Annotated in this window: 45 protein-coding genes and 1 pseudogene; 19 read left to right on the top strand and 27 right to left on the bottom strand. The window is 57.8% G+C overall.

What is annotated here, in order from left to right; translation table 11 throughout:
- A partial coding sequence (locus ACSQ3J_RS29600; protein WP_436040938.1) for a cation:proton antiporter occupies positions 1-1,488 on the bottom strand: 1,488 nt, incomplete at its 3' end.
- 228 nt (positions 1,489-1,716) lie between these two features.
- Here ACSQ3J_RS29600 and ACSQ3J_RS29595 point away from each other — a divergent pair.
- A complete protein-coding gene (locus ACSQ3J_RS29595) occupies positions 1,717-1,929 on the top strand; it encodes a hypothetical protein (RefSeq protein ID WP_436040937.1) in 213 nt (70 codons plus the stop codon).
- A gap of 358 nt (positions 1,930-2,287) precedes the next feature.
- Here ACSQ3J_RS29595 and ACSQ3J_RS29590 read toward each other — a convergent pair whose 3' ends face one another.
- Positions 2,288-3,076, bottom strand: a complete 789-nt coding sequence (locus ACSQ3J_RS29590; RefSeq protein WP_436040936.1) for an HAD-IIB family hydrolase — start codon at positions 3,074-3,076, stop codon at positions 2,288-2,290.
- A 550-nt stretch (positions 3,077-3,626) separates the two neighbouring features.
- Here ACSQ3J_RS29590 and ACSQ3J_RS29585 point away from each other — a divergent pair.
- Positions 3,627-4,046: a transposase gene (locus tag ACSQ3J_RS29585; RefSeq protein ID WP_436040935.1), complete on the top strand. Its 420-nt coding sequence runs from the start codon at positions 3,627-3,629 to the stop codon at positions 4,044-4,046.
- Positions 4,028-4,438 (top strand): annotated as a pseudogene (locus ACSQ3J_RS29580) (transposase); the annotation flags it as partial. The gene ACSQ3J_RS29585 and the pseudogene ACSQ3J_RS29580, both read left to right, overlap by 19 nt.
- A 213-nt stretch (positions 4,439-4,651) precedes the next feature.
- On the opposite strand, the gene ACSQ3J_RS29575 reads toward ACSQ3J_RS29580, so the two are convergent.
- Positions 4,652-4,831 (bottom strand): hypothetical protein, encoded by a 180-nt coding sequence (locus ACSQ3J_RS29575; protein ID WP_436040934.1) that lies wholly within the window; start codon positions 4,829-4,831, stop codon positions 4,652-4,654.
- 149 nt (positions 4,832-4,980) lie between these two features.
- Here ACSQ3J_RS29575 and ACSQ3J_RS29570 point away from each other — a divergent pair, with 149 nt between their 5' ends.
- Positions 4,981-5,439: a ferritin-like domain-containing protein gene (locus ACSQ3J_RS29570; protein WP_436040933.1), complete on the top strand. Its 459-nt coding sequence runs from the start codon at positions 4,981-4,983 to the stop codon at positions 5,437-5,439.
- Between the two features lie 74 nt (positions 5,440-5,513).
- Here ACSQ3J_RS29570 and ACSQ3J_RS29565 read toward each other — a convergent pair whose 3' ends face one another.
- The 4 genes from ACSQ3J_RS29565 to ACSQ3J_RS29550 form a co-directional block, all read right to left on the bottom strand.
- Positions 5,514-5,819 (bottom strand): hypothetical protein, encoded by a 306-nt coding sequence (locus ACSQ3J_RS29565; RefSeq protein WP_436040932.1) that lies wholly within the window; start codon positions 5,817-5,819, stop codon positions 5,514-5,516.
- A 585-nt stretch (positions 5,820-6,404) separates the two neighbouring features.
- Positions 6,405-6,803, bottom strand: a complete 399-nt coding sequence (locus ACSQ3J_RS29560; RefSeq protein ID WP_156393839.1) for a hypothetical protein — start codon at positions 6,801-6,803, stop codon at positions 6,405-6,407.
- 60 nt (positions 6,804-6,863) lie between these two features.
- Positions 6,864-8,453 carry a peptidoglycan D,D-transpeptidase FtsI family protein gene (locus ACSQ3J_RS29555; RefSeq protein WP_436040931.1) on the bottom strand — a complete coding sequence of 530 codons (1,590 nt, stop codon included), beginning with the start codon at positions 8,451-8,453 and terminating at the stop codon, positions 6,864-6,866.
- Positions 8,454-8,523: 70 nt separating this feature from the next.
- A complete protein-coding gene (locus ACSQ3J_RS29550; protein WP_436040930.1) occupies positions 8,524-10,947 on the bottom strand; it encodes a penicillin-binding protein 1A in 2,424 nt (807 codons plus the stop codon).
- 223 nt (positions 10,948-11,170) lie between these two features.
- Between ACSQ3J_RS29550 and gcvA the strand changes: the two genes are divergently transcribed.
- Entirely contained in the window at positions 11,171-12,094 is a 924-nt protein-coding gene (gene gcvA / locus ACSQ3J_RS29545) for a transcriptional regulator GcvA (protein ID WP_436040929.1), read from the top strand.
- Positions 12,095-12,221: 127 nt separating this feature from the next.
- Here gcvA and ACSQ3J_RS29540 read toward each other — a convergent pair whose 3' ends face one another.
- The gene (locus tag ACSQ3J_RS29540) at positions 12,222-13,130 is read right to left on the bottom strand and encodes a DMT family transporter (RefSeq protein WP_436040928.1); all 909 of its coding nucleotides are present in this window, start codon (positions 13,128-13,130) and stop codon (positions 12,222-12,224) included.
- A gap of 57 nt (positions 13,131-13,187) precedes the next feature.
- On the opposite strand from ACSQ3J_RS29540, the gene ACSQ3J_RS29535 reads away from it, so the two are divergent.
- Entirely contained in the window at positions 13,188-14,075 is an 888-nt protein-coding gene (locus tag ACSQ3J_RS29535) for a LysR family transcriptional regulator (protein WP_436040927.1), read from the top strand.
- Positions 14,076-14,408: 333 nt separating this feature from the next.
- Here ACSQ3J_RS29535 and tnpA read toward each other — a convergent pair whose 3' ends face one another.
- The gene (tnpA, locus tag ACSQ3J_RS29530) at positions 14,409-14,777 is read right to left on the bottom strand and encodes an IS66-like element accessory protein TnpA (RefSeq protein ID WP_060510742.1); all 369 of its coding nucleotides are present in this window, start codon (positions 14,775-14,777) and stop codon (positions 14,409-14,411) included.
- Between the two features lie 146 nt (positions 14,778-14,923).
- Positions 14,924-15,139, bottom strand: a complete 216-nt coding sequence (locus ACSQ3J_RS29525; protein ID WP_436040926.1) for a hypothetical protein — start codon at positions 15,137-15,139, stop codon at positions 14,924-14,926.
- Positions 15,140-15,460: 321 nt separating this feature from the next.
- On the opposite strand from ACSQ3J_RS29525, the gene ACSQ3J_RS29520 reads away from it, so the two are divergent.
- Entirely contained in the window at positions 15,461-16,306 is an 846-nt protein-coding gene (locus ACSQ3J_RS29520; RefSeq protein ID WP_436040925.1) for a hypothetical protein, read from the top strand.
- A 790-nt stretch (positions 16,307-17,096) separates the two neighbouring features.
- Here ACSQ3J_RS29520 and ACSQ3J_RS29515 read toward each other — a convergent pair.
- The 4 genes from ACSQ3J_RS29515 to ACSQ3J_RS29500 all read right to left on the bottom strand — a co-directional run bounded on the left by ACSQ3J_RS29515 (position 17,097) and on the right by ACSQ3J_RS29500 (position 19,234).
- Complete coding sequence (locus tag ACSQ3J_RS29515; RefSeq protein ID WP_318417464.1) at positions 17,097-17,426, bottom strand: helix-turn-helix domain-containing protein; 330 nt, start codon at positions 17,424-17,426, stop codon at positions 17,097-17,099.
- Positions 17,423-17,761 carry a type II toxin-antitoxin system RelE/ParE family toxin gene (locus tag ACSQ3J_RS29510; RefSeq protein WP_436040924.1) on the bottom strand — a complete coding sequence of 113 codons (339 nt, stop codon included), beginning with the start codon at positions 17,759-17,761 and terminating at the stop codon, positions 17,423-17,425. The genes ACSQ3J_RS29515 and ACSQ3J_RS29510 overlap by 4 nt, the downstream gene beginning before the upstream one ends.
- A 673-nt stretch (positions 17,762-18,434) precedes the next feature.
- A complete protein-coding gene (locus ACSQ3J_RS29505; protein ID WP_436040923.1) occupies positions 18,435-18,794 on the bottom strand; it encodes a hypothetical protein in 360 nt (119 codons plus the stop codon).
- A 167-nt stretch (positions 18,795-18,961) separates the two neighbouring features.
- Positions 18,962-19,234 (bottom strand): helix-turn-helix domain-containing protein, encoded by a 273-nt coding sequence (locus tag ACSQ3J_RS29500; protein ID WP_436040922.1) that lies wholly within the window; start codon positions 19,232-19,234, stop codon positions 18,962-18,964.
- Positions 19,235-19,281: 47 nt separating this feature from the next.
- Between ACSQ3J_RS29500 and ACSQ3J_RS29495 the strand changes: the two genes are divergently transcribed.
- From ACSQ3J_RS29495 to ACSQ3J_RS29475, 5 genes are all read left to right on the top strand, one after another.
- Positions 19,282-19,797, top strand: coding sequence for a hypothetical protein (locus ACSQ3J_RS29495; protein ID WP_436040921.1), 516 nt, complete (start codon positions 19,282-19,284; stop codon positions 19,795-19,797).
- A 33-nt stretch (positions 19,798-19,830) separates the two neighbouring features.
- On the top strand, positions 19,831-20,148 hold the full coding sequence (locus ACSQ3J_RS29490; protein WP_436040920.1) for a single-stranded DNA-binding protein: 318 nt from the start codon (positions 19,831-19,833) through the stop codon (positions 20,146-20,148).
- A 429-nt stretch (positions 20,149-20,577) separates the two neighbouring features.
- A complete protein-coding gene (locus ACSQ3J_RS29485; RefSeq protein ID WP_436040919.1) occupies positions 20,578-21,426 on the top strand; it encodes a DUF932 domain-containing protein in 849 nt (282 codons plus the stop codon).
- A gap of 262 nt (positions 21,427-21,688) precedes the next feature.
- A complete protein-coding gene (locus ACSQ3J_RS29480; protein WP_060503966.1) occupies positions 21,689-22,135 on the top strand; it encodes a hypothetical protein in 447 nt (148 codons plus the stop codon).
- Positions 22,125-22,703, top strand: coding sequence for a PIN domain-containing protein (locus ACSQ3J_RS29475; RefSeq protein WP_060503964.1), 579 nt, complete (start codon positions 22,125-22,127; stop codon positions 22,701-22,703). The genes ACSQ3J_RS29480 and ACSQ3J_RS29475 overlap by 11 nt, the downstream gene beginning before the upstream one ends.
- A 910-nt stretch (positions 22,704-23,613) precedes the next feature.
- On the opposite strand, the gene ACSQ3J_RS29470 is transcribed toward ACSQ3J_RS29475, so the two are convergent.
- Positions 23,614-24,015, bottom strand: a complete 402-nt coding sequence (locus ACSQ3J_RS29470; RefSeq protein WP_060503963.1) for a type II toxin-antitoxin system VapC family toxin — start codon at positions 24,013-24,015, stop codon at positions 23,614-23,616.
- Entirely contained in the window at positions 24,015-24,302 is a 288-nt protein-coding gene (gene vapB / locus ACSQ3J_RS29465; RefSeq protein WP_244482066.1) for a type II toxin-antitoxin system VapB family antitoxin, read from the bottom strand. Before vapB ends, ACSQ3J_RS29470 begins: the two co-directional genes overlap by 1 nt.
- A gap of 528 nt (positions 24,303-24,830) precedes the next feature.
- Between vapB and ACSQ3J_RS29460 the strand changes: the two genes are divergently transcribed.
- The 5 genes from ACSQ3J_RS29460 to repC all read left to right on the top strand — a co-directional run bounded on the left by ACSQ3J_RS29460 (position 24,831) and on the right by repC (position 31,882).
- Positions 24,831-26,750, top strand: coding sequence for a ParB/RepB/Spo0J family partition protein (locus ACSQ3J_RS29460; protein ID WP_060503960.1), 1,920 nt, complete (start codon positions 24,831-24,833; stop codon positions 26,748-26,750).
- Positions 26,751-27,639: 889 nt separating this feature from the next.
- Positions 27,640-27,957 carry a DUF736 family protein gene (locus ACSQ3J_RS29455; RefSeq protein WP_060503958.1) on the top strand — a complete coding sequence of 106 codons (318 nt, stop codon included), beginning with the start codon at positions 27,640-27,642 and terminating at the stop codon, positions 27,955-27,957.
- 295 nt (positions 27,958-28,252) lie between these two features.
- Complete coding sequence (gene repA / locus ACSQ3J_RS29450) at positions 28,253-29,467, top strand: plasmid partitioning protein RepA (protein WP_056319937.1); 1,215 nt, start codon at positions 28,253-28,255, stop codon at positions 29,465-29,467.
- Entirely contained in the window at positions 29,464-30,468 is a 1,005-nt protein-coding gene (repB, locus tag ACSQ3J_RS29445) for a plasmid partitioning protein RepB (protein ID WP_436040918.1), read from the top strand. Before repA ends, repB begins: the two co-directional genes overlap by 4 nt.
- Positions 30,469-30,667: 199 nt before the next feature.
- The gene (repC, locus tag ACSQ3J_RS29440) at positions 30,668-31,882 is read left to right on the top strand and encodes a plasmid replication protein RepC (RefSeq protein ID WP_060503954.1); all 1,215 of its coding nucleotides are present in this window, start codon (positions 30,668-30,670) and stop codon (positions 31,880-31,882) included.
- A 20-nt stretch (positions 31,883-31,902) separates the two neighbouring features.
- Here the strand turns inward: repC and ACSQ3J_RS29435 are convergent, their stop codons facing one another.
- Entirely contained in the window at positions 31,903-32,283 is a 381-nt protein-coding gene (locus ACSQ3J_RS29435; RefSeq protein WP_060503952.1) for a hypothetical protein, read from the bottom strand.
- Positions 32,280-32,963, bottom strand: coding sequence for a ParA family protein (locus ACSQ3J_RS29430; protein WP_060503950.1), 684 nt, complete (start codon positions 32,961-32,963; stop codon positions 32,280-32,282). The genes ACSQ3J_RS29435 and ACSQ3J_RS29430 overlap by 4 nt, the downstream gene beginning before the upstream one ends.
- A gap of 481 nt (positions 32,964-33,444) precedes the next feature.
- On the opposite strand from ACSQ3J_RS29430, the gene ACSQ3J_RS29425 reads away from it, so the two are divergent.
- Positions 33,445-33,813 (top strand): hypothetical protein, encoded by a 369-nt coding sequence (locus ACSQ3J_RS29425; protein ID WP_156397497.1) that lies wholly within the window; start codon positions 33,445-33,447, stop codon positions 33,811-33,813.
- The gene (locus ACSQ3J_RS29420; RefSeq protein ID WP_436040917.1) at positions 33,803-36,364 is read left to right on the top strand and encodes a relaxase/mobilization nuclease domain-containing protein; all 2,562 of its coding nucleotides are present in this window, start codon (positions 33,803-33,805) and stop codon (positions 36,362-36,364) included. Before ACSQ3J_RS29425 ends, ACSQ3J_RS29420 begins: the two co-directional genes overlap by 11 nt.
- Positions 36,365-37,190: 826 nt before the next feature.
- On the opposite strand, the gene ccoS is transcribed toward ACSQ3J_RS29420, so the two are convergent.
- From ccoS to ACSQ3J_RS29375, 9 genes are all read right to left on the bottom strand, one after another.
- Positions 37,191-37,349, bottom strand: coding sequence for a cbb3-type cytochrome oxidase assembly protein CcoS (gene ccoS, locus ACSQ3J_RS29415; protein ID WP_060503943.1), 159 nt, complete (start codon positions 37,347-37,349; stop codon positions 37,191-37,193).
- Positions 37,346-39,619 carry a heavy metal translocating P-type ATPase gene (locus ACSQ3J_RS29410; RefSeq protein ID WP_060503942.1) on the bottom strand — a complete coding sequence of 758 codons (2,274 nt, stop codon included), beginning with the start codon at positions 39,617-39,619 and terminating at the stop codon, positions 37,346-37,348. Before ACSQ3J_RS29410 ends, ccoS begins: the two co-directional genes overlap by 4 nt.
- A 6-nt stretch (positions 39,620-39,625) precedes the next feature.
- Positions 39,626-40,432, bottom strand: coding sequence for a DUF2189 domain-containing protein (locus tag ACSQ3J_RS29405; RefSeq protein ID WP_436040916.1), 807 nt, complete (start codon positions 40,430-40,432; stop codon positions 39,626-39,628).
- An 18-nt stretch (positions 40,433-40,450) separates the two neighbouring features.
- A complete protein-coding gene (locus ACSQ3J_RS29400) occupies positions 40,451-40,642 on the bottom strand; it encodes a hypothetical protein (protein WP_060503938.1) in 192 nt (63 codons plus the stop codon).
- Positions 40,639-41,526 (bottom strand): cytochrome-c oxidase, cbb3-type subunit III, encoded by an 888-nt coding sequence (ccoP, locus tag ACSQ3J_RS29395; protein WP_060503937.1) that lies wholly within the window; start codon positions 41,524-41,526, stop codon positions 40,639-40,641. The genes ACSQ3J_RS29400 and ccoP overlap by 4 nt, the downstream gene beginning before the upstream one ends.
- On the bottom strand, positions 41,517-41,687 hold the full coding sequence (locus tag ACSQ3J_RS29390; RefSeq protein WP_060503935.1) for a CcoQ/FixQ family Cbb3-type cytochrome c oxidase assembly chaperone: 171 nt from the start codon (positions 41,685-41,687) through the stop codon (positions 41,517-41,519). Before ACSQ3J_RS29390 ends, ccoP begins: the two co-directional genes overlap by 10 nt.
- A gap of 17 nt (positions 41,688-41,704) precedes the next feature.
- Positions 41,705-42,457 carry a cytochrome-c oxidase, cbb3-type subunit II gene (ccoO, locus tag ACSQ3J_RS29385; protein WP_060503933.1) on the bottom strand — a complete coding sequence of 251 codons (753 nt, stop codon included), beginning with the start codon at positions 42,455-42,457 and terminating at the stop codon, positions 41,705-41,707.
- A gap of 3 nt (positions 42,458-42,460) precedes the next feature.
- On the bottom strand, positions 42,461-44,113 hold the full coding sequence (gene ccoN, locus ACSQ3J_RS29380) for a cytochrome-c oxidase, cbb3-type subunit I (RefSeq protein ID WP_060503932.1): 1,653 nt from the start codon (positions 44,111-44,113) through the stop codon (positions 42,461-42,463).
- A 703-nt stretch (positions 44,114-44,816) separates the two neighbouring features.
- Positions 44,817-45,978: type IV secretory system conjugative DNA transfer family protein (locus ACSQ3J_RS29375; protein WP_436040915.1), on the bottom strand; the 1,162-nt coding region annotated here is incomplete at its 5' end.

Raw genomic sequence — 45,978 nt, 5'->3', positions numbered from 1 at the left:
CACCGCTGCAAAATGGCCGGAGATCCGTGCAGCGAGGTCACTGCTGGCCGAATGATCGATTGCCAGGAGAATACGCTCGAATTTTGAAAGAAAACTCTTCTCCTCAAACGCCTCCAGTTCAAGACGATCGCGCTCGTCTTCGCGCATCGGAAGTCGAGCAAGCGCCCATCGCAATGTCGGTGGCATAGCCATTGTGGTCACCACCGCCATGGCGACAATGACGGAAAACAACCTTTCGTCTAGGACCCCGACAGAAAGCCCGATGGATGCCACAATGACTTCGGTCGAACCGCGGGCATTCATACCGCATCCAAGAGCAAGCGCTTCTGCGTTCGAGAAGCGGCCGATTTTTGCTCCGGCGAATGCGCCTGCGAACTTACCGAGGCTGGCGATGAGTATAAGGCCCAGCGTCAGAAGTAGTATCGACGGATCTGTTAGGACGCTCAGGTCCGTATGCAACCCCGTGAGACCGAAAAATACTGGCATGAACAGTGCTGTCGTCATCGCCCGAAGCTGGCTGTCGATCTGCCGGGTGAGGATTGGAGACTGTCCAACCAGCACACCGGCGACGAACGCGCCAAGAACGGTGTGGACGCCGATTGCATTGGTGATGATCGCCATCGTGCCCATGATCGCGATAATCGCACTCAGGACCGGCAGGTCGCTCTTGAAGCTGTCGTTGGTCCAACGGATGATCTCGAAAACAAGACGTCGCCCGATCGTAAAGCTAAACGCCATGAATGCCAGCGTACCCAAAACACTCTTCGCCAAGATGACCAGATCTACGGAGCCATTTTGCGCCAGGCTGAAGGTGATCGCGATGATTACCCAGCCGACCGTATCGTCGATGATAGCGGATGCGACAATCAGTTGACCCACATTGCGGCGCATAAAGTCCATTTCGCGAACCACGGATGCGACAATCTTAACCGAGGAAATCGACAGCGCGGTTCCGAGAAAAAGGGACGTCACAAGTCTGGCATCGGGATCTGGCAGCAAGTTTTCCGGTAAAAGCTGACCCAATCCGAAACCCAATGCGAACGGCACCACAATACCCGTTATGGATACGCCTGCGGCAGCCTTGCGCAGTCTAACGGCGAGGCCAATGTCGGTTTCCATGCCCGCCAGGAGAAGGAGAAACAGGATACCCAACTGAGCGACTGCATCAGTCATCGCCATTTGCGTTGCTGACACAGGAAACAGATAGGCTTGGGTCTCCGGCAGGAACAACCCGAAGACTGATGGGCCGAGCAAGATACCGCCAATGATCTGCCCCATGATCGAAGGCTGGCCCATGCGGACCATGCCTTCCCCAAGCAGCCTGCCGACGACAACCAGCACCATGATCTGAATGAGAAAAAGCGCCTCAGACGGCGCCTGCGGCTTTCCTTCAGCCGCGAAGGCAAAGTTGCACGCCAGAAAAACTCCGAACGCCAGAATGGGTACAACCCACGCAGCCCGCCGACCCACCGCTACTTTGAAATTCATGGTCTAGATTAGCCCCCGTGTTGGTCTTCCGAAACGTCTCGCCAAGCGATCTCGTTCCAATCAAGCGCCAGCCCCGGATAAATAGATTGCGCGCGCTTTGTCATACTTCCCAACATTTGGTGGACTGAACAGCAGAGGAAAGCGACCGCATTTCACTCGGATCGGCGTCATGCATCGGCGTGAGGAACAATGTCGCCTTAGCGGGCTTGTTGTTTAAAGGAGAAAACCATGACTGCAGCCCAAGTGATTGCTGAAACTTACCAACCTGACGATCTCGTAAAGTACTACGGCCTCAGTCCTCAGGAGGCAATTCGGATCATCAGCCAGTTTGGAGCAGAAAAGAGCGAAATAGATCTCCTGCTTGGCCACCGAACGCAGGAAGGTTCAACGTCCATCGAGCCAAGCAATCCCGATGTTAAGGATTTCTTGTTCGATATATAGCTGGAATAAACCGAAAACAGAGATCAACCAGTAGCCTCGTTTCCTGAATGGCGAATCGAACTTCGCGCAACGAAACTGTAAGCGATGAGGAACACGGCTAGCGTCGAGGCCGCCTTGATCTCTTGTAAAGGTGCAACAGCGTGCCGGGAATCCACAGGAGAAGCCCCAAAATAAACCCCGCCACCAAAAGTGGCCAAAAAAACGCGAGAAGGAGCTGCCACGATTTCTGATAGCTTTGCTCCGCAGACCTTTCGGTGATACCTCGAATAACTGATATCGACAGTGCACCCGCAAGCCATATAACCACGTAAAATTCAATGGTCATGAGCGGTCTGCAGAGCGGCAGTGGCAGCTGTCATCAAGAACATAGCGATTGCTCCGGTCTTGATTCCAGGACACCGAAGTGATGAAGCCCTTCGATGACGCCGCGCGCTTCCTCAGCCGACGCACAAAAAATACGGGGATTTTTTTGCGCCATTATCTTCAAGTTGTCGCGTGCATTGGAAACGACTATTCCTCTAATCCCCGGCAATTCGAGCATGCCACGGTCGTTATTGGTATCACCGGCGACCAGCACTTCGTCGAGGTCAACGTGAAGCCGACGGCAAAGCCAAACGAGCGCTGTCCCCTTGTCGACACCCAATGGCAGGACATCGAGATCGCGATTGCTTGAATATACGAGCTTTACGCGAAGGCCCGCGGCCGACAAAGTCGTTTCAATGTTGTGCAACTCATTCTGCTGGGCGTTTTGCAGATACCAACTCGACTTGTATTCGGATTGATGCTCGATCGGCTGTAATTCGGCCCGAGGCTCGGTGGATTTTAGAAGATCCTCGATCGCAGCCCAGTCAAATCCGGTCGAGAAAGACTTCGTGTAATCGTTTCCATCCCCAAGGCAGCTAAAGCGGAGCAACATCGTTCCCACGCCGCCGATAAGTACCTCGGCCGGCGGGAGATTGGTTGCGGGCAGAAGCCTGCGGATATCATCGAGAAGTCTTCCGCTATTGTAAACGAGCAGCGGCCTGCGGGTCTCCTCGATGCTGGTCCAAGCCTCGAAAAAACACGCCTCTGCCTCCCGATCTCCAACCAGTGTCCCATCAAGATCGGCGGCAAACAATCTCACCTTCGTCAACTCCTGTCGTTTCATTGTTGGCCCCTTCGTTGCTTTGTGCAAAGCTGGTAAAGTCCGTCTCTTGCCGGTCACGAGGAACTGCTTCGCAAGCCCTGCCAATACACAACGTTGACGTGGGGCCAAATCACGGTGATCCCTTGATGCAGGCCCGATCTATCTTGCATTCTGTTACCGTCCCGGTTCCGACTGGCGATAACCAAATTTACCTTCCGACTTGGCAAAAAGGGAAATTCTTTCCGACGAATATTGAAAAACGTCCGCTGACCCCGACGCAAAGGCTTAAAGTTTAGTAACTTCGCCCGCCGCCAGATTACGGCATAAATGTGTTGACGTCTTGTTTTTATTTCTTTTTGAGAGCATCGGTTGGGTGCAGGCTGATAGATCGGCATGGATACACTCAGCCGTTCGCGATATCTCTTGAAGTTGTTTTCCATTTCGCGCCAAGCGGTCAAGTTGAGCGCTGACTTCTCTTCTTAGGTCGGATTTTGCAATCCGACCTAGGCGGTGTGGACGGATTGCCGCATGTTTAATTTCTGCGATTCCCAAATCAGTATTTGAATGATTCATGGGTTGCCGGTTTCAGAGGAGATCGGCGATGCTGACGAAGATGACAGAAGCGGACTGGGCGGTCGCACTTGAGGTTTTCCGCGCCTCGCTTCCGCGGCGGGGCGACAAGGGTCGAGATGACCGGCTGTTTTTGGAGGCCCTGCATTATTTCGCCGTCAACAATATCACCTGGCGCGGCTTACCGGAGCGCTATGGACATTGGAACAGTGTCTGGAAACGCTTTTCCCGATTGAGCAAGTCAGGCGTATTTGAGATTTTCTTCGAGCACCTTGCCAGTCTGACCACGTCGGCCGATCTGGTTCAGATGTTCGATAGCACCGTAGTGCGCGCGCATGTTTCGGCAGCAGGCGCAAAAGGGGGCAATATGGCCAAGCGCTTGGCCGCTCGCGAGGCGGCTTCTCGACCAAAATCCACCTGAAGACCGATTTCGACGGATATCCCATCGCCTTCGATCTAACCGGGGGCGAAAAAGGTGACGCTCCGCACTTTCCAATCCTGCTTGGCCTTGGCCCTGATGTAGATCCCCGCGCCGCCATGGGCGACAAGGGCTATGACAGCAAGGCTAACCGGCAGGCCGCAAGAAGGCGGGGTGTGGTTCCCGTCATTCCTTATCGTTCAACGGCAAAATCAAAGCCGACGTTCTTTCCCAAAGCGCTCTACAAAGGTCGCGCCCGCATCGAGCAAGCAGTCGGAAAACTCAAACGCTTCAAGCGCGTCGCGCTACGATGCGAGAAGACCAAACAAAATTTCGCCTCCATCGTCGCAATCGCCGCAGGCTTCATCTTGATCAAATCCGTCCACACTGCCTAGATCAATCGGTTCACCTTCGGGGATGGCGGCTTCTTGGATCGGGAGTCTGCTGGTGCGCCTGACCGCCCAGCGTGATGATGAACGGTGGCATGTTCGGGCGCATTTGAAGTGACATCGAAACTCCTCAGCAGAAGGTGGATACGCCGGACATCTCCGGGCGGTACGCCGGGATTTTCGAAGCCACAACGACTGCGACTGGTTTTCCCTATGTCTTCATTTTTTCGCCTTGGCGCGAAGTTGGTTCAGCATTATGTTGGCGAGGCCGTTGAACTGCCCCTGCGGATATTTGGCCAAATAGGCTTCGATCATTTCCGAATTGGCTGTGTCTCGCACGGTCTCCCAGAAAGCGACTTCGATGCCGGGATCGGGTTCGCCAGTTCCACCGTTTTCCACGCGCCCCCTGGCCAATTCGGCAAACTGTCCCGCCGGAAAACGCTTCAAATAGAGACGGTATTCGGCCGGATCGTCACTCTCCTGTACCGATTCCCAGTACGAGACCTCGACACGCCGGCCCTCGTCGTCACTGTCGCGGTCCGGCGTCAGTGACTGCTCGACGGAAGAGGAATTCTCCGGCGTACTACGCCGAGAATGCTATCGCCAAAGCACTGCCGAAGGTGTCAAAGGCGGTAAAAAATCCTGACTTCAAGAAGGCCATCGACCACCACCTGGAAGAAACTAAAGGCCAGATCAAAACTCTGGATAAGGTTTTCAAGACCATTGGCGTGAAGCCCGAAGGCGTAAAATGCGATGCCACCGACGGTTTGCTGAAGGAAGCCGAAGGCCTGATCGAAGAGGCAAAGGGTGTTGCTCTCGACGCCGGCCTGCTCGCAGCTTGTCAGGCAGTCGAACACTATGAAATCGCGCGTTACGGATCACTTCGGGAATGGGCGAAGGTGCTGGGTAACGAGGAAGCACATGTGTTCCTCAGTGAAATTCTCGACCAGGAAAAAGCTGCGAACAGCAAGATGACAAACCTCGCAGTCACAGCCATCAATAAATAACGTAGCTGAAAAGCGCTATATAAACAGCCTCGTCACCTTTACTGGTGCCGGGGTTTAGCGAGCCAGATAGCCCTTCATTTTGTCGGCCTCACCAGCGAAACGACGCGAGGTTTGGATGGAGCATCCAGCCACTCGATCCATTTGTTTCTTTCCTCGACCGTGTCGAAGAACCGCCAGCGCTTGTACTCCTCCTCGGTGGCCTCCAGCATCTCGCCAATCGACACTAGTTCCAAGGGGAGCGGTACCTTGTTGCCGTCAAAGCGGATAAAGTAAACCCCCTCCGCAGCGAGGCGAACAACTTGCCCCGTACCATAGCTTCCATCGGCGTCATCAACCGTGAAGTGCATACCAGTCAAGGTGTCGATTACTGTTTTGCTCATAAGGTTACCTCAACCTGTCTGGAGGAACAGCTTTTGCTCCGCCCCCAAGGTGCTAACAGCGCTACCGTTTGCTCAAGGGTTTTTAACTCGGCCAAGGTATTTTGGGGCAAAGTATGATGAAGGTCGGCGCGGCAATGATGCCGCCCGATGCGCAGTTCTTGTCCACAGGCATCTTGAACGACATGTTCCCCAACTTTACGGTAACGCTTCTGCAGTTTGCCTCCGCGCTCAGCGTGTCGCCAAGAAGCTCCACTTTTGTTTGGCGAATGCACTCTTGGAGCGAACCGTGGCTGCGTAGGCGGGGTAATCTCGGCACGTAGAGATGAAAGCGAAGTACCGCATCGCCTTGAACGGAATCAAACCGATTGACTCCATTCTTTGGTTAAGTCTTTGATTTTTCACCTGCGCCACACCGGTACGCCGCACTGAATTATGGAACTATAGCTAGCGAGCTGTTAGTCGTGTCCGCCAAGGTCCTGCACTTTATCCGCTAAGTCACGGTTCGGGAGAATTGCTGCGATGGAGCTTCACCCCATGCTGGATTGCTCGAAGCTGTTGTGCCAACATTTCTTTTTAGAGGCGACATCAATCGCGCGAGGCAAGGCAAGGGTCAAGCAAAACATGCTTGCTATCTTGAATCGCCATGCCACCGCGGACGGTCACGACCTCGCCGACACGCATTCCGTTGTCAGAATACGTCACACACAACACACGGATGCCCGGCAAAGAGCAGATGCCGATATACCAGAGCACTCCGTCTGTATCCACGATCGTCAAAGGTCCGGTTGCCCACAGATCGACCCGTTGATAACTTTCAGCCTGAAAATTCAGAATTGTTCCGCTTAAATTCGCGCAAGTCGCAATTTCCTGGGGTGTCCCTTCTGGATATGTCAGACCAGGTCTACCGGGGTAAAGATCGTCTTGGGCCACGGCCAGTGATGCGCAAGACAACAGGGCGACGACATGTAAAACCAGGCGTTCCATACTTTATCCTCTCATGGACAATTACGTGAGATCGGCCGTGAATGCGAGAGTTCAGGGCCGTTAGAAAGATTGGTCGGGAGGCTCATTAAATGAGGGAAGCTCCCCGAGCATTGGAAGAATGCGGCTAAAAACCGCGCTGCCAGTTGGCACGGCGTTCCACCCGGATGTGCGAAAACCATAGGTTTCCGGCAGCCCCTTTGGCTCGTCCAGAAGTGTCAGCACAAGAAATCTGGGGGCGTCGGCAGGCACCACTCCCATAAAGGAGGTGATGTTCAGTGTCTTTGAATACCTGCCGTCGACGACTTTCTCTGCCGTGCCGGTCTTACCGCCTATCAGGTATCCGGATACCCTACCGTTTCGAGCGGAGCCTACGTCGGCATTCAGCTTGAAAAGGTAGCGCATGGCCTTCGTCGTTCCAGCCTTGACAAGGTCCGTGCCGAGGAGACGGGGAGCCAGGGCTGACATCTTGATGAAAGTGGGTCGGATGAGCTTTCCACCGTTGACCAGGGCAGCGACGCCGACACTCGCCTGTAGCGGTGTGACCGCAATACCGTGACCGAAAGAGGCGGTCGCCGTTTCGATGTCGTTCCAGCGCTTCGGAAGGATCGGAGTGGCTGTTTCCGGCAGTTCCGTCCGAAGGGTTTCCATCTGTCCAAATTGCTGCAGAAAGCGCCGGTGAGTTTCTCTCCCGATGTCCAGGGCCATCTTCGCCATCGAGATGTTCGACGAGTAGATGAATGCCTCTGGAAGAGACAAGGGCCTGTACTTGCCTTGGAAGTCGTGAATCCGCGCGCGACCGAAAGCGAGTGGCTTACTGGCATCAATCACCGAATGGATCGAGTATCGGCCAGAGTCGATCGCCATGGCGGTGGTCAGCGCTTTGAACGTTGAACCCATTTCAAAATTTGCCGCGGCAACTCGATTGATGCGATCGGGCTTAAGCGCCGCCGAGGGAGCGTTCGGGTCGAAGTCGGGCAAGGATGCGAGGGCAAAAACCTCTCCGGTCTCGACCTGAAGCACGAGCCCCGCCGCCGCCTTGGCTGAATATTTCTCGATCGCCTTTTTCAATTCGGACTCGAGTGCATGCTGCACGCGGATATCGATCGTGGTAACAACGGGCTCCAACGCATCAGCCGAGGTGTCCATGCCGCTTGAACGAAGGTCCGCCAGTCCTTCTGTCTCCATCCACTTCTCAAGCCCCGAGATACCAATGTTATCAACATTCACGGCGCCAAGCACATGTGCTGCCAGTGCTCCGTTGGGGTAGAACCGCTTTGTCTCACTCCGGAAACTGACCGCTGGGACGCCGGCGTCCCACAACGCCTGTTCTTCGAGCGGCGTTATCTGCCGCTTGATCCAAGCAAAGTGCGCTCTTGTGGCAAGTTTGTCATAGAGCTGACGATGGTCGAGGTCCGGGAACACGGAGGTGATGCGCTCGACTGCGTCGTCGATATCGACGATCAGCCTCGGTATTGCGAAAGCGCTGGTGATCGGGAGATCCATCGCCAAGATCGCACCATTTCTGTCCACAATTGCGGGACGGCTGTTCGCGACAACCTTCGGCACAGTGGCTAACAAGGGAGGCTCCAGGAGGCCGAGGAAGGTGAGACGTGCAAGCATGAGTAGAAAGAGGCCCAGGAATGCCGCCATGATCAGCAGGAGCCTGCGATTTCGGCTCTGGCCGCTCGACTGCTGCCTTGATCGCAAGGTGCGGCGCATCTCAATACAGACCGCCGGTGCTGCGCATCAGCCGATCAAGCAACTCATCATCAAATTCTCCTGACGACGAACCGACTATGGGGTCTGCCGTATCAGCAATCACGCCGCACGGGGCCACGCAGGGGCCTGTTCCCGGCTTGAAGGCTTCCAAAACCGAGTCCGATTGCTCTTCTGTGGCCGTTCCGTTTCGCCGGTCGATACGGTGAAGGATCATGCCGTCCGGCCGATGGAACGTGCCTGTCTTCCAGCCAGCGAGCGCTGTTTTCATGTACTCGATGAATACAGGCGCAGCCAGCCCCCCTCCAGTCTCGCCCGAGCCCATAGGGGTCGGCGTATCGTAGCCCATGAAGACACCGGTCACAAAATCCGGCGTATAGCCGACGAACCAGACATCCTTTTCATCGTTTGTCGTCCCCGTCTTTCCCGCGAGCGGTACCCCGAGGACGTTAACGCTCCTCGCTGTGCCACGCTGGACCACGCCCTGCAGCATCGAGGTGATCTGGTAGGCGGTCATCGGGTCGAGCACATAGTCCTTGTCGTCAACCACAGTGGGTTCCGGCTGCCCATTCCAACGCGCAGCGTTGCAGCCATCGCAGCGTCTTTCGTCCTGCTTGAAAATCGTCTGTCCGTCGCGACTTTGAATCCGGTCGACGAACGATGGAAGCACCTCGCGGCCACCGTTGGCGAAGACGGCATAAGCCGCTACCAACCGCATCAGTGTGGTTTCACCCGCGCCAAGTGACATCGGAAGATATTCTTTCAGATCATCATAGAGGCCAAAGCGCTCGCCATAGTGCGCCACGACATCCATTCCCACAGCGCGCGCAAGTCGTACCGTCATCTGATTGCGACTGTTTTCCAATCCGGTCCTGAGCGTAGATGCACCGCCTGAACGGCCATCATAATTTTTGGGCCGCCACATTCTGCCCGCGCCGTCGGAAATGGCTAAGGGTGCATCGAGCACCAAGGTCGCGGGGGTGTAACCAGCGTCAAGCGCAGCCGCGTAGACAAACGGTTTGAACGATGAGCCTGGCTGACGGAAAGCCTGGGTCGCGCGGTTGAATTGTGATTGAGAATAAGAGAAGCCACCGGCCATCGCCACGATCCGACCGGTCCTTGCCTCCATGGAGACCAGCGCACCTTGAACCTGTGGCGGCTGGCGTACGCGATATCCCTCTTCAGTCTTCTCGACATAGACGACATCGCCCACCGAAAAGACGTCGGACGCGTCCTTGGCACATCGTCTTTTGCCTTTCTGCCGGGTGCAAAGAGCCCAACCGAGCGATTTCAGATCTATCTCGATTGGAGCTTCATTGCTGACATCCGGAGTTAAAACCACACCCTTCGCATGGACCCGTGTCACCAGGGACAGGCGCCACTCGGGCACATCAACCAGAGGCGCAATCGTTCTTGAGGCGGACGGCCAGTTGGCGTTGTTCGCCAGATGGATCAGCGGTCCACGATAGCCCTTGGCCTGATCGTACTCAACGAGACCTCTTTGCAACGCACTCATCGCCGCACGTTGAAGCGCGGGGTTCAAGCTTGTCCGAACGCTGAACCCCGCGCGATAAAGTTCAACCTCGCCATACTTCGCCAGCAGGAACCTGCGCACCTCCTCCGTGAAGTATTCCGCTTTTTCAACTGTGGGGAGATTTTCGCTGAGAACGACCTCCAACGGCTCCGCCATGGCCCGAAGCGCGTCCGCTTTGGTAATAAAGCTGTTCGCCAACATCTGCTCTATCACCCAGTTCCGACGTGCAATTGCTCGGTCTCGGGCCTTGACCGGATGGTAGTTGTTCGGTCCCTTCGGGAGCGCCGCCAGATAAGCGGCCTCAGCGATGTCGAGTTCGGCCACGCCCTTGCCGAAGTAGCTCAACGCCGCCTGTGCCACCCCATAGCTTCCGGCGCCCAAGTAGATATCGTTGAGGTAGAGTTCGAGCAGTTGATCCTTGGTGAAGGCTTGGCTCATGCGAACAGCCAGCAGCACTTCCTTCAGCTTGCGCTCAAGCGTCCGGTCATTCGTCAGCAGGAAGTTCTTGGCTATCTGCTGTGTGATCGTCGAGGCCCCGATGAGGCGATCACCGCTCAAGCTATTTTCGATGTTCGACAGGAAGGCCTGTCCAATGCTGAGTGGATCGACACCCGAATGACTGTAAAAGTTCTTGTCCTCGGCAGCGAGAAATGCGCCTCTCACACGCAGCGGCACAGCCTCGATCGGCATGAAAAGACGCTTCTGGTGGGCAAATTCCGCCAGAATTGTTCCATCCCCAGCGTAGAGCCGTGAGGTGACGGAGGGATGCCAGTTGGCAAGCATCGTATGGTCGGGAAGCTCGGCGCTAAAATTCGCGATCAAGACGTAAAGCATCACTGCAAGCACGAGCCCGAGATTGATTGCGGCACTCAAAATTCCTCCCAGAAGCTTCATTCCGTACTCCATCTACATCCGGCCCGCTCTCCATGAGCCAAGTCATGGGACAGCCGAAAGCAAGCCTCTCTTCTCGTGAGAAGCCCGATTTTTCTTGGCGACCTGATCGTTCCGCCGAGTTCTTGTTGCGACCGGCTATTTCAATGATGGTGTGATATAGGGGTTGATACCTCCGCACAAACGACGTTATTTAGGATCAGATACAAATTTAATTTGGGTCACCATGGTCCGTCCGCATCTGCCACTCAACGCGCTTCGCGCCTTCGAAGCATCCGCAAGGCATTTGAGTTTTACCCGGGCGGCGATTGAGCTCTCGGTAACGCAGGCTGCCGTCAGCCATCAGGTCAAGATTCTCGAAGACCGCTTGAAAGTCAGCCTCTTCAAGCGCATCTCGAGAGGTCTGATGGTAACCGCAGAAGGCGAGGCGCTTCTGCCAGTGGTGCGCGATTCATTCGACCGCATGGCCGATATGCTCGAGCGCTTCGAGGGCGGTTACGTGCGGGAGGTCCTCACCGTCGGCGTCATCGGAACATTCGCGGTAGGTTGGCTATTGCCACGTCTTGCTGACTTTCAACTACACCACCCGCAGATCGAACTGCGACTATCCACCAACAACAATCGCGTGGACATCGCAGCTGAGGGCTTGGATTTCGCGATCAGGTTCGGGAGCGGCGCCTGGCACAATATCGAAGCCGAACACCTGTTTGATGCACCGCTCTCTGCGATCTGCATTCCTGAAATGGCAAAGAAACTGAAACGCCCGGAAGACCTTTTCAGGAATGTTCTTCTGAGGTCCTATCGCGCAGATGAGTGGACCGGATGGTTTGCAGCGGCCGGCGTGACTGGAGAGCCGCCGATCGCAAGCGGCATAATGTTCGACTCGTCCCTCGCCATGATCGAGGCGGCACTGCAAGGCGCAGGCGTCGCACTCGCGCCGCCACTGATGTTCCAGCGGCAACTGACAATGGGTTCGCTGCAGCAGCCTTTCGATGTTTTCGTGTCGCGTGGGAGCTATTGGCTCACATCGCAAAAATCCCGGAGCGGAACGCCTGCAATGTCAGCGTTCAGGAAGTGGCTCCTGGACGCGGCGATCCCCCTCGCGACGCAATCAACCGGAAAGCAACGCGCTAAAACGGGTTTGAGCTAGGCATTAAAAAAATTGGGGGTTGTCGTCAGCGGACGTCGGCTCCCCTTTTTCCGACCTGGCCTCTCCGGCACCGGAAGTACGGGCCGTTTTCAGGTTACCAGAACTGTGGGACTTCTATTGCATAGCCCTATCGTCGGCCGAGCGTGTTGACAGCGAGGACCCCGCCCAGAGCCAATGCGCCACCGAGAAGCGTTCTGGTTTCAGGCGTCTCGCCGAGGCCGGCCCAAGCGAAAAACATGGCACATGGCGGAATGAGATAGAGAAACTGGCCGGCTCGCGCCGCACCAAAATGTTTGAGCGCATATGTCCAGCACGACTGACCGATGGCCGCCGGCGCGACGGCAAGAAAAACAACCGCGCCAACAGTTGCCTGTGAGGCGGCGGCAAGCTGCTCGAGCCCTGCGGGAAGCCATGGGCACAGCGCAACGGTTCCAGCAAGTACAACCGCAGCCGTTACGGACAGAGGGTTGTGGCGAGCGAGGAGCGGCCGTTGCAGAACCGAATAGGTTGCCGCACTCGCCGCTGCCCCCACAATCAGTATCGTTCCCGCGCCAAACACCAGACCTCCGGGCTGGCCCGAAGCGATGACGGCAACACCAGAGAGTGCAAGGAGTGCGCCGCACCAGGCCCAGGCATTGAACCGCTCTTTCAGGAAAACAACCGCGAGCCCAACCATGAAGAGGGGCTGTGTGTTGACGATAAAGCTGGCCGCCCCCGCAGAGACCGAAGCCTGCCCCAGGTTCAAGAGCATGTTGTATGCGGCAATGCCGAGCACGCCGCATATCAGAATCACAAAGAGGTCGCGCGTGGGAAAACGGAACTGGCGCTGCCACAGCAGCCATCCGAGAGCGAGGAACGAAGCGAGCGCAAAACGGACACTCGCCATGGGGAGAGGTTCCAACTCGCGCAGCGAAATGCCGATGGCCGCGAACGAGGCCGACCAACTGATAATCGTTCCAGCGACCGCGAGGGCGGGTAAGAGTGTTGTCTGGGTGGGAAGCTTTATTGTCTGGGTCATGACCGAGTTTTGCCACATCGGATGCTGTTGACATATGGCGCACATCGATATTCTGTTGTGCGCATGGATCACAGCTTGCCAAGCCTCGACGCTTTCGCAGCCGTACTGCACGCGGCCGAAACGGGATCATTCTCCGCTGCTGCCAATGCGCTCGACATCACCCATGGGGCGATCAGTCGCCGGATCGCCCTCGTGGAGGCTTGGGCCGGCTTCCGGATCTTCGAGCGGCACGGACGCGGCGTGCGGCTGACGGAAGCGGGGCAAGACATCGCCGCACAGGTGGAAACCCTTCTTCTCCAGTTTCGCGACATCGGACTTGCGGGGCCGCGCGGCGCAGACATGCCAATTGTGCGGACTGGGGTCATCAACTCCTTCGCGCGGCTTTGGATGATACCAAATTTGATGCGGCTCGAAGGCGACCCCAAGGACCTGCACATCCTTCTCGACATCGATTCACGGCTGATGCCCTTGGCAACCGACCGTATCGCAATCCGCTACGGAGCTGGCCCCTGGCCCGCGAGCCGGTCAATCCCACTCGCGCGAGAGATGTTCAGGCCCTACGCCTCGGCGGGCCTCGCCGCAACGTTACCCGCAGATCTAAATCCCAAAACCATCCTATCCTACCCTTTGATCCATGACCAGTATGATGACGGCTGGCCAATGTGGCTGGATTTGCCGCGCCTGGCGGTCCGTCCTCTGGACAGACACCTGCCCGGCTACGATCTGACATTGCTTGCTGCGGCCGAGGGATTGGGTATTGCTTTGGTGCGCGCACCTTACGGCGATCACGCGTGCAGAAGGCTTGGCCTTCTACCCGTCGCAGAACGCAGGGTCGTGAATCCCAAGATGTTTCACATCGTGGTGCACAATGGGCGCTTGTCCACAGCCACTCAGAGACTAGCCGACCGCATCGAAAAATTGTTTTCCGCCGACGCCAGTGTTCGAGAGGCGACGTTCAGGTGAATCCACCTGGCCAGAGTGCAAAACCCGATTTTCATGAGGGATGTAGTTATGAGTGATCTGTGCTCTGAGAGCGGCGGTGAGAAAGTCTGCCAGGGTAGAGGCGGGATAGTCCTGCTGCGCTGGAATAAAACCCAGCCACCTATATACCCTTCTGCGACGAATGCAGGAGGGCCCGGGATCTACACCGTGGAACGTTATCTGAAGGTGCGACTGGCTTTCTCGGAAAGGATGAGCCGGCGTCATCCTGGGCAAGGGCTGCCAGGCCTTCTATTCCTTTGCGCATGTCCGTGATCTCACACGCAAGATAGACCCGAACGCCGGTCCCAGGCCCGATCATGCTGCTTCCACCGCCCGAATAAGCTGCGTCAGTGCGGCCGTATCGACCGCGCTGCCGAAGCGAAGGATGCGACCGCGGCTCAATCGCAATTCGATCATCCCGGAGCGGCTCTCCCTGCATTCCTGAACATCGGTCTGTACAGAATTCATATCGATGGGAACAAACAATGCATTCGCAGACGCCGACAGCAGCCCCTTCTTTTTGAGTTCGCCACGCCAGGTGTAGATCTGCTGACGCGTTACATCGTACCGGTGAGCAACCTCTGTGATCGTGGCTCCCGCAACCCCAACCGACATGACAATCGCGAGCTTCTCATCATCGCGCCATCGACGCCGCCGCTCTTGCCCAAGAATTTCAACCCGCATCGCAATCCCCGCATAAGACACGTCGCTAACGACGTCGTTACACACGTGTCTTAGGCTATCAGGGCGTTAAGCGGCAGGCGGTGCCATTCGGGCGGTTACGATATTGCGGCAGGCAGTGTTTTAGATGTCGGATGACGCGGCCGCCGCTAGACTTCGATCCCGGTGAGCAAAGGCAATGCCGGCGCCGTGCCGCTATCGGCCGGCTGGGTCTTGGGCCTGCGCACGGAGGACTTACTCTTCCTCGCTTTCGACGGCGGGTCGTCAGGCGCTGTCAGTTCGAGTTGCTCGACGCCCGGCGACAAGGTCTCGGCAGCCGACTGCACCCTGTCGGTGTTAAGAGATGTGGGCGCCGGCTCCGTCACGGCGTGCTCCGTTGACACGACAACAGTCCGTGGTTTCGGGCTGGGGGATTTTGGGACTGCCCGTTGCAGCGGGACGTCGGGCTCGACATAGCGGGATTAGCGAATCATCGGCTGTGAGCCTCCATAATGTTCACTAATCGTTCTCATTTGAAGACGAGAGTGTCAACGCGATAAGTTGGGTCAATGACCGGCGAGCAATCGCTCCTGCGCTATCTTTCGACAGCGGGAGGGACTCTAAGCCCGCAGCCAAACAAGCCGCACTGGCTTCTCCGCACTCGTTGGACCACTATGGACGAAGATACTCAATCGTTGGGGGCCAGCATGTCGTCAAGTTTCGTTCGCCAGCGCCGGGTATTTTTTCTGCTTGCCGCTACGTCGGCCATTGTTGCCTTCACCGTTCCGAGTGTTCAGGCGGCCGACAGCGAGTGTAGCGCTCGAGGCGCCGACACCGTCAGGCAAGCTTACCCCGCGGCGAAACAAGTTTCCGAACGGGAAATCAAGCTTGGAGTCCAGACCATCGGGCTACCGGCAGATGTGGGCGACAATCCTCATGAACTGATCTGCAAGACGTGGCCCGCCCGCCCCGAGCTCACGCTTTTCGCAGTACCTCTCATGACGAGCCAATCCGAGGACGGAAACGAAGGAGATATCGAACTGCTCGTTGTCGAAAGCGACGATCTCAAGCTGAAGCACCGGCTGCGCCTTCCAGAGCTTCTCACCGACGATGCCGTCTTCGTCTCAGGCGTGGCTTTTGACACCGCATACTATCGCCTTTCAGAAAGCGAGATTGCCTTCGGATTGCGCATTGAACGGCGCGGAAGTTCGAGCCCCAATCCGTTTGGCGAGACAGTCCTGTGGTTCTTTGTCATAGACAACAACGAACTGAAACCTGTGCTCGATAACATTGTGGTCGCAGGGCACCAGGGCGAATGGGATACCAATTGCGCTGGGGAATTCCAGACCATCGAGCGCACGCTCGCCATGGGGCGCCTTCAACCAAACCGCCGTTCCGATATCCTCGTCTCGGAGAAGAAAACAAAGACTATCAGCACGTTGGGCCCGGACGGAGAGTGTGTGGACGATAAAGACGCGATCACAACTGTCCGTCGTCTGCGCTTCGAGGGGACTGCTTATCAGGTGCCGGAAAACCTCAAACGAATCGACTAAATGCACCGCGGGCTCGCGAAATCACCGAACCGGTACGTGCATTTCACGGTCAGGTAGTGCACCAAAACCGCACCACCCGTCGCGATGGAATAACGACCGATAATGTTGCATTATCAGTCGTTATGGTTCAGCCCTGCAAGAATGGCTGTGTCGTTCGCTTTTCATTGACGGGACAGCCCGTATTGCGCGCCACACCAGACACTTACCGTCCGTCAATGAACCGCGAGTGACAGCTCTCTCGTCGAGCGGAGCGCCCGATCGGCCTGTGCTCGTCGCCGCAAGGACCAGAGCCCCTGCCCTCTCAACGAGCAAGGCGCGTACGCAAAACAAACCGCGCTCCCTCACACTGCGGTCGAATTTGCAAAGAAAACGTGAATGACGAGCCATTCATCAAAAACAGCAAAGCCGTTTGTTGATGAGCTAATCTTGTTCCAACTCCCAGGCGTCACCAATTTTTCGAGCTCGCTCAGCTCGATCCTCGGGTGAGGTGAGCAGGACGCCGGCAATCTCAGGCACGCGCTGTCGAACGTCGTCAAGGATCGTGTTTGTTGTGAGATCAACCATATCGACGGTTGACGGCGTTCTGCCGGTCAAGAGCTCGGCGTAGCGGCGCTGACCTCCAATATCGGGATATCGCCGGCAATCCACTCCTCAATCCAACCGAGAAAGCGAGCATCACTTTCCACCGGAAAGCCCGCTGCCACCTTGGCCGCGATTGACCGTCGCCATCGCACCCGACTATCCTCAGGCGTCGAGGTCTCACTGGGTTATACCGGAGGCTCTGAAACCATCAATGAGCTGCTTTGGCGTCGGCGCTGATCGAAAGAGCGCGGAGGACCGCTTCCGGCTCCTTTTCCATGATCCGCAGCAAGGTGCGTGCAGCACCAGAGGGCTGCCGTGTCCCCTGTTCCCACTTCTTGTAGCCGGACGGGCTGGTCCCGAGCACCGTCGCCATTTCGTCCTGGGTCAGGTCGAGCTGTTTTCGAATGGCTTTGGCATCAACGGTGCCAAGATCCACGGCTTGCAGCCGCATACCCGGTACGTCCTTGCCCTGTGCATGCGACAAGGCTTCGGACATGGCCTGCATGAGGTCGGCACCAAATTTCGTCATCTCACTCATGTCTTGCTCCTGTTCGCTACCTTGATTGCATTTGCAAATGCGGCGACCGTCTTGGCTTCTTCCGGCTTCAGATCCGTCTTCTCATTCTTGCCGTAGGCGAGAAGCGCGTAGATCGGAGCCGCCTCGCTATACCAGTAATAAATCACGCGCGCCCCGCCGCGCTTACCTTTGCCCTTGGCGCCGAACCGAACCTTGCGGACGCCACCGGTACCCGGGATCTCGTCGCCGACGGCCGGATTTGATGCAAGGAAGTCGATCAGTTCCTTGCGTTCCTCTTCGGTGAAGAGCTCTGCCGCCTGCTTGACGAATAAAGGCGTTTCAGCAACTGTCTGCATGTCATTCCTATAACCCAATGGGTTACTATATGGGCCTCTTCCCGGATGAAGTCAATGGTTACATGCGTGAGACAAAAGGCACCTGATGTGGATCCCATTTCGATCACTGCCTGATGGCTGTTCCCCCGGTAACCATAAGCCAATCTATTCTGGTCCATTGAGGCTCCAACGTCTCAAGGAGCACACGACATGCAAGTTTCCCTTCTCTTCAAAAAACCAGAACGAGTGGTCGCGATTGCCGCGGTCGTCACCTGGCTCGCCTCGATTCTATAAGCAATCGCGGTATCGTGAGTACGGGCTATCCTATGGATATTTTCGGAAACCACTTGGGGCCGCAGAAGGACTGAGTCTTTCTGGTTACGGTCGTGCGGAATTTTGCCTTCGACGAAAGGTGTCATGTGACCTTTTGCTCAGGCGCGTTGCAATTCGTGCTTAATATGTGCGTGTGAATGCGGCGCGACCTGAACCACCCCGCACCTTTGTTTCGCGGGGTGGACGTCTGCATGCATTCACCAAGCGGCTGACAAAAGCGTTCGCTCGCGCCGTGAAATGGCTTAAAGCCACTTCAGATTTTCTCTTTCCATATCCCCGAAGCAATCTGTGGGCATTTGGTCGCCGTCGCAGACGTGGCGACGTCTCAGGTCTTAGCCGCAAGTGATCGTTGTTTGTCCAATCAGCTTTCTGGCGCGCAGATCAATGGCCGTAGCTCCTGCACGATCACACCGACCCCCGGCGAAACCATGGCGCCAGTCCAATTGTCGGAAAAGGTCCCTCCCCCGTCGGCGGCCGAAAGCCAGATCACCTCGTTCGTCGCCAGTTCGATTTTGACCTCGCTGCCGATCGGACTGTCGGCCACCGTCTGGACATAGTGGCGCTTGATGGGATGGCTTCGTCCCTCATGATCGACCAGACTGTTTTCTTGGTAGTTCAGGTTTATCGTACCGTGATCCGGATGGGAGGTGCAGTCGGTCGATCGTTCACAGCGAATGGTCGACGAGAACGTGCATGTCCATAGCAAGCCGCTGCGCCACATGGGATTATCCGCGGCGCTTGCGGTTGTTGTCGCCAGCAGTAGGACGGCGATAAGCGGGTGCTTTGAGGCCACGGTCACTCCCATCATTGTCCGGATGAACCGCATCCCAAGCGGACAGATGGAAGAAGTAATTATAGTTTTTCAAGATTGCAAGGCAGAATGATCGATCAGTCCACTTTGACTTCCGCTTTTTGCCCCATCATCAGCACTTGCAAGGGGATCTTCAGATTTGTGCTGATCCGCGTGATGACCTGCAGCGACGGGTTGGCGGAACCATCAAGGATCTGGAGATAATAAGGCGATGTGATCTCGCAAAGGCTCGCCATCTCCTTCTTGTTGAGGCCGCGCTTCTCCCGCTCGCGCTCCATGGTCATCGCCATGTTTCGCAGGATCATCGTGCCCAGGTCAGTATCGGTCTTCTTACGCTTGCTCGTTGCCATCTGATTAATTATATTTAATTGTCCATTGTGTCATGTGAGAGGTGTCCATGTCGGTCAAAGTCAAACGAATGAACGTCGTCATTGGAATTCTTCTGTCTGTATCGGCAACTGTGTTCGCTGCTCCGGCGGCGGCGAGCGAATGGGGCTGCGAAGTGTTGCTGTGCGCAGCGTCGTCCAATCCGTCGTGGCGGGGCGTTGCCTCCTGCCATCCGCCAATGAAGCGGCTGATCTCGGCGATGAAGAAGCCCGGCTTCGATTGGCCAACCTGCCCGGCAGCCGGCACAGGCTCCCCCGGCTTTGAGCGTTATGCTGCATGCCCGAAGGGATATCAGGTGGGAAGTCGGCAAGATAGGAACGGTTTTGGCAGAGAGCAGAACCTCTGCGTAACGACAGTGAATATGTGCCAGGGCAGGACGCACGGCTTCTATAACTCTGATCGACAGCAAGGCTGCATACAAACGGTCTCCATATCCCGACCGCTCAAGTCAGAGCCCTATTTCTTTGACATCAAGAATGAAACCTCAGGTCAAACCGAGCGGCATTGGTTCGAACTCCACAAATAAACACTTTTGATCGGTTAAGGAAGGTTTAAATCGATGCGACACGTGAATCGCCACACCATTCTCGGGCATGTTGGGAACCTGGTGGAACTCAAAAATGTGCTGAAGGTCAACATTGCCGCGAACCGTGAGTGGCAGGCCGACGGGGAAAAGAAAACGGCCACCGATTGGGTGCAGGTCACCATTCTCGACAAGAAACAGGCGGAATGGATCACACAGAACGTCGGTTCCGGCGATCTCGTCTATGTCGAATCCCGGATATCCAATTCCAGCTACGAGCGCGACGGCGAACAGGTCTACACCACCGATATCATTGCGCAGCTGTTCAATCTGGTCACCAAGAAAGCCGCTTGAGCCGATGTGAGCCTTTGAGGCCACCGCCCGTTCCGGCCGGCCGCGCCCTATGCCCATGGCACGAAGCCGGCCGGTGGCCGTCTTCGCCGATGCCGGTAACGATCGCTTGTCCTCTCGGTCGCTTCGCTCCCGAAATCGAGGCCGTACGGGCCACATGTCTCTTCCGCCCCATGACATCGTCCCCCAGGCCGGTCAAGCGGCCCGTGAAGCCGGGTCATCCTCCGCACCAGCCCGCCCTGTGGTCGGACCCGAGAAGATGACCCGCCTTCCGCGCCACGCCACTTGACAGTCCCGGTTGCCGTCGCGGGGCGGGCTTTCGCCCTCCCCCTCTGTCCGGGGGAATGTCAGAGGCCATTCCCCCGGACAGAGGGGGGAGGCTTCGCCCGATTGGGCTCCCCTTCGGGAAACGGGAATTTAGGAGACAGACCCATGAGCATTTACACCCAGACCGCCCGCTTCGATACCGGCCGCGCCATGACCGAAACCGAGATGCGCCAGATCGCGCCGTCCATCTTCGCTGTCAGGGCCCATGAAAGCCGGTCGGAACGTTTTAAGCCGATCCCGACGATTGAGGTTCTGCGCGGCCTGATGCGGGAGGGCTTTGTGCCGGTAGGCGCCAAGCAATCGAACAGCCGCATCGAGGGAAAGGCCGATTTTACCAAGCATCTCATTCGCCTGCGCCGTGTCGACGATGGCAAGGTCTATAATGTCGGGGATATCGTCTGCGAAATCCTGCTGAAGAACGCCAATGACGGGACCAGTGCCTATGAACTGATGGCCGGTCTGTTCCGTGTCCGCTGCCTCAATTCTCTGGTCACCCAGACCGGCACGATCGATGCCATCAAGGTGCGCCATTCCGGCGACGTTCAGCACAAGGTTATCGAAGGCACCTACCGCGTGCTGGGCGAGGCCGAACGCACGCTTGCCGCTCCACAGGACTGGTCAACCCTTCGGCTCAATCGGGAGGGATCCAACATTCTTGCCGATGCCGCCCATGTGCTACGGTTTGGAGATGGTGACGGTGAAACGAAGACGCCGATCAAGGCCGAGCAGTTGCTTCTTCCCCGCCGCCATGATGATCGCGCAGAGGATCTTTGGACCGTCTGGAACGTCGTTCAGGAGAATGCGATCAAGGGCGGTTTGCGTGGCGTCGGCCGTGACGATCTTGGCAGGCCGCGCCGTGTGAAGTCTCGCGCCGTTAATGGCATTGATCAGGATATCAAGTTAAACAAGGCGCTATGGCTTCTCGGCGAACGGATGGCAGCGCTGAAGGCTTGACCCCCCTGCCGAATAAGGCGTCGCCGGTAACGGTGGCGCTTTGCCCTCCCTTCCCATAGCCGCCTGCGTGGTAGCTGTCCCTTGCCGCTATCGAAGCGGCGGGTCAGCTTCGAGGGGTGCCCCAAAGCCCCACCCCTCGCACTCCCTTCCCGCCCGTCGGCGCGAAATGGCTTGCCAAATTGCTTTTAAACCCAAGCCTTGAATTTCAGTTATTGCAGTTAATCGCTGCGACCTCTATATTGACCGCACAGGAGATCAAGCCATGGCCAGCCACGTCGTGAAATTTGTCGGTCTGTCGGACCGTGACCGGAGACAAGTTGCGACCCTGCCGAAACTGGCGGCGGGCGATCGCATTGAACTGCATGTCCGACGCAGCGACGGTGTGGACCAAACATTGGCGCTGCCACTGGCTGCAGCCGTTGCCATCGAGACATTGATCAATCGGCTGTCGCGAGGGGAAAATGTCGCTCTCCTCACTGAGGATCAGGAGTTGAGCCCGTCAGATGCATCCGAAATTCTCGGGATTTCCCGACCTCTTGTGGTGCTGCGGATGGACCGGGGTGATCTACCCTTTCGCTATGTGGGCAAACACCGCCGCGCGTTGCTGAGAGACGTCTTAACGCTCAAATCCAAACTGGACACCCGTCAAAAGGCTCTTGAGGCGCTGGCAGACGATACAGAGGACTTGATCGGCACCCATGGCCTCTAAACCGCTTGTCGCGGTCCTTGATGCCTGCGTTCTCTATCCCTTCCATCTTCGCAACCTCCTTGTTCAGGCCGCTTTCGACGGTCTTTTCGATGCGCACTGGTCCGACGACATTCACGCAGAGTGGATACGCAATCTCGCCGCAAACGCTCCGCATGTCACGGTGGATCGACTTGAGGTCACGCGCGACCGGATGAAGGATGTTTTGCCGCAAGCAAATGTCAGTGGTTACCAATCTCTCATTCCCGAACTGGATTTGCCCGATCCGGATGACCGGCACGTCCTGGCGGCCGCCATAACCGGAAAAGCAACACTGATCGTCAGTTGGAATATTAAGGATTTTCCTATCGAAAATCTCCGATCGCATGGCGTGGCGTGCATCACGCCCGATGCTTTTCTGGTCGAGCTTTACGGCCAGTTTCCCGAGGCACTGATCGACAGTGTCGCTCGTGCCCGAGGCAATCTTCGCAAATCGTTGCCTTCAAGCGAAGATTTTGTTGGGGCCGTGGAACGCCAGGGTCTGGCGGCTTTTGCCAAAATCCTCCGCCAGAATACGACAAGGATCGATTGATCGGCTGCTCCACAGCGACGCAGCCAGCACGGATAAAAAACCAGGTTGTCTGGGCTTTGAGCGCCGATAGCTTCGCGGGGTACGGCCAAGTCCCACACTCTCGCATTTCCTTCCGGCCCACCGGGTTTGCTCGTCATTATAGGCGCTCGTTGCAAGCGAGGTGTGTTCCCCTGCCCTGCATTTTTTCTGACTGTCCCGCCTACAAATGTTAGGAACGCACAATCTGCCCTATGCAAGTTCCGCGGTCTTCTCCGAGGATTTGAGGCAAAGCCCTTTGTAAGTGCGTTGCGCTTTGCCGATTTGCTTACGCGAGAGATGGCGACACCAACCGACGGGTTGGCGCGCTCTTTGCCGGGCGCCGCGCGGTTCGAGGGGAGCCCGGCCCCCTCCCCTGTCCTGGATCCAGGGCTGAGGGCACTCACAGCCATCGTGGAGTTCATTCTGCGGTATTGTTCGACTGTTTTCCAGCCGCAGTGCCGTCAGACGGCGCGCCCGCGGCCGGAGCGAGCCGAAAAGGCGAGCGCAGCCAAGCGGAGGAAACCCGCGCTTCCGCATTGCGCTGTAGGGTTTTCCGGAGCTTGGTGGAAAACGGTCTTTTTTTTGGCGTTTGAGTTTTTCCCGTCTTTGCGCCTCTAAACGGTGCGCAGCGCGCGGCGGCAGTCGGTCCCGCCTCCCCTTCGGGCCACTATGTTGAAGCTCCTACGGCTGCCTTCTTCCGCTCCCTGCGCGCCGAGAATTCCCGAAATCCCACCTGCGAGCGGCGCTATGCTGATTTCTCCGATACTCTTCATTTTTCGCTGATCGTGCCTTGGTCGTTGGCACTCGCACCGGCACGAACGCCCCGCCAGGTCCCCCTCCCTGCCCGCCCTCACGGCATGGCCGCTGGGACGGGTTAATTGGTTTCTCTGCGTTACGCGTCCAGCCAGTTTTCGAGCTTCAGTCCGGGATACGCCAGGAAGTCTCGCGTATTGTTGGTAACCAGGACCGTATTCAGGGCGATTGCGTGTGATGCGATCAGTTTGTCGAGATGATCTTTCTTCCGGTCTCTTGTCGCCATTCGAACCGGACCATAGGCACGCGCTGCTGCAATCCCAAACGGCTCTACCGTGATCAGCTCGGCCAGGGCTGCGAGATTATCAAGTTCCCGTGCGGGATCATCGGATGCGGATACACCATACTCGAGTTCGGCGAAGGTGATGGCGGACATGACCACGTCTCCCACATAGCAACTGGCAAAGCGGCGGGCGACCTGCTCCGGCTGGTTTTTCATCAGGTAGATACACATGTTCGTATCGAGCATGTAGCGCGCCATCAGATCTTATCCCGTTCATCTTGCTCATGGGACTCTCTTCCGTCACGCATAAAATCCGGAGAGAAGCGGGCGAATACATCCAGAACGCCGGCCAGGGAGCGATGCACAGGACGGATGCGAAGCTCGTCGCCGACGCGCTCGATTTCCAACTCGACATCGGTCCGGTCAAACGCTAGTTCGGCCGGGATACGCACGGCCTGCGAATTTCCGTTTTTGAAAGCTCTCGTGGTGTGCATAGCGCGCATCCTTGTGTGTACGTGGATGTACAATAGCATTTTATTGATCAAATGTACATCCCTCGTGTGCACACTGACGATGTGTTTTTGGCTGTGATGGCGCATAACGCACGAGGCGGGCTCAACTGTGCCGCATCGTGTTCTGCTCGACCGAACCCGCAAACGGGTGCGATCCATTCGGGGTTACGATCTCTTACACGGCGCGTTCTCGTGTAAAAGGGCGAGAAGTTGAGAGCGCGACCCGCGCTCACATCTGTAAGGAGCATCCGCGAGGCGCGTATGCGCATCTTCTCCGTGACATGCCGCTCTTACGATTGGCCGGTGCTCGCGCCAATGGGCAAGCGCGCCAGGGCGCTGTCGGCCGTGAAGATAAAACGGCTTTCACCGCCAGGGCGTCAAACCTTCCGTTTTTTCTTCCCGTCCGACCCATGACCCGATCTCCGCCCTACCGGGAGCGGGCTTACGCCCCCTCCCTTCGTTCCGAGGAACGTGTGAGCACGTCCTTCGGACCAAAGGAAGAAGGCTTCGCCCACTGCGGGTTCGAAACCCAAAGGAAACGGGACATCAGGAGATCCTATCATGACGACGACCATCATCATCGAACTGAACAAGCTGGATGCAGACCCAAAGAACGTCCGCAAGACCTACTCCGCAGACAGCATTGCGGCGCTTGCCGCATCGATCAAGGCCAACGGCGTTCTGCAAAACCTTGTCGTGCGGACCGCTGAAAAGAAGGGACGGTATTTCGTCACGGCCGGTGAGCGCCGCAGACGGGCATTGTTGCTGCTGTTGGAGCAGGGCGAAATTCAGAAGAACCACGCGGTTGAGTGCAAAGTGCGCGACAGCGAGGATGCCACGGAGATCAGCCTAACGGAAAATGTCATGCGCGAAGATATGCACCCGGTGGATGCTTACGAGGCCTTCAGCGCCTTGGCGGATCAGGGCAAGGCGATCCCTGACATTGCCGCCCGTTTTGGAACCACGGAAATCATCGTGCGCCGCCGTCTGGCGTTAGCGAAGGTCTCCCCCAAACTGTTGGACCTCTACCGCAAGGAGGAGATGACCTTCGAGCAACTTTCCGCCTTCACGGTTTCCGACGACCATGAGCGACAGGAACAGGTTTGGAATGGCCTATCCACATGGGATCGTCATGCAAGCCGGATCAAGTCGAACCTGTTGACGGACGAGGTTGCCAGCACTGACCGGCGGGTGAAATTCGTCGGCGGGCTGGATGCCTATGAGCAGGTAGGCGGAACCATTCGTCGCGATCTGTTTGACGCGGACGGCGGAGGCTATGCGCTTGATGTCGCATTGCTCGACAGGCTCGTATCCGAGAAGCTGGAAGAAGCCACGGTGCCATATCGTCAGCAAGGCTGGAAATGGGTGGAAGCGACTTCCGAACGCCCGGAATGGATGTTCAATGTACCGCGTGTCTATCCGGTGGAGGTCGAGCTTTCTGACGAAGTTCAAGCTGAATACGACGCGCTTTGCCAAGAGCATGACGAATTGGCAGAAATGATCAACAACGAGGCTGAGGAGGAGGGGGCACACGAGCGCGTTGATGCGATCAACCGGCGGCTGGACGAGATTTCCGAAAGCAAGGAAAGCTATTTGGCCGAAGACAAGGCGAGAAGCGGCATCGTGCTGTATGTCAACTATCACGGCAAGCTGGAAGCGGCGATTGGCATCATCAGGAATGAGGACGAGGCCGCAGACGCGGACGACGGCGAAAACGGGAACGCCCCCGCAAGCGTTAAAACCAAGGATGACACCCCGAAGCTTACTCACCCGGCAACCCTGATCGAGGATTTGACGGCACAGAAGACCGCAGCGCTTCGCGTCGAGCTGGTCCACAATCCCGATGTGGCGCTTGCCGCCGTCGTTCACGCCATGCTGCTGCGTGTTGCTTACACCGGCTATGTGTCCGAGCAAAGCGCCCTGCAAGTGTCGCTGACTTATGAGCGCGTCGAAGGGTCGATAAAATCGCCGGAAAAGTGCAGGGCCGTTGCCGATTTCGACAGCGTACAGGAAAACTACGGGCATAAAATCCCCGGAAACCCTGCCGACCTGTTCGAGTGGTGCCTTGCACAGAGCCGCGAAGAACTGCTGCTCCTGCTGGCCTATGCGGCAGCCCACTCCGTCAACGCCGTGGAGAAGAAATTCACTGACCGCCGATCTGGTATCGAGCAGGCAAACCAGCTTGGTCGTGCGCTCAATGTGCGGATGACGGATTGGTTCGAGACGACCGCCGACAGCTATTTTAATCACATCAATCGGCAAAGCATTGCTCTCGCTGTGGCGGAAGCCAAGGGCGAAGACGCAAGCCTATCCGTGAAGGCAGCGGGTAAGAAGACAGAGGCCGTGCTGATCGCGGACAGGCTGGTTGTGGGAACCGGCTGGCTTCCGGCTCCAATCCGGATTGCATCCGACCCGAGCGCCGAGGCAAATGTCGAGATCGACGATGACGAGGCCCAGTCCCTGCCGATAGCAGCGGAATAACCCCCGCCGATGCTATCCAGCCGGTCGCGCTTCTTCCGCGCGGTCGGCACCCTGTTTAAGACAGAGCCACCTATTTGACCTACCCTAGACATTTTCCCGCCCGCGAGCGCGGTCCAGGGCATCGAACCCCGGCCCGCGCTTTGCTTCGCAAGCAGGATCCGCGCAGCGCTGGAATCACGCGAGCGCCTGTCTCGCGCGAGCGTTTATATCCGGTACGACATTGGCTGGATGAGGCCGCATGTGATCGGGCGCTGATGATGTGGCTTGTTGTCGGACCCGTCAGCAACGGATTTTCTCTTAAATGCGAAAGGAACAATCTTCATCCCGCGTACTGTGATCGTGCCCGCAACCCCACGCAGCTGTAAATCGCTAGCGCAATCAGCGTTCCTGTCCTGAAGACCGGCGATCTTGTCAGGGGAGGCTCCCGGGATGGCATGGTGGTGAAGCCGATCTCGATGTTTCGATGGGCTCGCTGCGTGATCAGCCTTCTTCCCAGATGCAGTCAGTTCCGTACGAGCCCCAGCTCTCGGCGAATGTCGTTGCGAGGATGCCGATGGTTCTTCCGGTAAGTGGTGTTTAGTCGCTTGGTCGATTTCAGGTAGATGCGTCTGGCGTCGATGGGTGGCGATGCGGGTTTCGGTGAAACGGGCGGCGTTATATCCGGAGACATCTGCGCTGATCTCCTTTGTACGCGATGCCTTCAGATGGATCACTAAGGCCGGTCGTCACGCCCGCAACCCTCGATCGGAACGATTTTCCCCGATCCTACAAATCTCCTCGCGCTGCAAAATCGTCCCGCTCTCAGGTGCTGCGACCCTTCGGGTGCGGCCGTTCCTGTTCCCGCCCTTTTGTCGTGTCCATCGGCAACGCAAACAAAGGAGATACAGCAATGTCCGACCTCGTAAACTTCATCCGCTTCACTGAAACCGGCCTCTCTGGCAACATCGCATCCATGGCTTATGACATCGATTTGACCGGCGAAGAAATCAGCAGCACCAACCCGAAAGCGCCCGTTTATCGCATCCTTGCCAAGACCCCTAGGGGACGCTCCGTAGAAATCGGCGGCATCTGGAAGAAGATCAATCAGAACGGTAGTGGCTACTACACCCTCTCGGTCAATACCGGATACGGACGCCTCAATGCCAATCTCGGGCGCTTCCCGGGCCAAGACGACGATGATCTGATGGCCGTCATTCCCTGGGATTGATTCAGCGAGGTGCGGCCCCAGTGCGGGGCCGTACCTGAACGATCGGCTGAGTCGTCCACCTGACCTCGGTGTCGAAAGCTTGTGGTGGCGCGGGTGGAGGTCGAGGTGGCAAACCTTCTCGCCGGCCCAAGTGGGAACTACAGGTCGCGCTGAACTTTACAACTGTAAAGTCCTGCGCCGGTGATTGGTGGTGTTAACTTTTCATTAACGAAAAACTCCTTGAAGAATCGGAGTCTCTCTGGCATTTCTGACGGTAAGGGTCGCGTATCGTGACCATAACCGTCAAGGGGATTTAATGCTTTACTCGGCTTCTCATAACGTCAGAGATACCGCATCGAAGATCCAGGCGTACACGTCGAAGCTTTCGGCGGAGCTTCAAGATATGCGCGAAGCAGTCTATCCACCAGCCGCACGAAAAACATTCGCGAGAACATTCTCGACCCTCGATCTGGTACGATTGCTGGGAGTACCTGAAAGCACCCTCAGGCAACTAACGATCGAAGGGAAGGGACCTGTACCGGAGCGCGCCGAGAACAATCGGCGCACTTATACGGTAGACCAGGTGAAAGAGCTGCGCTCATTTCTCGCTACCCTTCGTCCGGATGATGCCGGTGAGCTTTTGCCGTACCGCCGTGAGGGCGAGAAGCTGCAGGTTATCGCCACTGCGAATTTCAAAGGGGGAAGTTCGAAGACGACGACCTCGATGCATCTGGCCCATTTCCTCGGCTTGCAGGGCTACCGGGTGTTGTGCATGGATCTGGATCCACAAGCGTCCATGACGGCGCTTTTTGGTATCCAACCGGAATTTGATCTCGGCGAAAATGAGACTGCCTATGCGGCGATACGCTATGACAACGAGCGCCGAGCCTTGGCAGATGTCATTCGACCTACTTATTTCCCAGGCGTCGATCTGGTGCCAGGAAACCTCGAACTCATGGACTTCGAGTTTGACACCCCTTCCTACCTTACACAGAGGAATAGGGACGACCTCGGTCTCTTTTTCGAGCGGCTCAGCAATGCGCTAGCTCGTGTGGAAGATCGTTATGACATTGTCATTCTCGACACACCGCCATCACTTGGCTACTCGACGCTCGCAGCACTGTATGCTGCGACGTCGCTGATCGTGACGGTTCATCCAGCCATGCTCGACGTGGCGTCTTGCAATCAATTCCTCATCATGATTTCCGATCTTTCCGAGACGCTGGGCCAGTTCGGCGCCCAGTTTGAGCATGATTTCTTCCGGTTCCTTCTGACACGTGTGAATCCGAACGACGGACCGCAGAAGTACATGTCTGGAGTCATGCGACGTCTTTTTGGTGATGACGTACTCGTGTCGGAGGCTCTGGAGTCGACTGCTATTGCTGGCGCAGCCGTCGCTAAAAAAACGCTTTACGAGCTTGAAGTCGGCGAGGTTGGTCGGGAGGCGCTGAAGCGAGCGATCGAAAGCGCGGATCGTGTTAACTTCGAGATCCTTCACCTGATCCACAAGGTTTGGGGGCGTAGCGTATGAAAAAGAGCATACTTCAAAGAATGGCAGCGGATGCCGAAAACCGCGGTGATACGGCCCAGGTCCCTGAAGCGCTGGACAAGGCTTTACCTTCTCGACGCCACTCATCGCCGGTCATTTCAAACGTGGGAAGAGTGCTCTCGCAGTTGACCGAAGACAGCATTATTTCCCTCGATCCCGCGAAAGTGGAGCGCTCTCCTTACAAGGATCGCTTCGAAAATGACGAAGAGGCTGACAAAGAACTTGAAGCGCTGAAGTTATCGATTGCAAGCGAAGGGCAGAAAATACCCATTCTTGTCCGACCGCATCCCACGAAGAGCGATCATTATCAGTTGGCCTACGGGTACCGTCGCTGGGCGGCTGTCAAGGCGATCATGGCGGACGCCGAAAGACCGGAGGCCGTTAAGATCAAGGCATACGTCCGTGATCTCACAGATCGCCAGCTTATTGAGGAGCAGTCTCTCGAAAACGGCGTTAGGGAGAACCTCACGTGGATTGAGCAGGCAATGTGGGCCGTGCAGCTAAAAAGTGCAGGGCTCTCTCATCGTGCGATATGCCCCATCCTTGGTTTGTCTGAGGCGGCTATTTCGCACCTGTTCCGGGTCACCGACATCGTTCCTGAAGATATTGTCTACGCTATTGGTCGTGCAAAGGGCGTGGGCCGCCCCAAGTGGACTGCATTTGCGGACCTCTTGAAGAGTTTGAACAAGGCCGAGGCTGTGCGCCGGATTGTTAAAACAACAGAGTTTAAGCAAGCCGATGGAGCGGAGCGGATCGCGCAGGCAATCAGAGCTGCAAGTGAGATATCTAAGCACGGCGAAGGGAAAGCGCAGGATGAGATCCGCGACTTCGCTGTTAACCAAAGAGTTTTCGGGCGTATGAAGTCTACGTCTTCTGGGACGACCGTAATCATTCCCAAAAAAGAAGCAGCATTTGCGCGCTGGCTGGCGGATCGAATGCCGGATCTGATGCGCGAATATCAATCGGCCGACCCCGCGCAATAGGGCGGGGGGTCACAGCAAGAGTTAAGCAAGGTCGAAGGAGAGACAAACCGCAAAAGAAAAAGGCCCCCAAACGTTTCCGTCGTGGAAGCCTTCCTCACATGTAGCAATCTGAGAATCGCATTTTCACGAATCACAGTCAAGAGTCTTTGGCATCGTTTTGGTGAGCGGATTTCTTTTGCCTTTTGAGAGGTGAAGGAAAATGCAGAGTGGAAGTGTGACGACGCCCTTTGGGCGGCGGCCGATGACGCTTGCCTTGGTCAAAGGTCAGCTGGAAACAGCAGAGCGTAGCGAGAGCAAGCCCGTAGATAAGTGGAAAGTCTTCCGGGATCTCTGTGAGGCGAAGGACGTCTTTGGCCTTCAGGACCGATCTCTCGCAGTGCTGCACGCGTTGCTGAGCTTCTATCCGGATACTGAGCTCTCGGACGACAATGGTCTTGTCGTATTCCCGTCGAACACGCAGCTGTCGATCCGGGCGCACGGCATCGCCGGCACAACACTGCGGCGCCATCTCGTTGTGCTCGTTGAGGCTGGCCTGATCCAGCGCCGCGATAGCCCGAACGGTAAACGTTATGCGCATCGGAGCAGGGGAGGGGAAATCGAGGACGCGTTCGGCTTCAGCCTGGCACCGCTACGTGCGCGTGCTGCCGAGCTGGCTGGTCTTGCCCAGCAAGTTGCTGAAGAGCGCGTGCAGTTCAAGCGTGCCAAGGAAGCTTTGACGCTTTGCCGGCGCGATGTGCGCAAGCTGATTTCCGCTGCCATGGAAGAGGGCGCTGACGGCGATTGGGCAAAGATCGAGGCGATGTATGTTGGCCTTATTGCGCGCCTTCCGCGCGCGCCGAGGCGCCACGATGTCGATGCCGTGCTCGAAGACATGCGAATGCTTCGCGAGGAAATCGTCAACGTCCTGGAAATTCAGCTAAAAGCAGAAAAAACCGACGGCAATGCTATCCAGGATGGATGCCACATACAGAATTCAAATCCCGAATCTACTTCTGAACTTGAACCTCGCTCTGAACAAGAGCAGGGCGAAAAGCCGGAGATAAAACCGAAACGGGTTGCCGAGCCGTTGAAGGCGTTCCCGTTGAGCATGGTGTTGAGGGCGTGCCCGCAGATGGCGGATTACGCGCCGGGCGGCCGAATTGACCATTGGCGTGAGTTGATGTCGGCTGCCATTGTGGTCCGGTCGATGCTCGGCGTCAGTCCTTCGGCCTACCAAGAGGCCTGCGAAATTATGGGGGCCGAGAATGCCGCGGTTGCGATTGCCTGCATCCTTGAGCGGGCAGGGCATATCACCTCGGCCGGCGGCTACTTGCGTGACTTGACCCGAAAGGCGGCGCGCGGCGAGTTCGGTCTCGGGCCGATGCTGATGGCGGCGATCAGGGCGAACGCCGGAGATGAGAAGCGGAGCGCATGATGAGCCCCGCGTCCACCTGGTCAGGAAATGTCGGGGATACGATCTGCGATCTTTTCGAGATAGTCGTCGATCGCCTCTTCGATATAGGCGTTGAACTTGCGGCGCTCTATTGCGGCAAGGATCTTCAGCGTCTTGTGAACGTCGGCGCGGATATGAATACCGGTGGTCACTTTTTCTGTGTCGCGGAAGCGCTTGCCGGCGATCGGATCGCGGCTCTCGCCTTTGGCGACCATGTCGCGAAGCTGTTGACGGCCAATCGGCGGCTTGTTAGTCGAGGCTTGATGGACGCCCTCGGTTTGCGGAGGAGGGGAGGCGATCTGCTTTTCCCGCACGGACGGCTTTTGCCGGTTGGTCGAAATCAGCCCGAGAACAAGGTTCTTGCTGTCTGGTCCGTCGCTCATGCTTGAACTCCCTCGGCGGTCGATCTGTAAAGGGCGAGAATTTCGCCGAGCAGCGTTTCCATCTCGGCAATGGCTTTCGGGTCGGGAGTTGCAACTGTCTGGAGCGTGCCGGCGGCGCCGATCGATTGATAGCAAGCGCGCCGGGCGATCGGCTGCGAGGCAAGCGCAACGCCGCTTTCCCGCAAGATTTCGCGAAGCGGCGCATGCGCCTTGGCGCGTCCGGTGACCAGATCGTGCTGGGTGATGACGATCAGAGAGGGTAGTTTACGTTTTTGGTCGTCTTCGACGACGGGAATATGATTGAGCGCCAGTTGCATGCCGGCGACCACATCGTCCTGGGTGGTCTGGAGGGGAATGAGGACGATATCGGCGCAATAAAGACCCGCAAAGAGATTTTCATTCGTCGTCCCCTCAATGTCGACAAAGACGATCTTACCCTCGCGCTGTCGATCCAACGCCATTCTGTAAATGCGATCCGGATCCAGGCAGCTTTCCGCCTCAAGTCTGTCGGGCCAGACCTCCATCTGCTTCGACATCGTCACCCATCGCATTGTGTTGGCACGGCTGTCGGCGTCGATGAGAAACACGTCGTTTCCGGCATGGGCGGCTGTTCCCGACAGCGCCCGCACGAGCGTGGTTTTTCCGGTCCCGCCTTTTGGGTTTGCGATGGTGACGATCATGGAAGCTCCTTTCGTTCCGAAAGAAACTATAATTAACCGTCTCCGTCTCTTCTGGCAACGCTTCAATTGCCCGTTGCTGATTGGCCGCTGATGATTGATGATCGACAATTGCCAGCTGTTCATCATCAACGGGGAACGACCCATTGGTGATTGCCATTGAGCAGTTAATGACGCGTTACTTGATGATTAATAACGGTTATCTGAGCATTACCCGTGCACTAACGGGCACTGTTTCAATTAACAATGGGCAATTGCCAGCGTTTCAATTACCCATTTGTCGGTCGCCGTCCATAGACGGCATGTGCGTCTCACCTGCGAGTGTGAGTTGACAGTGCGAATGGAAAACTATAATTAATACTCTGTGGCAGGATAGTCAAGTTTGTGGTACAAACTCGACGACGCCCGCCTCCGGCAGGGCTGAGGTTCGCGCCATATGGCGCTCTGTAGCGCCTCCGGCACCCATGGCAATGGAGAGTAAGCGATGCGAAGCGAGGTGGTCAGGGTTCGTATGAAGCTGGAGGAGCGCGAGGCGCTTGCCGCGCTGTGCGGAGAACACCGCACAGCAAGCGACGTCATTCGGCTGCTGTTCCGCGATCAGGCCGGTCTTCCGCTGCCCGTCGGGCCGGTCGAGGCAGACCATCTGCGGGGCACGAACGAGGAATTACGCCGCGTCGGCATTAACCTCAACCAGGCTGTACGCGCCATGAATGAAGGCCGCGTCGGCTATGAACCGCATCTTGATGCAGCACTGCGGAAGCTTCTCGACGCTGTGTTTCGGCTGAGGGCCGACGTCGATTTGATGCTTCGGATCAGCCGGCGTGAACGGAGAGGGGGCGGCCATGGCCTATGAGTGGGCAAGTCTGCTCGGCGAAGTCGATAGCTACTCCGCGCGGCGGGCGGCTTCTCTCCTTGATGATGATGAGGAGCGGCGCCGCGGACGGGCGAGTGGTCCCGCCGTGACCAGTGATCGTGCTGAGAAGCGGTATCTGCCAACAGGGATTGCAGCCAGGGCCGCGACAATCTCCGTCCCGTCGGGGGAACAGACTATCGCCTCCATCCTGCAGCCAGCGCGCTCCTCTCAGCAGGACGTCATCGCGCTCGTCGGTGCGTTAGCTTCACGCATGGGACCGGAAGAGGACGACGAATTGCGCAGGGGCGGGGGAGGCGGCGGTAGCGCCGCACGTCAAGCCAACCCGCCGACCGCCACGCGGCGTTCGTTGAAAGACAAGGCGTCGTCAGAGGTTGCCAGCCGGGCAGCGCTTGCTGCCGGTGCCCAGCCGGTTGTGATCAAAGTCACATCAACGGTTTCCATCCGAACTTCGGCCGCGGGCCTGCTCACCTATCTTGGAACGCGCGAGGTCGAAAACGAAAATGGCAGAAAGGTAAAGGTCGACATTCCTGTCATTGATCAAGACGGGATCACGATCGCAAGCAAGGAGGCGCGCGCGGCCGTTCTCTCCGACTGGACCGCTGAGTTCCGGGAGCCCTATTCCGTAAACGCGGTGGCGAGCATCTCGATTAAGTTCGCCGAACCTGTGGGAGACGACGATCTTCATGAGGCATTGAACGCTGCCTTCGGCTCTAAGCCGTTCCTTTGTTCCCGTCTCCCGAACGGCGAGATTTCTGTATATGCGGTCACGGACCTGCCGGCGGGAAAACTGGCCGGCGCTCTGAAATCCCGCGAGACGGGCAAAGGCTCTGTACGCGTGGCAGAATCTGCCGAAGCTGATCTTGCAGCTTGGTTGGCGGATGCCGGCAGACGGGCGGAGGTTCGCGTTCTTGGGGCTGCCACTTCGGAAAAGTCGAGCCGCTATTTCCTCGAAAAATTTCTTCGTGATGAAAAGCGGATTATCACTAGCGCCGGCGACGGGGTAGAACGCGGCGCTTCAATTCAGAAAGCAGCAGACGGAATTTGGCAGGAGTGGTCCGGGCATATTCGCACCGTCGAACCACGCAATGCTTTCCACGTTATTTTCTCAGCCCGCGCAGGGACCGATTCCGAGGCGATGAACCGCGCCGTGCGCGATTTTCTGAGCGAGCAAGTCGCAGGGCACCGGTGGGTCACGGCGCATCATCCGGAAACCGGGCATGTGCACGTCCATGCGATGATTTCCGCCCGCGATGATGTTGGCAAAGCGCTGCGGTTGACCAAGCCCGAACTTCATCAATGGCGAGAGCGGTTCGCGGCAAAGGCGCGTGAGCATGGGATCGCAATGGTGGCGACCCGCCGGGCCGACGTCGCCGCAACGCGGCCGTACAGCCAGGCACAGGCCGGCGCGTACCAACGTGGTCTCTCCGATCCGCGTTATCTCAAGAACCGCGATCTTAACAATCGCGTCGAGCGAAAGCGGTCCGGTGTCGCCGACCGCTCCTCACTCGCAAACAGCAGTCTTGCACTGGCCCCACAATGGCGGGCGACCGTGGACGCGCTGAAAAAGGTAGGGGCGAAATCCACAGTGATTGATGCTGCCGATCGGTTTGCCGCTGCGGCTTCGGCAAAAGTGCCGAAGCTTTCGCCACGCGCGATGAGAGGCTTTGTGCTTGTGCAACTCAAGATCCACGGTGCCCATGACAGCGGCTCCGTGCCGAAGACTGTTCAGCGTGCGCTGAACAGTGATGCTCGACTCTTCTCGATGAAAGGTGGAACTGTACTGCTTCTTGCGCCGACCGATGCGAGCGTCAGCAAGCTCGAGCGGGAGCTGAAGAAGCAGAAAGAGGTTGGACGAGGCGCGGAGACCCTTGCGGTGGTCAAGAATATCGAGCGCCAGTTGTCCGAACAGGGGCTCAGTGCCGCCGTTTCGATCAAGGCGGCCGGCGCTGCGCAGAATGGCGCGCCAACGCCATGGCTGCAGAGCCGCTTTGCAAAATCGGCACAGAGAACGGATTCGGATCCAGCCACGCCACTGGCGAAACTCATGACTTTGGTTTCAGACATCAAACATCGAAAGGAAAACATGATGCCACTCTCGCTGGAACAGTTCGATGAGCGCGTCGCACGCGCCAACAAATCCATGGACCGCCTGGAAACGATGGTCGACAGTAGTGGCGAGCGCCAGGCGGTCGAGGAAATGCGGCGCGAAATTTCGGCACTCTTTGCCGAGCAGCGCCGTGACATCGAGTTGCAGCAGATACCGTCGGCCATGCGAGCTTCCGGGGGAGGGGGAACGTCTGCAGCTGCTCGAGCGGGCGACGGCCACGATCAAAACCGTAAGCCGCCGGCAAGTGTGGATCCTGCCATCGCGGTCCAGCAAAACGCTATTGCTGCGGGTCGAGCGGCCCGGGCAGCACGCGATCAGGCGGGTGGCGCGAAAGGCGTGCAGGACGAACAGCGTCGTGAGCGCATTCGCCAGGCCGAGCAAGAGCGTCACCGCGACAATGGACGCGATGAGTCCGAGCGTTAAGCAAATGCTACACGTGAGAGCACGCAGCGGTATCTGCGTCACTCACACAAGCTACCTCTAATCGGTCGAGGGGGCGAGTTCACCCGCATTTTGCGCATCTCAGAGGTGAGACGAGGGAGTTTCGTCGTCTGCGGTCGGCATGAGATGCGGCAGCTTTGCGCCTTCATTTCGGTCGTTTGCAAGACTCGCTCAAGCTCCTGGAAGCAGTCAGTCTGCAATTCGGATAATAACATCCAGAAAGCACCAGAGTGCCGTTGAAGGTTTGCGTAGTTGGCTGGCGTGTCGATGTGATATTCGCGATGCCCCTTTGCCTGTTGCTCCAAAAATCCGCTAGCACTAAACAGGAGGCTCTCGGACTGCGGAGCGAAATCGCATGACCCATAGCATTTTCAACCGGCATCCTAGGATGATGCCATGGGTCGTCAAATCAGATATGTGCGGGCTGGATGCCGGAAGCGGTTAAGTCCATGTGCCGCCCGAACTCATTGCGTTTCTACCGACGAAGGTTACGAGTTGTGGGCACCTTCACCCCTCTGAATACTCCGAAGATAGCTCCGATCATCCCGCCGATGACGACGCCCGCGGAACCTCCCGCGAAAGCTCCGACAATGCAGCACGCAACCCACTCCGCGACACCCGACGCATCTGCGACGAACAGTGTGGCAACGAGACCGACCACAGCGCCGAGAATGCCAAAGACGATCCCGACTCCCGTCACAGACTCCGAGGGATCGAGGGTACGTTTCTGCGAGGACGGGCTGGCGTCATGTTCTGTCATTGCAGACTGTCGCTCTCTGTTTTCCATTCGGACCTCCATCAGTGCGTGTCAGCCGCCCAGCGGCTTGTCGTCGTTTTCGTAGAGTATGCGTTCCGCCGCGCCGTCCAGGTCGTCATACTGGCCGTTGCGAAGAGACCAGAGGCAGGCCCCTAGTCCCGCGATCCCCATCAATACAGCGATGGGTATCAAAAACGACAATGTGCTCATTGGGCCGCTCCCGCGAGCTTGGCTGTCGGGCTTCGCCGCCAGGATAGCACATCGGCGTCCATATCGAGCCTGACCGCATTGGCGACCACCAAAATGGACGACGTCGACATCGCCACCGCTGCGATGAGCGGACTGGCGTAGCCTGAGAGCGCAAGCGGTATGCTGACCACGTTGTAGACGATGGCGAGAGCGAAGTTCTGACGAATTAGCGCGGCAGCACGCCCAGCCGTCGTCATCGCGATCCTGATTCCATCCATGTCTCCATTGAGCAGGATGAAATCGGCGGCGCTGCGGCCGATGTCGCTTCCCGACGCCGGGGCCATGGAAACACGTGCGGTCTTCAGTGCCAGGGCATCGTTTATTCCGTCACCGATCATCAGCACCTTGCGCCCACGATGTTGAAGTGCTTCGACGATCTCGGCCTTGTCCTTGGGAAGCGCCGCTGCGTTCACCTCGTCGATCCCGAGCTCACGCGCCACGGCGTTGGCCGCCTGCGGGACATCGCCTGTCAGCATCCGGACGGCGATGCCGCGATCCTCCAGGAATTGCACCGCCTCTGCCGAACCCGCCCGGACCCGTTCTCCGAACTGGAAGGAAGCCAGCACCTCACCCCCTCGGCGCGTCAGCACAACGGTGGAGGGCGCATTAGGATCAAACACGTCTCCGCCCGTCTCCCACCCGCTTCGGCCAAGTCGGTAGCGCTCACCGCGGAAAGTCGCCTCGAGTCCATTTCCGGGTGTCTCCCGGACATCCTCTAACGACAGGGTCTCCGCGTTGCCGCGCGAGGCGTAGTCGGCGACGGCCTTTGACATTGGATGGCTTGAGAACTTTGCCAGCGACAGCGCCAGGGAAAACTCCAGAGGCCCTTTCCAGGTCCCTGCCGCCAGCATCGGATCGTACTGTGTGAGCGTCCCGGTCTTGTCGAAGACGACGGTGTCGATTTCCGCCAGACGTTCCAATGCCGATCCGTCCCGTGCGACGATGCCCTGCTTGAACAGCCGGCGGGCGGCAACGACCTGCACCATGGGAACAGCCAGCCCAAGCGCGCATGGGCAGGCGATGATCAGTACGGAGATCGCAATTGTCAGGGAGAGGTGAATGTCTCGTGTGAACACGAACCATATGACGAACGCGAACACCGACAGTCCGTGGACAACGGGGGCGTAGAGACGCGCAGCCCTGTCGATCAACGTCCGGTACGCGGACCGGCCGTCCTCGACGGCCTCCAGCATCCTGTGCAGTTCGGCGAGTGTTGAATTCTCGGGTGCAGCCGTGGCTTCGACTGTCAGTGGATGGCCGACGTTCAAATCGCCGGCGCGGACCTGTGCGCCTGGCGCGACACTTTCCCAGCGGCTCTCTCCGGTGAGCATGGAGCGGTCCAGTTCGGAGATGCCGGAAAGAATGGTGCCGTCGGCCGGAATTCGGTCGCCGGCGGCAATCAGAGTGCGGGTGCCGGGGCCGATCTCATTCAGCGGGACATAGTCGATCCGACCGTCCGCGCGTACGACATTCGCGCCCTTTGGCATCATGTCGGCCAAGGCCGCCGCCGCCGATCGCGCCCGCTTGCGCATCATGTGATCGAGCGTGCGGCCGACAAGCAGTACGAACAGGAGCGACGTGCTGGCCTCGAAATAGGCATGCCGCCCCTCGACGAACGTATCGTACAGGCTCAGACCGAACGAAAGCAGCACGCCGATGCTGATCGGCACATCCATGTTGACCCGGCCGTGTACGAGCGCCCGCCATGCGGAGCGGTAGAATGTCGCGCCCGAGTAAATCACGGCAGGAAGGGCGAGCGCGGCCGACATCATATGAAGTGCCTGCCGCGTCGACGGGTCAGCGCCCGACCAGACAGAGACAGACAGGATCATGATGTTCATCGAGCAGAAGCCAGCGACCGCCAGAGCCCGTAACAGCCCAGACATCTCCTCGCCGGATTGGTCGACAGCGTCCGTCGGCAGGACGGCCGTGTAGCCGATCGCTCCGATCGACCCGGCGAAGTCTGGCGAATTGCCGTTGTCCGCCTGCCAGTTGATGGTCACCCGCTTGGTCGTCAGGTTGGCGCGCACCGAGCGAACGTCGGGTAATCTGGCGAGGGTCATCTCCAACTGAACCATGCACGCGCCGCACCGCATGTCGGGAACCGACAGGGCGACCTGCCGAAGACCATCGCCGAGGTCCCGGCTGGCGAGCATGACCTCCTCGATCCCCGGCGTCCGCTGTCCGGGGTCGTGGCCATGCGCCAGGTCAGTGGGGGCGCAGCAGGTCATCGGCGGCTACCTGACCGCCGTGTAGGCATGCCAGGTGGCGTGCCCGAGCAGCGGAAAGACGACGATCAGGCCGATAAAACCCGTCAACACGCTGGCGGCGAATAGGACCATGACGATCGCTCCCCAGACCAACATCGGGGGCAGATTGTTCCAGACCATCGCGGTGCTAACTCCCATGGCCGTGAACGCGTCCACCCGTTGATCGAGGAGCATCGGTATCGAGAAGACACCGATGGCGAAGGCAAACCCGGCAAACAGCGCACCCACGGCAAAGCCAACCAAGAGCATACCCCAGCCCTCGGGTGAGGTCAGCAATAGGCTGACTATGCCGTCGAGACCTGGAAACGGGTTCACCCCGAAAAACAGCGCGTAGATGATCACCGCGGCCCGCATCCAAACGAGCATCAGCATGCAGAGCACCATCCCCGTAAAGAAGACCTGCTTTCCGGCGAGCGGGCGCACGCCTAACATGCCTCGTAGCGTAATGCGTCCGCCCGCCGCCAGGGTCCGGCTCTTGACATAGAGACCGGAGGCAAAAAGCGGCGCGACGATCAGCAGTCCTGCCATCACGGGAAAGATCAGATAGTCGAGGCCGGATCGGAACAGGGTCACGACAGCGGCCGACGAGAGAACGAAGACGACGAAACCATAGAACAGACTTGGAAACGGTTGTGTGAGCAGGTCACGCCAGCCTAGACGGAGCCAGTCGAACGGAGCAGTGACGGGTAGATGCCGCTGCCGTTTCGGGTTCATCGTCTCTTCGATTCCGGATACCTCGCTCAGATATCGGGCGGAGTTGTCGTCCTGAGCCATCTGATCCTTCTCCTTCGTTCAGCAAGCCGCCGCAGCGGCCCTGAATTCCGTGGGCTGCTGGCCCTTTTCCTTGATATGCTCGACGCAGGCGGGCTGGCTTGCGATCGCGACGTAGACGAGATGCGCATTGGCCCCGACGAACGTCGCGAAGACTAGGCCGACCAAAAGCCATATGACGGTTCTCGCCGAAGGCCTGCTCGCCGAGATCATGGCTGTTTCCCGCCCAGTCCGCTGACATAAAGCGCGAGAATTTTGATTTCGGCGGGTGTCAGGCGTTCGTCCCAGGTCGGCATATGTCCCTGCCGTCCGCCATGCACAGTCTCGATGATCCCGCTCAGGGTTCCATCGTAAATCCAGCGGCCATCCGTCAAGTTGGGTGCGCCGAGGTCCGCCTTGCCCTTGGCATCCTCCCCGTGGCAGGAAACACAGCTTGCCAAGAACACCTGATGGCCGGCCTCGATGTCACCGAGGACTTCAGCATCCGAAGTCTCCTTGCTGCTCAGGGAATAGACATAGGCACCGACATCGGTCACCTGTTTGCGGTCGAGCATTTCGTCCGCCCCAAATGCAGGCATCTGCGACACACGGCTGTTCGAGTGCCGCGAATTGACGCCGACCGTCATCGTCTCGACGATCCGTTCCGGTTCGCCGCCCCAGAGCCAGTCGTCGTCGGTCAGATCAGGATAGTTCTGTCCGCCTTTTCCATCCCGGCCGTGACAGGCGGCACAGTTGTCTCCGAACAGTTGATGGCCGCTTGAATCGACCTTCGCCATCAGCTCCCCATCCGCCCTGATCTGATCAAAGGAGTCTTTCTCGATCCGTTCGGTCCACGGTACGCGCGAGGCCGCAGCTTCGACGATCTTGCGCTCCACTGTCTGCTTCTGGTCGCCGCCGATCAAGCCTTTGGTATAGGTCGTTCCGAGCGGCCAGGCGGGATGAAGCACCCACCAGAGCGCGGCGAACAGGTGGGTGACGATAAGGAATATGAGGACACCGCGCGGGATCGGGGTATCCAATTCCTTGATGCCGTTCCAGATGTGTCCCGTCGTCCGGCGTCCGGTGATCTGGTCGGTTTCGGTTTCCTCTATCGCCATGGGGTGTCGTCCTTGTCAAATATCTCCGTTTCCGCCCGCTTGAAACGTGTGCGGTTGGAGGGCCAGAACGCGTAGACGACCACGCCGATCGAAAACAGGATGAGATACAACAGCCCCCACACCTTGGAGAGCTCCAACATGGTCTCGTGGGTAAAGTCCATTTCAATCCCCTTCGCGCTCAGTTGTTGGGGTCTGGCATCTGCTCGGGTGCCGCGGTGTTCTCGTAGGCCGCATTGGTCAGGCGGCCTACGACCTGGAGATACGCGACCAGGGCGTCCATTTCGGTGACGGTATTCTTGACGCCGTCGAACGCCGATACCTGCGTCTTCTCGCCATAGCGTTCCGTGACGCCGGAGGACTGGTCGCTGTCCGGATTGGACTGGCCGTATGCGTCCCCGGCGGCACTGGCGATCATCTCGTCCGTGTACGGAACCCCGACGGTCCTCAGTGCCGCGAGATGGCCCCCCAGATCGGACAGCTCGAGCTGGGTCGTTGCCAGCCAGCGATAGGACGGCATGTTGGATTCGGGAACAACGTCACGCGGATTGATCAGATGGGCCACGTGCCAGAGGTCGGAGTACTTGCCGCCGATACGGGCCAGATCGGGTCCCGTTCGCTTCGACCCCCACAACATCGGGTGGTCGTACTTGGATTCGACGGCAAGCGAATATGGTCCGTATCGCTCCACCTCGTCGCGCAGCGTCCTGATCATCTGGCTATGACAGGCATAGCAGCCTTCCCGGACGTAGATGTCGCGACCCGCCGTTTCGAGGGGTGTGTAGAGCCTCATGTCGGGCGCGTCTTCAACCGTCTCGTGGATGGTGAAGAGTGGGGCGATCTCGACGATACCGCCAACGCTTCCGGCAACAACGATGGCAAGCATGAAACCGACAGCCGTGCGTTCCAGTTTTCCGTGCAGGCGCTCGCTCATGTCTCACTCCGCCGGAGAAGGTGACGCACCGTAGATGCCCGAGGGCAACGGTGCGTCGGAAGTTACAGGTACGGTGGCCGGAACCGTCCGTACCGTCATCCAGATGTTGAAGCTTGCCACGATTGCGCCGAGGAGAAACAGCAGCCCTCCAAAGGCGCGGGCGATGTAGTAGGGATACATCGCCAGCAGGCTATCGACGAAGGAGTAGACAAGGGTGTTGTCGGGCGAATACGTGCGCCACATCAGGCCTTGGATAATCCCTGAGTTCCACATGGCGAAGACGTAGATCAGCGTGCCGATCAGCGCCAACCAGAAGTGAACCTCCACCAGGGTGGAAGAATACATCCGTTCGCGTTTCCAGATCGATGGAACGAGCGTGTAGAACGATCCGAAGATAATCATTGCGACCCAGCCTAGGGCACCGGCGTGAACGTGTCCCACTGTCCAGTCGGTATAATGGGACAGCGAGTTCACCGCTCTGATCGCCATGAAGGAGCCTTCGAATGTCGACAATCCGTAGAAGAACGCTGCAATCATGATGAAGCGGAGCGTGGCGTCATCGCGGACCCGGTGCCATGCCCCGTTCAAAGTCAGCAATGCGTTTCCGGCCGACGCCCAGGACGGAACAAGCAGCATCACCGAGAAGGTCATCCCGAGGTTCTGCACCCAGAGAGGCAGCGCTGTATAATGGAGATGGTGGGAACCTGCCCACATATAGAAGAATGTAATGCCCCAGAAGCTGATGATGGACAGCCGGTAGGAAAAGATCGGCCGCTGGGCGCGGATCGGCAGGTAGTAGTAGAGCATTCCAAGGAAGCCTGCGGTCAGGAAGAACGCCACCGCGTTGTGCCCGTACCACCACTGTACCATCGCATCCTGGACGCCTGACCACACCGTATAGCTCTTCGCGTGGCCGAACGAGACGGGCACCGCGAGGTTATTGACGATGTGGAGGATCGCCACGACGATGATAAAGGCGAGGTAGTACCAGTTGGCGACGTAGATGTGCGGTTCCTTGCGGCGTGCCAACGTGCGCACGAAAAGCACGAAATAGGCGACCCACACGACCACGAGCCAGATGTCGGCATACCATTCCGCTTCGGCGTATTCCTTCGACTGGGTGACCCCCATGAAATAGCCGCTCACCGCGATCAGACAGAAAAGATTGTATCCGAAGATGACGAACCAGGGCGACAACTGATCGGCCAGTCTGGCACGCGATGTCCGTTGCACCACATGGAAGGATGTCGCGATCAGCGCGTTGCCACCGAAGCCGAAGATCACCCCTGTCGTGTGGGCCGGGCGTATGCGACCGAAGCTCGACCAGGCCATGTCGAAATTGAGGCTGGGCCATGCGAGCTGGGCCGCCGCCCAGACGCCGATGAACATGCCGAAGATAGCCCACAGCATCGTGAGGGCGACGCCGACCTTGATCGGATCGTCGTAGTAGCTGGAGAACCGCGCGGCATCTGGCTCCTTGCCGAAGAAGGAGGTCAATATCCACCAGAACAACGCCCCCGAATATAGGAAGACCATGCCCCCGTGGACGCCCATCGGATCAAAGCGTCCGGCGGCCGCCATGGCGATGCCGAGGATCATCAGGACGAGAAGTATGGCGGAAGCGAACTCGCGTTCACCTGTCGTAAGCTGACCCATGCGTTCTCTACCCCTCCCGATAGCGCTGCGGGCATCGTGCAGCACACGTTTCGAAAAGGCAACCTATTCTAGTAACTTACGTCTTGCATCCAACTTGCCATTGACGAGCACGCACGATCCACAATGTGGAAACGTCGGTCACTGGATGTCGGCCATGATGATGCTAAAAGAGCCGTTGTTGAGATGCGTCAGCGACTAGTGTGCATCTGGCGCGGTCGCAAACAAATAACTCGCGTTCCGATCGACGTATCTGGTCATGCCGCGCGCCAAGCCCATCCTCCAAGTTCAGCAGCGACCCCGGCGAATAGCTTGGAATGTGCACGAGCACCGCGCGTACGATCTTCTCTTGCTGGCAAGCTGCGCGGACGCCGACCCGGTCGACGACATTTCCCCAAACGAGATTGAGAATACTCGCGACATGCCGATCCCCGAACCCGGCCTCGTGACACGCAATCGCTGAGGGATCGGTCAGGCCGTATTTGATCTGCTTTTGCTGCAGGTTGGCGCTCGTGTGCAGTGCGTCGTCCAGATCACTCCAATCTCAAGGTCTGGTTTCGCGTCCCTTCTGCGAAGAGCTGCCGGTCCGCAGACGGCCCCATTTCGGTCATTGTCAAAGGCGACAGGCCCAACCTTGTTCACCGCAGTCGAGAAAGGCTTGAACTTTTTTCCAGCGTTCAACTGACGCCAATCGTCAGAAGTCAGATCATTCATCGCTCAATGCCCCCGAAATTTCTTTACGTAGCTTTTTGATTGCGCGCTTCTTCGCTGGTGTGGTGTCAAATAAATTGAGGACTCTGCCAATTGCCTCGTCTGCCTCGCTTTGACGACGAGCGCTTGCGTTGACTGCGGCCCTGAAATCCGGCTTCACCTTGGATGGCTCTTCGCTGCTACCGTCTAGGTTTCGTCCGTTTGGGACCCTGATCGACGCCGCGACATGAGTGGGAGGGGCTTTCAGCGCAAACTTCGCGCCTGGTGCCACCAGGCTTGGCGCGACTTGGTTTGCTGGATACGGTTCTATGGACTCAACCACCACGTCTGGAGTTCTTGTCATCCTGGGTTGTTCATTGGTTGGGGTGATTGGCAACCAAGCCCGCTTCATCAGCTCGTTATCCGCATAGTAAAAGTTGCGAAGGCCGAATATAGGTTGCTGATTGCGCAACTTGATGATGCAGCGTGTCTCGTTCATCGCTCCGAGTTCATCGGGTCGCATGAGCGGGCGCATCGCCGTCCTGTGCGACATGGTTGCCCCCTTGCGATCAAAAAGCGTGACGCCTGTCGAAACCGCCTTATCAACAGTGACCTCTTTCCTCTCACCAAGCAATTGCGAGACATACCGCTGGTCCTCCGGATCCTGGGCTCCGAGGAAGATTTGAGCGCGTGCGGAATTCACCAGCGTTTGTCGACCTTCGCGCGTGTAGACGTTGTCGATCGACCGCAGGGATTGGACGAAGAACCAGCAAGGTATGCCGTAGCCGCCAAGAACGGTCGCGACGGTGAGGGCATTTTCCAACTTGCCGAGGTTTTGAAACTCATCGAGCAAGACCAGAACGCGGCGCTCGCCGCGCGTCATCATGGTGCGCGACATGTAGTCCATGAACTGGACCATCAGCACGTTGAAGATCGGCCCAATGGAGGCAACCTGCTGGATCCGGAAATCCAGATACAGGCTCATATTCTCGCGCCGCATCGCGCGAATGTCGAAGGTCGAGCGCGCCGTTGCTCGCAAAATGCGGTTGTTCTTGAATGGACGAACGGCTGCGGCAAGCGAGCCGTAAACCCCGTCGAACTGTTTTCCCGCCATAACCGCAAAGCGCGCGATCGTCGTATAGGTAAAAGAACTGATCCACTCGGCCCGAAGCTCGGGA

It is taken from the genome of Rhizobium sp. LjRoot98 (assembly GCF_964252935.1).
GTDB lineage: Bacteria > Pseudomonadota > Alphaproteobacteria > Rhizobiales > Rhizobiaceae > Pararhizobium.
Note: the sequence above shows the minus strand (reverse complement) of the source record. Positions and strands in the feature narration are given on the sequence as shown.

Excerpts from the sequence above, each read along its gene's own strand:
- ACSQ3J_RS29595 (WP_436040937.1), top strand. The coding sequence starts at position 1,717 with ATGACTGCAGCCCAAGTGATTGCTGAAACTTACCAACCTGACGATCTC.
- ACSQ3J_RS29590 (WP_436040936.1), bottom strand. The coding sequence starts at position 3,076 with ATGAAACGACAGGAGTTGACGAAGGTGAGATTGTTTGCCGCCGATCTT.
- ACSQ3J_RS29585 (WP_436040935.1), top strand. The coding sequence starts at position 3,627 with ATGGGTTGCCGGTTTCAGAGGAGATCGGCGATGCTGACGAAGATGACA.
- ACSQ3J_RS29565 (WP_436040932.1), bottom strand. The coding sequence starts at position 5,819 with ATGAGCAAAACAGTAATCGACACCTTGACTGGTATGCACTTCACGGTT.
- ACSQ3J_RS29560 (WP_156393839.1), bottom strand. The coding sequence starts at position 6,803 with ATGGAACGCCTGGTTTTACATGTCGTCGCCCTGTTGTCTTGCGCATCA.
- ACSQ3J_RS29555 (WP_436040931.1), bottom strand. The coding sequence starts at position 8,453 with ATGGCGGCATTCCTGGGCCTCTTTCTACTCATGCTTGCACGTCTCACC.
- ACSQ3J_RS29550 (WP_436040930.1), bottom strand. The coding sequence starts at position 10,947 with ATGAAGCTTCTGGGAGGAATTTTGAGTGCCGCAATCAATCTCGGGCTC.
- gcvA (WP_436040929.1), top strand. The coding sequence starts at position 11,171 with ATGGTCCGTCCGCATCTGCCACTCAACGCGCTTCGCGCCTTCGAAGCA.
- ACSQ3J_RS29540 (WP_436040928.1), bottom strand. The coding sequence starts at position 13,130 with ATGTGGCAAAACTCGGTCATGACCCAGACAATAAAGCTTCCCACCCAG.
- tnpA (WP_060510742.1), bottom strand. The coding sequence starts at position 14,777 with ATGCGGGTTGAAATTCTTGGGCAAGAGCGGCGGCGTCGATGGCGCGAT.
- ACSQ3J_RS29520 (WP_436040925.1), top strand. The coding sequence starts at position 15,461 with ATGTCGTCAAGTTTCGTTCGCCAGCGCCGGGTATTTTTTCTGCTTGCC.
- ACSQ3J_RS29515 (WP_318417464.1), bottom strand. The coding sequence starts at position 17,426 with ATGAGTGAGATGACGAAATTTGGTGCCGACCTCATGCAGGCCATGTCC.
- ACSQ3J_RS29510 (WP_436040924.1), bottom strand. The coding sequence starts at position 17,761 with ATGCAGACAGTTGCTGAAACGCCTTTATTCGTCAAGCAGGCGGCAGAG.
- ACSQ3J_RS29505 (WP_436040923.1), bottom strand. The coding sequence starts at position 18,794 with ATGTGGCGCAGCGGCTTGCTATGGACATGCACGTTCTCGTCGACCATT.
- ACSQ3J_RS29500 (WP_436040922.1), bottom strand. The coding sequence starts at position 19,234 with ATGGCAACGAGCAAGCGTAAGAAGACCGATACTGACCTGGGCACGATG.
- ACSQ3J_RS29495 (WP_436040921.1), top strand. The coding sequence starts at position 19,282 with ATGTCGGTCAAAGTCAAACGAATGAACGTCGTCATTGGAATTCTTCTG.
- ACSQ3J_RS29490 (WP_436040920.1), top strand. The coding sequence starts at position 19,831 with ATGCGACACGTGAATCGCCACACCATTCTCGGGCATGTTGGGAACCTG.
- ACSQ3J_RS29485 (WP_436040919.1), top strand. The coding sequence starts at position 20,578 with ATGAGCATTTACACCCAGACCGCCCGCTTCGATACCGGCCGCGCCATG.
- ACSQ3J_RS29480 (WP_060503966.1), top strand. The coding sequence starts at position 21,689 with ATGGCCAGCCACGTCGTGAAATTTGTCGGTCTGTCGGACCGTGACCGG.
- ACSQ3J_RS29475 (WP_060503964.1), top strand. The coding sequence starts at position 22,125 with ATGGCCTCTAAACCGCTTGTCGCGGTCCTTGATGCCTGCGTTCTCTAT.
- ACSQ3J_RS29470 (WP_060503963.1), bottom strand. The coding sequence starts at position 24,015 with ATGGCGCGCTACATGCTCGATACGAACATGTGTATCTACCTGATGAAA.
- ACSQ3J_RS29460 (WP_060503960.1), top strand. The coding sequence starts at position 24,831 with ATGACGACGACCATCATCATCGAACTGAACAAGCTGGATGCAGACCCA.
- ACSQ3J_RS29455 (WP_060503958.1), top strand. The coding sequence starts at position 27,640 with ATGTCCGACCTCGTAAACTTCATCCGCTTCACTGAAACCGGCCTCTCT.
- repA (WP_056319937.1), top strand. The coding sequence starts at position 28,253 with ATGCTTTACTCGGCTTCTCATAACGTCAGAGATACCGCATCGAAGATC.
- repB (WP_436040918.1), top strand. The coding sequence starts at position 29,464 with ATGAAAAAGAGCATACTTCAAAGAATGGCAGCGGATGCCGAAAACCGC.
- repC (WP_060503954.1), top strand. The coding sequence starts at position 30,668 with ATGCAGAGTGGAAGTGTGACGACGCCCTTTGGGCGGCGGCCGATGACG.
- ACSQ3J_RS29435 (WP_060503952.1), bottom strand. The coding sequence starts at position 32,283 with ATGAGCGACGGACCAGACAGCAAGAACCTTGTTCTCGGGCTGATTTCG.
- ACSQ3J_RS29430 (WP_060503950.1), bottom strand. The coding sequence starts at position 32,963 with ATGATCGTCACCATCGCAAACCCAAAAGGCGGGACCGGAAAAACCACG.
- ACSQ3J_RS29425 (WP_156397497.1), top strand. The coding sequence starts at position 33,445 with ATGCGAAGCGAGGTGGTCAGGGTTCGTATGAAGCTGGAGGAGCGCGAG.
- ACSQ3J_RS29420 (WP_436040917.1), top strand. The coding sequence starts at position 33,803 with ATGGCCTATGAGTGGGCAAGTCTGCTCGGCGAAGTCGATAGCTACTCC.
- ccoS (WP_060503943.1), bottom strand. The coding sequence starts at position 37,349 with ATGAGCACATTGTCGTTTTTGATACCCATCGCTGTATTGATGGGGATC.
- ACSQ3J_RS29410 (WP_060503942.1), bottom strand. The coding sequence starts at position 39,619 with ATGACCTGCTGCGCCCCCACTGACCTGGCGCATGGCCACGACCCCGGA.
- ACSQ3J_RS29405 (WP_436040916.1), bottom strand. The coding sequence starts at position 40,432 with ATGGCTCAGGACGACAACTCCGCCCGATATCTGAGCGAGGTATCCGGA.
- ACSQ3J_RS29400 (WP_060503938.1), bottom strand. The coding sequence starts at position 40,642 with ATGATCTCGGCGAGCAGGCCTTCGGCGAGAACCGTCATATGGCTTTTG.
- ccoP (WP_060503937.1), bottom strand. The coding sequence starts at position 41,526 with ATGGCGATAGAGGAAACCGAAACCGACCAGATCACCGGACGCCGGACG.
- ACSQ3J_RS29390 (WP_060503935.1), bottom strand. The coding sequence starts at position 41,687 with ATGGACTTTACCCACGAGACCATGTTGGAGCTCTCCAAGGTGTGGGGG.
- ccoO (WP_060503933.1), bottom strand. The coding sequence starts at position 42,457 with ATGAGCGAGCGCCTGCACGGAAAACTGGAACGCACGGCTGTCGGTTTC.
- ccoN (WP_060503932.1), bottom strand. The coding sequence starts at position 44,113 with ATGGGTCAGCTTACGACAGGTGAACGCGAGTTCGCTTCCGCCATACTT.